Source organism: Streptomyces sp. NPDC016469 (genome assembly GCF_040632905.1).
In the GTDB taxonomy this organism is placed as follows: domain Bacteria; phylum Actinomycetota; class Actinomycetes; order Streptomycetales; family Streptomycetaceae; genus Streptomyces.
Window position 1 is genome coordinate 168,614 of the sequence record NZ_JBEYCQ010000012.1, and the last position, 57,486, is coordinate 226,099.

Annotated in this window: 46 protein-coding genes and 9 pseudogenes (1 of these 55 running past the window's edge); 25 read left to right on the forward strand and 30 right to left on the reverse strand. The window is 69.9% G+C overall.

The window, feature by feature from the left end; genetic code table 11:
- The 4 genes in view from ABZ565_RS16375 to ABZ565_RS16390 are tightly spaced (at most 44 nt apart) and all read right to left on the reverse strand, a layout consistent with a single transcriptional unit that may run on beyond the window.
- A protein-coding gene (locus ABZ565_RS16375) for an MFS transporter (protein ID WP_361026318.1) crosses the window boundary here: on the reverse strand, positions 1-584 show its start. It extends 979 nt beyond the left edge of the window; the window shows 584 of its 1,563 coding nt (coding positions 1-584); its start codon is at positions 582-584; its stop codon lies beyond the left edge, outside the window.
- Between the two features lie 44 nt (positions 585-628).
- On the reverse strand, positions 629-1,999 hold the full coding sequence (locus tag ABZ565_RS16380; RefSeq protein WP_361026321.1) for a cytochrome P450: 1,371 nt from the start codon (positions 1,997-1,999) through the stop codon (positions 629-631).
- Positions 1,993-3,063 carry an alpha-hydroxy acid oxidase gene (locus ABZ565_RS16385; RefSeq protein ID WP_361026324.1) on the reverse strand — a complete coding sequence of 357 codons (1,071 nt, stop codon included), beginning with the start codon at positions 3,061-3,063 and terminating at the stop codon, positions 1,993-1,995. Before ABZ565_RS16385 ends, ABZ565_RS16380 begins: the two co-directional genes overlap by 7 nt.
- Positions 3,060-4,634, reverse strand: a complete 1,575-nt coding sequence (locus ABZ565_RS16390; RefSeq protein ID WP_361026327.1) for an FAD-dependent oxidoreductase — start codon at positions 4,632-4,634, stop codon at positions 3,060-3,062. The genes ABZ565_RS16385 and ABZ565_RS16390 overlap by 4 nt, the downstream gene beginning before the upstream one ends.
- A 62-nt stretch (positions 4,635-4,696) precedes the next feature.
- Between ABZ565_RS16390 and ABZ565_RS16395 the strand changes: the two genes are divergently transcribed.
- The gene (locus tag ABZ565_RS16395; protein WP_361026330.1) at positions 4,697-6,211 is read left to right on the forward strand and encodes an aromatic amino acid ammonia-lyase; all 1,515 of its coding nucleotides are present in this window, start codon (positions 4,697-4,699) and stop codon (positions 6,209-6,211) included.
- Here the strand turns inward: ABZ565_RS16395 and ABZ565_RS16400 are convergent.
- From ABZ565_RS16400 to ABZ565_RS16410, 3 genes and pseudogenes are all read right to left on the reverse strand, one after another.
- Positions 6,117-7,484 (reverse strand): HAMP domain-containing sensor histidine kinase, encoded by a 1,368-nt coding sequence (locus ABZ565_RS16400; protein ID WP_361026333.1) that lies wholly within the window; start codon positions 7,482-7,484, stop codon positions 6,117-6,119. The two genes, ABZ565_RS16395 and ABZ565_RS16400, sit on opposite strands and share 95 nt — an antisense overlap.
- Positions 7,481-8,161, reverse strand: a complete 681-nt coding sequence (locus tag ABZ565_RS16405) for a response regulator transcription factor (RefSeq protein ID WP_361026336.1) — start codon at positions 8,159-8,161, stop codon at positions 7,481-7,483. Before ABZ565_RS16405 ends, ABZ565_RS16400 begins: the two co-directional genes overlap by 4 nt.
- 134 nt (positions 8,162-8,295) lie before the next feature.
- Positions 8,296-8,797 (reverse strand): annotated as a pseudogene (locus ABZ565_RS16410) (SAM-dependent methyltransferase); the annotation flags it as partial.
- Here ABZ565_RS16410 and ABZ565_RS16415 point away from each other — a divergent pair.
- Together ABZ565_RS16415 and ABZ565_RS16420 are read left to right on the forward strand one after the other, a co-directional pair.
- Positions 8,789-8,941, forward strand: a pseudogene (locus ABZ565_RS16415) (SAM-dependent methyltransferase); the annotation flags it as partial. The pseudogenes ABZ565_RS16410 and ABZ565_RS16415 overlap by 9 nt on opposite strands.
- A 77-nt stretch (positions 8,942-9,018) precedes the next feature.
- Positions 9,019-9,522 carry a hypothetical protein gene (locus tag ABZ565_RS16420; RefSeq protein WP_361026339.1) on the forward strand — a complete coding sequence of 168 codons (504 nt, stop codon included), beginning with the start codon at positions 9,019-9,021 and terminating at the stop codon, positions 9,520-9,522.
- 443 nt (positions 9,523-9,965) lie between these two features.
- Here ABZ565_RS16420 and ABZ565_RS16425 read toward each other — a convergent pair whose 3' ends face one another.
- On the reverse strand, positions 9,966-10,562 hold the full coding sequence (locus tag ABZ565_RS16425; RefSeq protein ID WP_361026342.1) for a TetR family transcriptional regulator: 597 nt from the start codon (positions 10,560-10,562) through the stop codon (positions 9,966-9,968).
- A 63-nt stretch (positions 10,563-10,625) separates the two neighbouring features.
- Here ABZ565_RS16425 and ABZ565_RS16430 point away from each other — a divergent pair, with 63 nt between their 5' ends.
- Positions 10,626-11,504, forward strand: coding sequence for an NAD(P)H-binding protein (locus tag ABZ565_RS16430; protein ID WP_361026345.1), 879 nt, complete (start codon positions 10,626-10,628; stop codon positions 11,502-11,504).
- A gap of 305 nt (positions 11,505-11,809) precedes the next feature.
- Here ABZ565_RS16430 and ABZ565_RS16435 read toward each other — a convergent pair whose 3' ends face one another.
- From ABZ565_RS16435 to ABZ565_RS16445, 3 genes and pseudogenes are all read right to left on the reverse strand, one after another.
- Positions 11,810-12,685, reverse strand: coding sequence for an acyl-CoA thioester hydrolase/BAAT C-terminal domain-containing protein (locus ABZ565_RS16435; RefSeq protein WP_361026348.1), 876 nt, complete (start codon positions 12,683-12,685; stop codon positions 11,810-11,812).
- A gap of 224 nt (positions 12,686-12,909) precedes the next feature.
- Positions 12,910-13,166: pseudogene (locus ABZ565_RS16440) on the reverse strand (transposase); the annotation flags it as partial.
- A 25-nt stretch (positions 13,167-13,191) separates the two neighbouring features.
- A complete protein-coding gene (locus ABZ565_RS16445) occupies positions 13,192-14,481 on the reverse strand; it encodes an ROK family protein (protein WP_361026351.1) in 1,290 nt (429 codons plus the stop codon).
- A gap of 66 nt (positions 14,482-14,547) precedes the next feature.
- On the opposite strand from ABZ565_RS16445, the gene ABZ565_RS16450 reads away from it, so the two are divergent.
- The gene (locus tag ABZ565_RS16450) at positions 14,548-16,608 is read left to right on the forward strand and encodes an alpha-galactosidase (protein WP_361026354.1); all 2,061 of its coding nucleotides are present in this window, start codon (positions 14,548-14,550) and stop codon (positions 16,606-16,608) included.
- A 22-nt stretch (positions 16,609-16,630) separates the two neighbouring features.
- Here ABZ565_RS16450 and ABZ565_RS16455 read toward each other — a convergent pair.
- The 4 genes and pseudogenes from ABZ565_RS16455 to ABZ565_RS16470 all read right to left on the reverse strand — a co-directional run.
- A pseudogene (locus tag ABZ565_RS16455) lies at positions 16,631-16,834 on the reverse strand (DNA-binding response regulator); the annotation flags it as partial.
- A gap of 157 nt (positions 16,835-16,991) precedes the next feature.
- The gene (locus ABZ565_RS16460; protein ID WP_361026357.1) at positions 16,992-17,405 is read right to left on the reverse strand and encodes a hypothetical protein; all 414 of its coding nucleotides are present in this window, start codon (positions 17,403-17,405) and stop codon (positions 16,992-16,994) included.
- A complete protein-coding gene (locus ABZ565_RS16465; RefSeq protein ID WP_361026360.1) occupies positions 17,386-18,327 on the reverse strand; it encodes a M56 family metallopeptidase in 942 nt (313 codons plus the stop codon). Before ABZ565_RS16465 ends, ABZ565_RS16460 begins: the two co-directional genes overlap by 20 nt.
- The gene (locus tag ABZ565_RS16470; RefSeq protein WP_361026363.1) at positions 18,324-18,695 is read right to left on the reverse strand and encodes a BlaI/MecI/CopY family transcriptional regulator; all 372 of its coding nucleotides are present in this window, start codon (positions 18,693-18,695) and stop codon (positions 18,324-18,326) included. The genes ABZ565_RS16465 and ABZ565_RS16470 overlap by 4 nt, the downstream gene beginning before the upstream one ends.
- Before the next feature lie 352 nt (positions 18,696-19,047).
- Here ABZ565_RS16470 and ABZ565_RS16475 point away from each other — a divergent pair, with 352 nt between their 5' ends.
- Positions 19,048-19,671, forward strand: coding sequence for a phosphatase PAP2 family protein (locus ABZ565_RS16475; protein WP_361026366.1), 624 nt, complete (start codon positions 19,048-19,050; stop codon positions 19,669-19,671).
- 350 nt (positions 19,672-20,021) lie between these two features.
- Here the strand turns inward: ABZ565_RS16475 and ABZ565_RS16480 are convergent, their stop codons facing one another.
- On the reverse strand, positions 20,022-21,425 hold the full coding sequence (locus tag ABZ565_RS16480) for an NAD(P)-binding domain-containing protein (protein WP_361026369.1): 1,404 nt from the start codon (positions 21,423-21,425) through the stop codon (positions 20,022-20,024).
- 296 nt (positions 21,426-21,721) lie between these two features.
- Between ABZ565_RS16480 and ABZ565_RS16485 the strand changes: the two genes are divergently transcribed.
- Entirely contained in the window at positions 21,722-22,696 is a 975-nt protein-coding gene (locus ABZ565_RS16485; protein WP_361026372.1) for an NAD(P)-binding domain-containing protein, read from the forward strand.
- Positions 22,697-22,709: 13 nt separating this feature from the next.
- A pseudogene (locus ABZ565_RS16490) lies at positions 22,710-23,209 on the forward strand (N-acetyltransferase family protein); the annotation flags it as partial.
- Positions 23,210-23,218: 9 nt separating this feature from the next.
- On the opposite strand, the gene ABZ565_RS16495 reads toward ABZ565_RS16490, so the two are convergent.
- The 3 genes from ABZ565_RS16495 to ABZ565_RS16505 form a co-directional block, all read right to left on the reverse strand.
- Positions 23,219-24,274, reverse strand: a complete 1,056-nt coding sequence (locus ABZ565_RS16495) for an ArsO family NAD(P)H-dependent flavin-containing monooxygenase (RefSeq protein WP_361026375.1) — start codon at positions 24,272-24,274, stop codon at positions 23,219-23,221.
- Positions 24,275-24,479: 205 nt separating this feature from the next.
- Positions 24,480-25,607, reverse strand: coding sequence for an ACR3 family arsenite efflux transporter (arsB, locus tag ABZ565_RS16500; protein ID WP_361026378.1), 1,128 nt, complete (start codon positions 25,605-25,607; stop codon positions 24,480-24,482).
- Positions 25,604-25,912 carry a metalloregulator ArsR/SmtB family transcription factor gene (locus ABZ565_RS16505; protein WP_361026381.1) on the reverse strand — a complete coding sequence of 103 codons (309 nt, stop codon included), beginning with the start codon at positions 25,910-25,912 and terminating at the stop codon, positions 25,604-25,606. Before ABZ565_RS16505 ends, arsB begins: the two co-directional genes overlap by 4 nt.
- A gap of 97 nt (positions 25,913-26,009) precedes the next feature.
- Here ABZ565_RS16505 and ABZ565_RS16510 point away from each other — a divergent pair, with 97 nt between their 5' ends.
- On the forward strand, positions 26,010-26,432 hold the full coding sequence (locus tag ABZ565_RS16510; RefSeq protein WP_361026384.1) for an arsenate reductase ArsC: 423 nt from the start codon (positions 26,010-26,012) through the stop codon (positions 26,430-26,432).
- On the opposite strand, the gene ABZ565_RS16515 is transcribed toward ABZ565_RS16510, so the two are convergent.
- On the reverse strand, positions 26,368-27,228 hold the full coding sequence (locus ABZ565_RS16515; protein ID WP_361026387.1) for an ABC transporter permease: 861 nt from the start codon (positions 27,226-27,228) through the stop codon (positions 26,368-26,370). The two genes, ABZ565_RS16510 and ABZ565_RS16515, sit on opposite strands and share 65 nt — an antisense overlap.
- Before the next feature lie 302 nt (positions 27,229-27,530).
- Here ABZ565_RS16515 and ABZ565_RS16520 point away from each other — a divergent pair, with 302 nt between their 5' ends.
- Entirely contained in the window at positions 27,531-28,187 is a 657-nt protein-coding gene (locus tag ABZ565_RS16520; RefSeq protein ID WP_361026390.1) for a maleylpyruvate isomerase family mycothiol-dependent enzyme, read from the forward strand.
- Between the two features lie 849 nt (positions 28,188-29,036).
- Here the strand turns inward: ABZ565_RS16520 and ABZ565_RS16525 are convergent.
- Positions 29,037-30,437: a cytochrome P450 gene (locus ABZ565_RS16525; RefSeq protein WP_361026393.1), complete on the reverse strand. Its 1,401-nt coding sequence runs from the start codon at positions 30,435-30,437 to the stop codon at positions 29,037-29,039.
- Between the two features lie 705 nt (positions 30,438-31,142).
- On the reverse strand, positions 31,143-31,451 hold the full coding sequence (locus ABZ565_RS16530; protein WP_361026396.1) for a hypothetical protein: 309 nt from the start codon (positions 31,449-31,451) through the stop codon (positions 31,143-31,145).
- A 188-nt stretch (positions 31,452-31,639) separates the two neighbouring features.
- Here ABZ565_RS16530 and ABZ565_RS16535 point away from each other — a divergent pair, with 188 nt between their 5' ends.
- Entirely contained in the window at positions 31,640-31,879 is a 240-nt protein-coding gene (locus ABZ565_RS16535; RefSeq protein ID WP_361026399.1) for a hypothetical protein, read from the forward strand.
- Between the two features lie 357 nt (positions 31,880-32,236).
- Here the strand turns inward: ABZ565_RS16535 and ABZ565_RS16540 are convergent, their stop codons facing one another.
- The 3 genes and pseudogenes from ABZ565_RS16540 to ABZ565_RS16550 form a co-directional block, all read right to left on the reverse strand.
- A complete protein-coding gene (locus tag ABZ565_RS16540) occupies positions 32,237-34,615 on the reverse strand; it encodes a glycosyl hydrolase family 65 protein (protein WP_361026402.1) in 2,379 nt (792 codons plus the stop codon).
- Complete coding sequence (locus tag ABZ565_RS16545; RefSeq protein WP_361026405.1) at positions 34,612-35,352, reverse strand: beta-phosphoglucomutase family hydrolase; 741 nt, start codon at positions 35,350-35,352, stop codon at positions 34,612-34,614. Before ABZ565_RS16545 ends, ABZ565_RS16540 begins: the two co-directional genes overlap by 4 nt.
- A 120-nt stretch (positions 35,353-35,472) precedes the next feature.
- A pseudogene (locus ABZ565_RS16550) lies at positions 35,473-36,192 on the reverse strand (transposase family protein).
- A gap of 214 nt (positions 36,193-36,406) precedes the next feature.
- Here ABZ565_RS16550 and ABZ565_RS16555 point away from each other — a divergent pair.
- The 3 genes and pseudogenes from ABZ565_RS16555 (at position 36,407) to ABZ565_RS16565 (ending at position 37,881) form a co-directional block, all read left to right on the forward strand.
- Entirely contained in the window at positions 36,407-36,940 is a 534-nt protein-coding gene (locus tag ABZ565_RS16555; RefSeq protein ID WP_361026408.1) for a hypothetical protein, read from the forward strand.
- Positions 36,941-37,021: 81 nt separating this feature from the next.
- Positions 37,022-37,202: pseudogene (locus ABZ565_RS16560) on the forward strand (WhiB family transcriptional regulator); the annotation flags it as partial.
- A 97-nt stretch (positions 37,203-37,299) separates the two neighbouring features.
- Complete coding sequence (locus ABZ565_RS16565; protein ID WP_361026411.1) at positions 37,300-37,881, forward strand: hypothetical protein; 582 nt, start codon at positions 37,300-37,302, stop codon at positions 37,879-37,881.
- A gap of 110 nt (positions 37,882-37,991) precedes the next feature.
- Here ABZ565_RS16565 and ABZ565_RS16570 read toward each other — a convergent pair whose 3' ends face one another.
- A complete protein-coding gene (locus ABZ565_RS16570; protein ID WP_361026414.1) occupies positions 37,992-38,870 on the reverse strand; it encodes a LysR family transcriptional regulator in 879 nt (292 codons plus the stop codon).
- A gap of 87 nt (positions 38,871-38,957) precedes the next feature.
- On the opposite strand from ABZ565_RS16570, the gene ABZ565_RS16575 reads away from it, so the two are divergent.
- Positions 38,958-39,683, forward strand: a complete 726-nt coding sequence (locus ABZ565_RS16575; RefSeq protein WP_361026417.1) for an SDR family oxidoreductase — start codon at positions 38,958-38,960, stop codon at positions 39,681-39,683.
- A 277-nt stretch (positions 39,684-39,960) separates the two neighbouring features.
- Positions 39,961-40,740: pseudogene (locus ABZ565_RS16580) on the forward strand (IS481 family transposase); the annotation flags it as partial.
- A gap of 63 nt (positions 40,741-40,803) precedes the next feature.
- Here the strand turns inward: ABZ565_RS16580 and ABZ565_RS16585 are convergent.
- A complete protein-coding gene (locus ABZ565_RS16585) occupies positions 40,804-40,977 on the reverse strand; it encodes a hypothetical protein (RefSeq protein WP_361026420.1) in 174 nt (57 codons plus the stop codon).
- 33 nt (positions 40,978-41,010) lie between these two features.
- Positions 41,011-41,244 carry a DUF5133 domain-containing protein gene (locus ABZ565_RS16590; protein ID WP_361026423.1) on the reverse strand — a complete coding sequence of 78 codons (234 nt, stop codon included), beginning with the start codon at positions 41,242-41,244 and terminating at the stop codon, positions 41,011-41,013.
- 1,179 nt (positions 41,245-42,423) lie between these two features.
- Between ABZ565_RS16590 and ABZ565_RS16595 the strand changes: the two genes are divergently transcribed.
- A complete protein-coding gene (locus ABZ565_RS16595) occupies positions 42,424-43,179 on the forward strand; it encodes a hypothetical protein (RefSeq protein ID WP_361026426.1) in 756 nt (251 codons plus the stop codon).
- A 403-nt stretch (positions 43,180-43,582) separates the two neighbouring features.
- Positions 43,583-43,965 (forward strand): annotated as a pseudogene (locus ABZ565_RS16600) (IS1380 family transposase); the annotation flags it as partial.
- 205 nt (positions 43,966-44,170) lie between these two features.
- Here the strand turns inward: ABZ565_RS16600 and ABZ565_RS16605 are convergent.
- Positions 44,171-44,821 (reverse strand): hypothetical protein, encoded by a 651-nt coding sequence (locus tag ABZ565_RS16605; RefSeq protein ID WP_361026429.1) that lies wholly within the window; start codon positions 44,819-44,821, stop codon positions 44,171-44,173.
- A gap of 660 nt (positions 44,822-45,481) precedes the next feature.
- Positions 45,482-46,084, reverse strand: coding sequence for a hypothetical protein (locus tag ABZ565_RS16610; RefSeq protein ID WP_361026432.1), 603 nt, complete (start codon positions 46,082-46,084; stop codon positions 45,482-45,484).
- Between the two features lie 552 nt (positions 46,085-46,636).
- Between ABZ565_RS16610 and ABZ565_RS16615 the strand changes: the two genes are divergently transcribed.
- From ABZ565_RS16615 to ABZ565_RS16645, 7 genes are all read left to right on the forward strand, one after another.
- Positions 46,637-46,840 (forward strand): cold-shock protein, encoded by a 204-nt coding sequence (locus ABZ565_RS16615; protein ID WP_073502486.1) that lies wholly within the window; start codon positions 46,637-46,639, stop codon positions 46,838-46,840.
- A gap of 64 nt (positions 46,841-46,904) precedes the next feature.
- Positions 46,905-47,045 carry a YrhK family protein gene (locus ABZ565_RS16620; protein ID WP_361026436.1) on the forward strand — a complete coding sequence of 47 codons (141 nt, stop codon included), beginning with the start codon at positions 46,905-46,907 and terminating at the stop codon, positions 47,043-47,045.
- A gap of 420 nt (positions 47,046-47,465) precedes the next feature.
- Positions 47,466-47,894 carry an ATP-binding protein gene (locus ABZ565_RS16625; protein WP_361026484.1) on the forward strand — a complete coding sequence of 143 codons (429 nt, stop codon included), beginning with the start codon at positions 47,466-47,468 and terminating at the stop codon, positions 47,892-47,894.
- A gap of 1,185 nt (positions 47,895-49,079) precedes the next feature.
- Complete coding sequence (locus ABZ565_RS16630) at positions 49,080-53,402, forward strand: HAMP domain-containing protein (RefSeq protein WP_361026438.1); 4,323 nt, start codon at positions 49,080-49,082, stop codon at positions 53,400-53,402.
- 35 nt (positions 53,403-53,437) lie between these two features.
- Positions 53,438-55,828 (forward strand): SpoIIE family protein phosphatase, encoded by a 2,391-nt coding sequence (locus ABZ565_RS16635; RefSeq protein ID WP_361026487.1) that lies wholly within the window; start codon positions 53,438-53,440, stop codon positions 55,826-55,828.
- Positions 55,829-56,325: 497 nt separating this feature from the next.
- Positions 56,326-56,499 (forward strand): hypothetical protein, encoded by a 174-nt coding sequence (locus ABZ565_RS16640; protein WP_361026441.1) that lies wholly within the window; start codon positions 56,326-56,328, stop codon positions 56,497-56,499.
- 441 nt (positions 56,500-56,940) lie between these two features.
- Positions 56,941-57,273 carry a hypothetical protein gene (locus tag ABZ565_RS16645; RefSeq protein ID WP_361026443.1) on the forward strand — a complete coding sequence of 111 codons (333 nt, stop codon included), beginning with the start codon at positions 56,941-56,943 and terminating at the stop codon, positions 57,271-57,273.
- Positions 57,274-57,486 lie beyond the last annotated feature (213 nt).

Consider the following 57,486-nt stretch of genomic DNA (forward strand, 5'->3'; position numbering starts at 1 on the left):
ATGCCTCCGGCCGCCATCCCCATCAGCGCGCACATCACCAGGATGCCGCCGAAGGTCGGCATGGCCCCGCACACCGTCGTCCCGAGGAAGAGCAGGGACGCGATGAGGATCGTCGCCCTGCGTCCGATCCGGTCGGCCGAGCGGCCCCCGACCAGCGACCCCAGTACGGTGCCGCTCAGCGCGACGGTCGGCAGCCAGGAGATCTCGGCGGCGCTGAGCTGGAACTCGTCGCGCATGCCCGGCTGGATGAACGCCAGAGTCGCGGGTTTCATCTGATCCACCATCAGCGCGAAGCTCAGCACACCGATGAGACGGCGCCGGTGCGCCTGCGGTGTCCCGGCCGGGACGGAGGCCCCGGCCGGAGGCGCACCGGGACTCTGCACGACCGCGCATCCGGAGATCACCACGCCCACGATGATGGCGGCCATCGCGGCCCACATCACGCCGGACATCCCCATCATCGCCATGTGGAAGCCCATCGACCTGGAATCGACGAACATCCACACGTGCTGCCCGACGCCCGTACAGGTGAGGGCCACCCCGGCCCAGAACATCAGCGGCCGAGTGATCAGCGGCGAGGTCATGCGCTCACCCCGCGGCAGGACAGGCACGGCTCGTGGGGCGGGCGTCATCCGTTCCCTCTCTCCACGTGGGGGACAGGACACCCTCCGGCCCGCCGCTCCTCGAAATACCGCGTGGCCGGGCGCTGCTTGCGGGCATGCAGGACCATGACCGTGCCGAGGACCAGTTGGCGGAGGCCCCGGGTGACGTCCTCCACCCCGTCCCGCAGCCGGACGAAGCCGCGGAGCGCGCCCAGGCGGCGGGGCCGGGGTGGCAGCCCGTGCGGGATCAGCAGACAAGGCGCCCGGTGCGGAATGGAGCGGGTGTGGGAGGCCGTCGAGTCCAGCCGGAAGCGGCGCAGCACCTCCCGTACCGCGGCGCGCAGCGCGAGCGGCGACAGCCGCCAGGCCGGACAGGGGCGGTTGGCCGCCACACCGTACGGGATGTGATGGGTGTCCTTGACGGCCAGGTCCGCCCAGCGGTCCGGATCGAACGCGTCCGGCCGTTCGTATCCGGTGGCGTGGTAGCCGGGATAGCTGAAGCACACCACCGAACCGGCCGGCAGAACCGTCTCCGCGTCCAGGGCTATGTCGCCGGTGGTGATGCGGTGGGCGATGCCGAACAGCGGATACAGGCGCATCGTCTCGTCGAGCACCCGCGTCAGATACCTGTCGTCCTCCGGGTCCGAGCGCAGGCGCCGCTGCACCTCCGGGTGGCGGGCGACAGCGAGCAGGACGTGCGCGGTCGCCTCGGACAACTGCACGACCGCCGTGTTGAAGAAGGTTCCCTGCAGGTAGTGCACCTGCTCCGGCACCGACAGGGAGGCCGGCAGCCGGTGCGGTACGTGGCCGGCCGCCACCCGGTCCCGCAGGTAGCCGGTGAGCCGGGCCCGGCGGCGCGGATGGCGCAGACCAGTGCATTTCAGAGCGGATATCACGTCGTCGGCGTGCGCGGTGATCAAGGTCCGGGCCAGCGGCGGACACGGCTCCCGGAAGACCAACTCGTAGCAGAACGCGGCCCACGCGGGCATCACCAGGTCCCGCAGCCGTACGAGACTGATCCGCGTGTCCGGCACCGCGTCCAGCGCATCCGCGACGGCACGGGCGGCGGCCGCTGCGAGATCCGCCGAATTCCCGGCGACGATGCGCCGCGTCGTCGCCGCCACGTCCTGGTAGCGCCCACCGGGCTCCAGGTGTTCCTGGTGCACCTCGGGCCCCGGCGCCAGCCAGTACCAGAACAGATCGGAGAGACCCGCCCCCTCGCTCCGGCCGTCCGCGTGGGGGTGGGCGTAGACCCGCTCGAACACCTCAGGACCATGCCTGGCGTTCGGGAGGGTCACCGCCCGGTCCCCGTTGACCTTCTCGAAGAGGTGGACACGCAGCGCCACCACGGCGCGCGGCAGCCACCACGTGTCCGTACCCGCCCGGGCCTTCACCACGTCCCACCCTTCCGTACCACCATGCCGGGCCTCAGATCGGCGTTCCGGCGCCCACCGCACAGGGCGAGCGTGTGGTCGAACTCGTCGCGCAGCGTCGCGAGGACCCGCCGCACGCCCGCCTCCCCGTCGGCGGCCAGCCCCCACACCACGGGACGCCCGACGCCGACGGCCCTCGCACCGAGCGCCAGGGCCACCGCGACGTCGCTGCCCCGGCGCACCCCGCCGTCGAGCAGGACCGGGACCCGGCCCGCGACCGCCTCGACGACCGCCGGCAGGCAGTCCAAGGCCGCCGGGGCCGCGTCGCACTGGCGGCCGCCGTGATTCGAGACGATCACCCCGGCCGCGCCGTGCTCGACGGCGAGGCGTGCGTCGTCCGGATGGAGGACGCCCTTGACCAGCACGGGGAGCAAGGTGCCGCGCACGGTCTCGGCGAAGTCCGGCCAGCGGAGCGCGGCGGACATCGGGATCGCGGTGAGCGCACCGGGTCCGGCGCCGGGCAGGTCGCGCATGTTCTCCGCGGCGTATCCGGGCGGCAGGTCGGTGAACCCGTTGCGCAGGTCCCGCGTGTGCCGGCCGAACACCGGCGAGTCGACGGTCACCACCAGGGCCGTGCAGCCGGCGTCCTCGGCGCGCCGGACGAGCGCCCCGGTGACGTTCCGGCGGGGATGCAGGTACAGCTGGAACCACACCGCCGGGTCGGAGGCCGCTTCGCGCGCCGCCGCGACGACATCGGACACCGCGATGGTGGCCGCCGTCCCCGTCACCAGTACGGCGCCCTCGGCCGCGGTGGCACGGGCCGTCGCCCGCTCGCCGGCCCGGTGCACCAGCCGGTGAAAGGCGGTCGGTGCCACGATCACCGGGGACGTACGCGGGGCGCCCGGCAGATCGACGCCGGTCTCCCGCGCCTCGCCACCGCTCAGCACCCGCGGCAACAGCGCGTACCGGTCGAACGCCCGCACGTTCTCGACCAGGGCGCGCTCCTCGCCCGCGCCGCCGGCGACGTAGTCGTAGACGACCGGGTCCAGTACCTTCCTGGCCTCTTCGTACAGTTCGCGGAGCGTCACGGCGCCACCGGGGCGGCCGGGCTGCGCCGGGCGGTGAGGAAGGCACCCAGCGGGGCGCGGTGGACCTCCTCGCTGTCCCACTCGTTCTCCAGATTCTCGGTGAGGTGGTGGTCGGCCACGAACTCGCCGTCCCGGTACCAGCGGACGACCGGATGCAGATAGCGGCCGTCCAGACCCGACACGTCCTGCTGGGACTTGCGGCCCGCCGACACGTCGAACGGGTCCACCCGGTCGTGGTCCTCCCCGTACTCCAGGGTGATCACCGCGTACGCCTCCACCTCGCCGAAGTCCCCGGCCCGTACCGCCCCAGGCACATGATCCACGGGCACCTCCTCGGCGTAGCGGAACGTGCCGTCGGGGGTGAGCAGCAGCAGGTCACCGAGGACGGCGAACTGCTGCCACAGTGCCGAGGAACGGTTCACCCGGCTGATCACCGCGTCGACGGCCCGCTCGGTGGAATCCCCGAGCACCGTCGTGGGCCAGGGCACGCCGGCGTGGCGCTGCCGCAGGCCGCGGTGCAGCGCGCGCACCGCGTAACGGAAGCCGTGGATGAAGCCGGTCGTCGCCTTCCCGAAGGAGCGCCCCTGCATCAGCGTCCCCGCGAAATAGAGACCCGGTACGTTGACCGACTCGCCGAGCGGCGTCAGCTCGGGGAAACGGCCGTCGACGACCAGGTCCGGTGCGCAGCTGTCGTCAAAGACCGAGGCGTCGAACCGGAAGCCGGTCGCGACGATCACCCGGTCGTAACGGATCTCCTTGACGACCTCGTCGACCCGCTCGAAGGCGACCGGAACGTGGAAACCGTCCTGATCACGCCGGATGGCGAGGACCCGGCCGTCGAGAAGGGCGTTCTGCGACTTCAGCTGGTAGCTGTCCAGGAAGTTGTTGTAGACAGCGCGCAGGTGTCCCACGTAGTGAGTCCGCCAGGCCATCTTCAGGGAGCCCGAGCCGACGAGGTGGATGACCGCCGCCGTCTCCATCAGGTTCTCGGCCGTCTCGAAGGCGGAGTTGCCCCGGCCGATGATGAGTACCCGCTGGTCGGTGAAGGACTGGGGATCGGTGTCGATCGTGTCGTAGCGTTCGGCGAGTTCGACGCCCGGGATCGCGGGCAGGTTCGGGACGGGCATCCCGGTGGCGACCACCAGATGCCGGGCCCGCCACACCGTGCCGGTGTGATCGGTGACGGCGAACCCCTCCCCGTGCCTGGAGACGTTCGTCACCTCCGTGTCGTACCGCACGCGCACCCCGGTCCGGGAGGCGAAGTCCCTCAGATAGCGCACCAGGTCGTCGGCGGGCGGGAAGTAGCGGGGGCTGTACCGGGTGAACAACAGCTCCGGATCGTCGCTCAGCAGGGAGTTCCAGTCCATCCGCAGCCTCAGCTCCGGATCGTCGTAACCCGTGTGCACCTTGTTGTTCGAGATGAGGAAGCGGTGCCTCGGGAACCGGGTGAAGAACGTACCCGGACCGCTGCCGCGCTCCAGGACGACGTAGTCCCCGCCGTCCCGCTCCAGCAGGGAGGCGAGCTGAAGTCCGGCGGGCCCCGCACCGATGATCAGGTAGTCATGCGTCATGCCCCGGAAGCTAGCCACCCGATTTCAGAGCACTCTGAGATTCCCCGCCTACCTTTCCGGACGTGCTCACCACCACGGACTCCCTCTCCCTCACCGGCCCGCTGGACTCCGCCACCCTGCGCCGAGCCGCGACACCGCTCACCGTCACCGTGGACGCCCCGGCCCGAGCCCGTGTGGACCGCGGACGCCGCCTCTTCCACGGACTGCGGCACGGCGACGGCAGCGGGTCCCGCCCCATCTACGGCGCCACCACCGGCTTCGGCGCGCTCGTCGGCTACGCCGGCCGCCCCGACGAGGCGGACCAGTGCGACAACACCCTCGCCCACCTCGGGGCGGGCCAGGGACCGGACCTGCCCCACGAGATCTGCCGTGCCGCCCTCCTGCTGCGCACCTGGTCCCTCGCCCGGGGTCTCTCCGGAGTCTCCGGCGAGGTCATCGACCGCCTTGCCGCCATGTTCGCGACGACGTTCTCGCCCGCCGTACCCCGCTACGGCTCCGTCGGCGCGAGCGGCGACCTCATCCCGCTCGCCTACGCGACCCAGGCACTCCGCGGTCGCGGGCACGCCTACCTGGACGGCCGCCGCATGGCGGCCGGCGAGGCGCTGACCGCCGCCGGGCTGCGCCCACTCGCCCTGGACGGCCGCGACGCCCTCGCCCTCGTCAACGGAACGTCCGTCACCACCGCGGCCCTGGCGCTCGCCCGCGACAGCGTCCGCGACGCACACCGCTCACTGGCGGTCCTCACCTGCCTCCTGGCCGACCTTCTGGGCTGCGACCCCGGCTTCCTGGACGACGACCTGCTCCGGGCGTACGGGCACGCCGGGGCGGCCCACGTCGGCGCGCGGATGCGGCGGACCCTCACCGGTCTCAGCCCCTCGGGAAGCCGACCGCTCCAGGAGCCGTACAGCATCCGCTGCACCCCGCAGTTGCTCGGTGCCGCGGAGGACGCGCTCTGCTACGTCGACGGCGTGGTCTCCGCTGACCTCGGCGGCGTCAGCGACAACCCGCTGTTTTTTCCCGGCCATGACGACGGGGAGGGAAAGGTGGTGCACGGCGGCAACTTCTTCGGCCAGCCCGCCGCGTTCGCGGCCGACCTGCTGGCATCCGTGACGGCCCAGCTGGGCAATCTCGCCGAACGCCAGCTCGACCTGCTGACCGACCCGGCGTGCAACGGGGGACTGCCGCCGATGCTCGCCACGGCGCCGGGCCTTCAGCACGGCCTCCAGGGCGTGCAACTGGCCGCCACCGCGTTCGTCGCGGAGATCCGCCGCAATGCCACACCGGCCGGCATGCAGAGCCTGCCGACGAACCTGCACAACCAGGACGTCGTCCCCTTCGGCACCCAGGCGGCCCTGCGTTCCTACGACATGGCGGAACTGCTCGGCCTGCTGACCGGATCGCTCGCGCTCGGTCTGCGCCAGGCGGTCCACGTCGGCGCCCGCCGCCCCACCGCGGCCCGGTGCGCGACACTCCTCGACGCTCTCAGCGAGGTGCTGCCCCCGGTCGACCCGGACCGCCCGCTGGACCGGGACGTCCGCACCGCGGCCCGCCTGGTCGCCGCGCACGAGTCGCCGTGACCGGTTCCGCGTCGACCGGCTGTGCTTCGGCCGGCTGTGCTTCGGCCGGGACGCCGGGCGGGGCCGCGCACTCCGGCAGGCGGATGGTGAACCGGGCGCCCTGGCCGGGGCGCCCGTCGGCCACGACCGTACCCCCGTGGCGCGTGACGACCTCCCGCAGCAGCGCGAGCCCCAGCCCGTACCGCCCGCCGTCGCCGCTGCCGCGGTGGAACCTCCGGAACAACTGCTCCACCGCGGCGGCCTCGAACCCGGGGCCGGTGTCCGCGACTGCCAGGAGTACCGTCCCCCCGGAGCGCGAAAGGATCATCTCGATCCGCCCTTCGGCCGGGGTGTGGCGGATCGCGTTGGACAGCAGCTCGCCGACGGCACGGCGCAGCGCGGACTCGACGCCGTCGACGAAGAGCGGGTGCGGGGGACCGTCCACCACGACGGTGAGACGACGCGCGCGCACCCGGTCCGCTTCCTCGGCCACCACCGACCGGGCCAGCGCGACCATTTCGACCGGCCGGTGTTCCGACCGCCGTGCCGGGCCGGCCGCGAGACTCGCGGACAGCAGCAGGTCGTCGAGCACCTCGCCGAGCCGCCCGGTCGAAGCGACCAGCCGGGCCAGCGTGTCGCGGTGCGGGCCCGGCAGACCCTGGTCGGCCGCCTGCCGTGCCAGCATCTGCGCCCGCGTGTGCACCTGGGCGACCGGGGTGCGCAGCTCGTGACTGGCATCCGTGACGAAGCGGTGCTGGCGGGTCAGGGCCTCCGCCAGCGGGGCCACGGCACGACGCCCGAGGACGACCCCCGTGACGGCCGCGGCCAGCAGCCCCACCACTTCGGCCACCGCCAGCGCGAACCACAGATGGCTCCGGTCGGCCAGCTGGAAGCGCATGTCGAACACCGCCTGCACGACGTCTCCGTCGGCGCGGGGCTGTGTACGCACCAGATAGACCGTGTGGTCACGTTCCACGGTGCGCTCCACGGCCTCACGGGTGCCGCGGACCTCCTCGATGTCGGCCCGCAAGGGGAAACCGAGCGGAGCGTTGGACAGGGGCTCCACGCCGGACGCGTACAGCCAGGTGCACACGGGAGGCTTGACCGGGTCGCCGTACATCGCGCCGTAGCGCAACTCGCGCCACACCTGGTCGTTCTGCGCGTCCGTCATCACCGTGTGCGCGACGCCACCGACGACCGTGACCAGCAGCGTGATGATCGCCCCGGTGATCACGGCGATCCGCAGGCGCGCCCGCCGCACCGCCGCCCACTCGGCCGACGCCGACGGGTTCACAGGGCCCCCAGCCGGTAGCCGAGACCACGGACCGTGCGCACGACCTGCCTGCCCAGCTTGCGGCGCAGGTAGTAGACGTACGTGTCGACGATGGACGACGAGGGCGCCTCCTGGAACACCATCCGGCGCAACTCCGCCCGTCCGTGCACGCTCTCGGGGCGTGAAGCGAGTGCCCACAGCAGGGCGAACTCCCGGGGCGCGAGGGCGATGTGTTCGCCGTTCGCCAGCTCGACCTCGCGGCGGCCGACGTACAGGTGTCCCGAACCTATTCTGAGGACATCGGTGGCATCGAGGGCCCGTCGGCACAATGCCCTCAAGCGTGCGCTGAGTTCGTCCAGGTCGAACGGCTTCACGAGGTAGTCGTCGGCACCGGCGTCCAGCCCGTCGACCCGGTCGTGCACGGTGCCCATCGCGGTCAGCAGCAGCACGGGTGTGCGCACGCCGCGGGACCGTAACCGGCCCATGAGGTCGAGGCCGTCGAGCCCCGGCAGGCGCCGGTCGACGGCGAGCACGTCGTACTGCCGGGAGAGGCCGAGATGCAGTCCCTTCTGCCCGTCGGTCGCCACATCGACCGCGTACCCCTCGTCCCGCAGTACATCGAAGAGCATGCCGGCCAGCTCCCGGTCGTCCTCGACCAGCAGCAGCCGCCAAGGCCCCCGCGCGTGCCTCTGCGCCACGGTCCAACTCCCCTCGTCCTCCCCGCAACCCGTGACAACGCCCCTGCGGGGGAGGGGGTTCCCACTTCGAAGGCCGCCGGCTGCCGGCCCGGTGGCGCACGGCCGAGCCGCTCGGTGCGTTCACCGCTCGTGAACTACCCCGCGGGTGGGATCCGGTACACGGAGACGTGAGAACGCGACGCGGCCATGAACTCGGTGCCGGCCCAGTCCGCGTGTCCGGTCTCCAGCTCGAACCCGGCCAGCCGTGCCATGAGGTCGAGCTCGGCCGGCCAGACATAGCGATGAGGGCTGCGGAACAACCGAGCCTGCTGGGTCTCGTCGAAACGGAAGTGGTGCGATACGACGTGCTGGTGCAGAACGTCGTAGGTGTCCAACCCGATATAGCCGGGTTCGGACTGCCAGACGGTGGCCGTCTGGCCCGGCGGGAGCTTGCGCAGTTCAGGCACCCAGAGTTCGATGACGAACCGGCCCCCGGGTGCGAGATGGCGGGCCGCGTTGCGGAAGCACTGCACCTGCTCATCCTGGGAGCAGGTTGGAGATCGTGTTGTACACGAGGTGGACGAGGGAGTACTGCCCGGGAACGACTGTGGTCGCCATGTCACCGACGATGACGGGGATCGCCGATTCATCGGCCTTGGCGTACTGGAACCGGCCGTCAACCTTCTGGCCCGGCTCGCAGGTGGCGGAGAAGTGCTTGAGTTTGCCATCGGGAAGGGCCGGGCAGCGGTCCCCCTCGCAGAGCGAGGGGGCTCTGTCACCGGCATCGAACTCTCGCTTCCTCATGGTGGAGCAACTGCGCGGCCCTGACGTACGGTCGGGTCCATGACGCGCGCCCCGAAGACCTGGCAGGCGACCCGGTGAGCGGCTGGTGGGCCTACCTGGAGGAACGGACCTGCCGGGAGGTCGACGCCGACGTGCTGCGAGATCGTCGGATGTCGGCGGTCAGGACGGTCCGGGAGGCGTTGCGTCCGCTGGGGGCAGGCGTGCACGAGGCCGAGCGGGTGGTCAACGCGCGCTACGAGGCCCTCGGCGACCGAGTACAGCGCACACCGCCGGATCCGCTCGACCTTCCGTCACTCGCGGCTCGCGTGACGGCGCTCCCGGGGCGTGTGGCGGCGGTGGAGGCGTTGTGGGACGGCGACACCGTGCACGACTGGTTCGTGCTTCTGGTCACGGTCCTGGATTCCCCGGACGGGGAGAGCCTCCTGGCAACCGTCTACCACCGCCGCGACGGCCCTCCGCCCGGTGTGGCGGCCGCCGAGGCAGGCCGGGCCCTGGCTGACCATCTTGGCGTGCCGTTTCACTTCGCCTCGCCGGACGTCCCGGATGACGAGGCACCACGCTGGCGAATGGTTCGGTGACAGGTGGGGGCCGTCACTCCGGAGCGAGGGGGGCGAAGTCGCGCGAACACGGCCCGTGGGCCAAGGGGGTCGTGTGCTCGTTCTGTGAGGTCCGGTCGAACCGTCAGCTCGTGCTGAGCTGAAGCTGGATCAGGCGTCGGCTGTGCCCCGGCCATCAGTGTCGACCCGCTTGAGCGTACTGCGGCTGACGGACACCCCGAGAGCACGGGCGATGCGGGTGCCGGCCCGGCCCGCGAGAATCGGCCCGACTGCGGCTGGGGGCGGTCAGCGAGTTCTGATCGCCTGATGCCGTCCACCAGATGCCTCCCCGGATCAGATCGCGGGGGGTTGGAGCACGTCGGTGGGCTCCCAGGTGCGAGGTGCTTCGCAACACGGCCGGCCAGGGGTCCAGCCTGCACGATCGTTCACCGGCGCCCGCCGCCGGCACCGGGTCGACGCCGGCGTCACGACAATTGGTCGAAGGCGTGGTCGGCCTCGGCCACGGCTTCGGGGTGGACGTCGTGGGCGGTGCGACCGTCGGCGATCCTCTGCCAGTTGGCCCGGGCGAGTACCCGTTGGACCGCGAGTACCTGGGCTGCCAGCAGTCGTGCCTGGATACCTTCGCCGAGGGCATCCGCCAGCGCCTCCTCGTCCTCGAGCTGATACCGCGTGAGCCGTCCTGCCAGGCTCGGTGTGGCGAACACCAGCCGATGGAACGCCACGACCTCGGGGTGATCGCTGAGGCCGGTGACGGGGTCGTACCGATCGAGGCCGGCGCGGAAGTGCCGGTGCAGCGCCGTCACCGGTTCGATGCCGGACCCACGGTCGCGTACGACGCGTGCCGCCTCGCCTTGGTGGTCGGCGAACCGGTGCAGCACCAGGTCTTCCTTGGTGGGGAAGTACCGGAAGAGGGTCGGCTTGGAAATATCGGCTGCCGCGGCGATGTCGTTGACCGAGACGCGGTCGAAGCCGCGCTCAAGGAACAGCGAGATGGCCGCATCTCCGATGGCGTCGCGCGTCCGCTCCTTCTTGCGGGCCCGCAGCCCCGTCGACTCGCTCATCTGACCACCGTAACATTCATGACCGAGTTGCTTTTTTAACCCGGTAACGTTTTCATGGGCGGCATGCATCAGACAGACATTTCTCCCGTCCTCGTCACCGGGGCGACGGGCCGGGTCGGCCGTTTCGTCATCGACCAGCTCCTCGACGCCGGCGTTCCGGTCCGGGCCCTCGCGCGCCGTCCCGAGGCGGCGGCGATGCTGCCGCCCAAGGTCGAGGTCTTCGCTGGTGACCTCACCGCGCCCGAGTCGCTCGGCCCGGCGTTGCATGGCGCCGGTGCAGTCTTCCTCGTGTGGACCGCCCCGCCTCAGACCGCCGCCGCAGTCGTCGAGCGGCTGGCGGCCCACGTGCGGCGGGTCGTCTTCCTCTCCTCCCCCCACCAGACGCCGCACCCTTTCTTCCAGCAGCCCAACCCCATGGCTGAGCTGCACGCCGACATCGAGCGGCTCATCGCAGCCACCGGACTTGAGTGGACCATCATCCGGCCGGGGATGCTCGCGTCGAACGCGCTGGCCTGGTGGGCACCCGCGATCCGAGCCGGCGAAGTCGTCCGGTGGCCCCACGGCGCTGCCGAGACGGCACCGGTCGACGACCGCGACGTCGCAGCCGTCGCGGCGCGGACGCTCCATCAGGACGGATACGCCGCATCCGACTATGTCCTCACGGGCCCCGAGTCGATGACCCAAGCCGAGCAGGTGGGCGTCATCGGTGACGTCCTGGGGCACCGGATCGCATTCGAGGAGATGACGCCGGACGAGTTCCGAAGGCTGTCGGAGGGCACGGCCCCCAGCTCGGTCGTCGACATGCTGCTCGCCGCGTGGAGCGCGGCGGTCGGACAGCCCGCGTACGTCACCACTGCGGTGGCCGACATCCTCGGGACGGCGCCGCGAACGTTTCGTCAGTGGGCCGCCGACCACGCCACCGCGTTCACGGAGCGTGCTTAATCGTCGGCCGCAACCCGCGCCCCAGGCTGCTGTCGTCAGTCCGCCCGACGAAGCCGCAAAGGGCTGCTGCCGCCGACCGAGCTGTGCGAGCGCGGGCGGGCCGCCCGCGTCAGTCGGACCCGGACGCACAGATCGCCACTGAGTCCGGGGGCGAAGTGTCCTTTTGGGCGCTCCATCGCAGCCGCCTGCTGACCGGAATGAAGCGCGGCCGACGGGTGGGCAGGATCTCGGAGTTCCGCGGATCAGGAACCAAGGGGGACCCCTTGGTGATCGATACGAGGACTGTCCTTCCGCCTGCTTCGCGATCAACCGGCAGGAGCCACCGATCCCGGGCCGCCGAGCACGTCGAGGATGTGGGGCCAGGCAGCCTTGCCCAGCAGCACGTCAGCCTCAGGTGTGCCCCCGTACTTGAAGTGCGGGGACGCCGATGGCGGGCTCTCGCCGGGGAGGCGTGGGCGGTGGCCGGCATCGGCGCGGGAGATGAGACGCACGGTCGCCCCGGCCGAGCGTCGACGCCGCGCAAGCTGTTCGGCGAAGGGAAGCGACGGCCACATCGCGTCGTCGCCGCCCGCGACCAGGACCAGATCGGCTCTGGCCGCGTCCACGGGAATCTCCGCGGACGGGAGCGAGTGAGCGAAGGTCCGCTCGCTCAGTTCGTACCATCCGCGGATGGCGACGGGGCCGCTGTCCGGCTCCGCGGGAGTCCAGGAATCGTCCATGGGGACGAAGGGCAAGGGCCGCTCCCGCCAGGTCCAGGACGAGCGGTACGGATGGTGCGCTCCGTCGTGGCCGGGACCGACGTTGCACCAGACCCGTGAAGTGGGCGACAGCGCGATGACCACGTCCACTCGCTGGTCGTGCACCGCCGTGAGCAAGGCGGCTTCAGCGCCCTTGGAGGTGCCGAGGATTCCGATGCGTTGCGCTCCGCCCAGCTGAAGAACGTCGACGGCCGCGGTGAAAGTCTCCAGGGGGACTTCACAAATGCCAGCAGACTGCCCAGGCCCACCGAACCAGCGGATCGCCAAGGCGGTGAAGCCCTGCTGAGCAAGGATGCGCGCTCGTTCACGATCGATGCGCCCGCTGGAGCCTGCCAGGACCAGAACGCCGACGTCACTGCCGCGAGCTGGAGCGGCCAGAACGCCCTCCCAAGGATCGGCCAGCTCGCGCTCGGTGATGTCCACGCGCTCCCCTGTCGTCGCGACTCTCAGAAATCCTCGCCCCGGAGGCGAGGTGTGACCCACCTGCCGCAGAACGTCGCACCCCGCCTCCGCCTACATGAGGCTCTCCATCATGAGGCACCACATGCCACCTGACTCAGGGGCCCAGCAAAGGCGTTGCACGTGCCGGTGCGCAAGGGGCCAGGACGCCCTGCGCCCAGACGAGCGAAAGGTATCCGCGAGCGGGGAACCGAGGGAATGGTCGCCAGGAGCGGTAGGTGCTGAGTGACGTCGTTGCGGTTGCCGCCGGTCAGCGACCCCGCGAGCGGGAGGCCCTGTCCGTCGATGAGGACGTGGTGCCTGCTGCCCGGCCGGGCACGGTCGACCGGCCAGGGCCCGTTTTCGGGCCTCGTATGACCACCGCCCGGGACCAGGCGAGTTGACTCACCGCCCGGGGCTTCTGCAGCAGGACGACATGGAGCCGGTCCCACACGCCTGCCTCTTCACTGCGGCGGCACGCGGGGGGCCGGTCACTGCTCCTGGGCGGTGACCCGCGGCCGGCCGGACGTGTGCCCCGGGGCTGGGGCCAGTGGGGCCTGGAACCTGGTCTGCGCCGTGTCCAGGGCCAGTCGCACCGCGCCGAGTACGACGACCCGGTCGGCGAGCGGCGAGAATTCCAGGCGGGGCGGAGCCTTGCTCAGCCGGCCGACCATGGCCTGAAGGGGACCCAGGAGTACGTCTCCGGCATCGGCCACCGCTCCGCCGAACACGACGAGCTCGGGGTCGAGGAGCAGGGACACGGTTGCGAGGGCGCGGGCGGCCGGGCCGAGGATGTGCTCCGCGAGACTCGGCTGGGCGGTGTCGCCCCGGCGCATCGCCTCGAAGACCAGCGGTGCGTCCACCCGCGCGGAATCGCCGTGGGCGAGTGTGTGCAGTACCGCTCCGGGGGAGTCGTGGGACGCTGCGCCCGCATCGCGCGCGGCGACGGCATCGACCAGGCGCCTGCCTTCGGCGCGGGCGCGTGAAGCCAGGCCCTCGGATGCTGTGGAGCCGCCCATGAGGCTGAGGAAGCCCAGTTCTCCCGCGCCCCCCTGATGGCCGCGCACCAGCCCGCCGTGCAGCACGATGCCGACCCCGAGCCGCTCGCCCGCGAGCATGCAGACCACGTTCTCGGAGCCCGAGGCGACCCCGCGCCAGCGCTCGGCGATGACGGCCAGGTTGCAGTCGTTCTCGGCGACAACGGCGCAGTCGAAGGCGCTGCCGAGGGCGTCGGGCAGATTGACGCCCACGAAACCGGGGATGCCGGACCGGACGCGCACCGTCCCGTCCGCCGCGACCGTCCCGCTGGAACCGGCGCACACGGCGAGAAGGCTCTTGCGGGGAATGCCCGAGTCCTCCAGTGCGCCGTCCGCGGTGGCGATCACTGCGGCCAGCCTCTCGGCGGCTCCCATCTGCGGGTCGTGGAACGCCTGCGCCTCCTCGGCCACGACGTGTCCGGTCAGGTCGGCCACCGCGACCCTGACCGTCCGTGCGCCGATGTCCACGCCCAGCACGTACCCGGCGTCACGGCGGAAGGCGAACGCCCGGGAAGGGCGGCCGCGTCCTGCGGCGGCCCGGCTCACGGAGCCGGTGACCCAGCCGAGGTCCACCAGATGGTCGGCTGCGGCCAGGACGGTGGGCCGGGACATGCCCGTCTCGGCGACCAAGTCGTTGGAGGACCACGCCTTTTCGGGCGCCGCCCGTAGCGCCGCGAGCACCCGTGAGGCGTTGAGCTGCCTCACCATCGCGGAGTCGACTCCGCCTCTTGACACGTCCTTCATGGCCTGCGAGCCTACCGCAGACCATTTTATTAAAAGGGTCTAATTAAAAGGATGGGGTGGTCGCACATGCCCGTTCACCTGACCGCTGCCGGGGTCAGCCTGGTCATGGACGAGAGGGACGGTGGCGTCCTGCACTGGGGGAGAGCACTCTCCGAGGCCACCGTCCGGACCCTGGGTGACGCGGTGCCCGGTGCCTCGCTCCTCCCGCTGAACGCCCAGGTCCATCAGGGCCGGCCGGGTCTCATCGGTCACCGTGCGGGCACGGCCTGGTCGCCGTCGTTCACCCACGCCCGGACCGTCCACGCCGACGGCGCACGGCTCACCGTCCATGCCGAGGACCCGCACAGCCGGCTGGAGTGGCGGGCGGAGCTGGAACTGACCGCTTCCGGGCTGCTGCGCCTGCGGCACGGTCTGCGCAACACCGGCACCGACACGTACCAGGTGGACGAGCTGACACCGGTGCTGCCGGTTCCCTCGCGGGCGGTGGAGGTCATGGACTTCACGGGCCGGTGGGCCAAGGAGCGTCAGCCGCAGCGCCACCGGCTGAGCCGGGGCACCTATCTGCGGGAGAGCCGACGGGGGCGCCCCGGCCATGACAGCCCCTACCTGATGTCCGCCGGTACACCCGGTTTCGGCTGGGACGACGGCGAGGTCTGGTCGGTCCACCTCGCGTGGAGCGGAAACCAGCGCTCCTACGCGGAACGCATGCCGTCCACCGGCTGCGTGATCGGCACCGGCGAACTGCTCCTGCCCGGCGAGTGCGCCCTCGCACCCGGGGAGGAATACGTGACGCCCTGGCTCTGCGCCGCATACTCCGCGAGCGGACTCAACGGCCTCACACCCCGTTTCCACGACTGGCTGCGCTCCCGCGCCCACCACCCCGACCCCGAGGCCCGCCCCCGCCCCGTCGTCCTCAACAACTGGGAGGCCACCTACTTCGACCACGACCCGCAGCGCCTCATGCCGCTGGTCGAGCGTGCGGCGGAGGTGGGCGTCGAGCGCTTCGTCCTGGACGACGGCTGGTTCCTCGGCCGCCGCGACGACACCGCAGGGCTGGGCGACTGGTACGTCGACCCGGACGTGTGGCCGGACGGCCTCGACCCGCTGATCGAGCATGTCCGGGCGCACCGCATGGAGTTCGGGCTGTGGTGCGAACCGGAAATGGTCAACCCCGACTCCCGGCTCCTTCGGGAGCACCCCGACTGGGTCCTGCACGCAGCCGACCGGCTTCCGCCGGACTGGCGGAACCAGCAGGTTCTCGACCTGTGCCGGCCGGAGGCGTACGCCTATCTGCTGGAGCGGTTCGACACACTTCTCTCCACCTACGACATCGCCTACCTCAAGTGGGACCACAACCGCGACCTGGTCGAACCCGGCCACGAGGGCCGCGCCGCCGTCCGGGCCCAGACCACTGCCGCGTACCAACTCCTGGAAGAACTGCGCAGGCGCCACCCCGGGGTGGAGATCGAGAGCTGCGCGTCGGGCGGCGGCCGGGTGGACCTGGGCATTCTGGAACACACCGACCGGGTGTGGACCTCAGACTGCAACGACGCCCTGGAACGGCAGGAGATCCAGCGGGGGACCAACCTGCTGCTCCCGCTGGAACTGACCGGTGCCCACATCGGACCGACCACCTGCCACAGCACCGGCCGTACGCACACCCTCGCTTTCCGCGCCGCGACCGCGCTGTTCGGGCACTTCGGCATCGAGTGGGACATCACCACGGCCACCGACGCCGAGCGGGCCGAACTCGCCGCCTGGGTCGCGGAGTACAAGCGGCACCGCACCCTGCTGCACACCGGGCGCCTGTTCCGCCACGCGAGTCCCGACGACGACGCCGCCTCACTCACCGCCGTCGTCGCCCCCGACCGCAGCGAGGCGCTGCTCTCATACGTGCAACTCACCGCGACCCGCGCGGAAATCCCGGCCCGCGCCCGCTTCACCGGCCTCGACCCGGACGGTTCCTACCGGCTCACACCGGTCGGCCCCCAGGCCGGCGCGAACGGCGCGCGCCCGTACCCGGAACCGGCCGAGGCGACCGGCGAATTCCTCGCCCACATCGGCCTCGAAATGCCGCGCCTGCACCCGGAGTCCGCACTCGTCCTGCACGCCGCCCGCACCCGCTGACCGCGCCCCGTTGCTGCGACGCAATCATGGTCTCGCGCATGTGGAGGTGGCCGGCGGTGTCCGCGTTGGTCTGCCCCTGGGCGAGCAGGGCCAGCAGGCCGCGTTCGCGCGGGGTGAGGCGGTCCGGCCGGGACCGGGCGGCCGTGGCCCGGGGACTGGGGTCGGTGTCCTTGAGGAGACAGCCGTCGGCCCCGGCCGCGAGCGCGCTGTACTCGTACTCGTCCAGGCCGGCCGGTGCGTCGGTGGAGGCGGTACGCAGCAGAGCCAGGCCGTCGAGGACCGGTGCGGGCAGGCCTCCGGCCCTGGTCGCGAGCACGCCCGTGTGGAGGGCGATCAGGCTCAGGCGGTGGACGAGCCAGTGAAGCTGTCACTCGGACTGAGCGTCACTGGTGAACCCCGTGGACCGGCCGCCGCGGCGATGTGCTCCATGGTGCGGGTGCCGAGCTGCGGCGCGTTCGCCTCAGGTCCCGGCGCTGCGGGGTGAGGAGGTAGGCGATCGCCATGTCGCCGAGCTCGCCGGCGTACCGGCGCCTGGCCGCCTCGCCGGTGGCGGCGTCGGGGCGTACGGAGTTGTGGAAGCAGGCGCCGAGAACGGCGCGGGCGGCGGTGTCGAGTGCCTGCTGGGGCTGGGAGCGGCGGATCTGGTCGGTGTAGGGGGCGGCTGCTTCGAGCAGGAGACGGTGAAGTTCGGTGATGGTGCGGGCCCCATGGCCCAGTGACCTGCTCCCGCGTGTGCGCAGAAGCTCCGGGAAGAGGCTGCTGATATCGGTCGCTCGATTATCCCGAGGGGTGTTCACCCTGAGCGACCTCGACACTGCGGTGCAGGCGCAGGGCCCCGTCCAGCGATGACGCACCGGCTGCCGCGCATACCAGCACCATGGCCAGCAGTGCCGGCGCCACGCGGCGCACGAGCGGCGGGGCGAGCAGCGCCCGGACGCGCGCGGGAACCGGTCCAGTGGTCGCGCCGGGCGCCAGCGTGGAACCGTCGGTCGCGCCGGATCCGTGCGTTGCGGCGAGGGCGGCCCTTCCCACGGCCTGCGCGGCCAGAGCGCGGTCCCGGCAGTGGTGCGCGGCGGCTTCGTCGGCCGATCGCTCGGCGGCGAAGGACACGTGGGCGGCAACCGTGCGCAGCGCTGGGTGGCACAGTGAGGCGAGCTGCGCCACGGAGAGGAAGACGTGGTGCTTTGCGGCGAGGTGAGCCCGCTCATGGGCGAGCAGCGCCTCGCGTTCGGCCGGCCCCAGGGAGCCCAGCATGCCGGAGGTCACCACGATCCGGCCCGGACGGCGCGGTCCACCCGGCAGGGCGTACGCGTCAGGACGAGGGTCATGCAGTACGCACAGGCCTCCCGCGTCCGGCAGGTGAGCGACTCTTGCCTGTACGGCCCGCAGTCGAGTCGCCTCAGCCATGACTGTGCGCACCACACGCCATACGGCCAGACAGAGCGCGCCGGCCGCGAGCGCGGAGATCCCCAGCACCAGCGGCGGCGGACCAGCGGTGAGCGGCTGAACGAGTTCCGCGAGCGCGCGAACCGGGGCAAGGGCGAGAGCCAGGGGCAGCAGCAGTGCTCCCAGACACGCCACGACGCCGACGGCCAGTGCTGCCGTGGCGCAGGTGATGGCCCACAAGGCGATCCCGGGCCGGACTCTCTCGGCGGTCCGCCGGGCCGGCCAGGGCAGGGCCCATGGAAGGAACAGAGGGATCACGAGCAGCGTGATCAACGAGAACCTCCCTCCAGCAAGCGCTTCAGCTCTGCCTCGTCGGCAGGGTCGAGCCCTTCGACGAACCGGGCGAGCACCCTGCTGCGGTCACCGTCCTGCTCCAGCGCCCGGTGCATCCGCCGCGCGGTCAACCCGTGGGAGTCGGCTACCGCAAAGTACACGAACCCGCGCCGCCCCGGCGCGCGCCCCACCGCCCCCTTCTCGTACAGGCGCGCGAGGAGGGTTGCCACCGTGGTGCGGGCGAGCTTCTCGGGTATCGCCGCTCTCACCTCGGCAGCCGACTGCGGAGAGCCTGCCGCACCCAGTGCAGCCAGCACGCTGGCCTCCAACTCGCCCGCCGGCCTGCGCTCGCCCACCGTGTCGCTCATGGATCCGCCACTTTCCGTCACGTCGTCTACAGTGAGGTAGACCGACTACTGTTCTGTAGACGCAAAGGCCATTATGCGCCTGCGTGTCGCTGTACCAGTTTCTCGTCCCGGGATCGGTCCAGCCAGCAACCCCCTGTCGAAAGGGTCGAGGGCCGATGTCGTACTCGCACCAAGCCGCACCCCCCTTCCACCCTGCCGGAGCGCTCGGCGTCCCAGCGCGCTTCTTCACCTGCCGGCAGGCGCTCGCGGGATTCATCCGGACCGGGGGAGTGGTGCTGGCCGGATACGGTCCCGGCGCCCCGGTCCTGACACGCTCCCGGCGCACTCACGGCACCGACGGAGGCAACGCCTGATGCCCACCTTCCCGGGGTCGGTGGCGCAGGGGCAGGACGGCTCGGGCGTCGACGGCAACGTCTATGTGCACGTGATCGATGCCGCGCACAGCGCTCCGCCGTGGCTGGACAGCTTCATCTCGGCGTTCTCCACCTACGGGCTGGTCCTCTCCGCCCTTCTGATGCTGGCCGGATGGTGGCGGGCTCGCGACCGCGACGCGCAGCGCGCGGTCATGGCGCTGGCCGCACCGGCACTGACCGTGCTCGCGTTCGCCGTCAGTACCCTGCTGAAGCAGTCGGTGCACGAGAACCGGCCCTGCCAGTCCCTGCACGTGATCACGCTGGAGGCGTGCCCGGCCGCCGGTGACTGGTCCTTCCCGAGTAACCACGCCACCCTGGCCGCCGCCGCGGCCGTAGCCCTGTGGTTCGTCTCGGTCCGCCTCGCAGCGGTCGCGAGCGTCACCGCACTCGCGATGGCGGCCTCCCGCGTCTGGGTCGGGGCCCACTACCCACACGACATCCTCGCCGGTCTCACCCTCGGAGCCCTGGTCACCTGGCCCCTGGCACTCCTCCTGTCCCGCCACACACAAACAGTGGCGAGACTCTTCAGCCGGACACCGCTGCGCCTGCTCATCGAGGCATGAATCCGCTGTTACGTTTCACCATCGCCACGCGCGGCGGCGCCACCCCCGGTGCGCCGCCGTCTTCGCCCTCCGGCCCGGACCGGCCGGCTGGCAGGGACCGGGGGCGGCAGCATTCATGCGGGGCCGGCCCGGCTCGCTGCGGGGCGTCCTTGAGCGGTCAGGTCGCCGCGACTCCCGCCCCCCCAGGACAGCACCCCGGCCTCCACATGCCCGGCGTCTGCACGGCGAGGGCCGGAGGACAGCCCGTCCCAGCTCACGTTCTGCGTGGAAAGAGGGCGGGCAGGGCGGCGGGGGCCGCGACCGGTCTACTGTTCCGGCCGCAGCCCCGCGCGCGGGGCTGCCCAGGTCGGTCACGTGCCGCAGCAGCCGCCCGCCGGGGCCTCTTCGGGGGCCGCGCCGGCTGCGGCGGGGGCGCCGAGCTGGATGAGCTGCGGCGCCGGGGCGCAGCAACCGCCGTCGTCGCCCTGAGCGGTTTCGGGGGCGTCGAACAGGCCCGCGCCGCCGCACACACCCGTCTCGGGAAGGGTGAGTTCGACGCGGTCGGCGGACTCGAGGTCACCGGCGATCGCGGCGGCGACGGAGCGGACTTGTTCGTAGCCGGTCATGGCGAGGAACGTCGGGGCGCGGCCGTAGGACTTCATCCCGACGAGGTACACGCCCTGCTCGGGGTGGGAGAGCTCGCGGTGGCCGTGCGGGTAGACCGTGCCGCAGGAGTGCTGGTTGGGGTCGATCAACGGGGCGAGGGCGACCGGCGCCTGGAGGCGCTCGTCGAGGCCCAGGCGCAGCTCGCCGAGGAAGGACAGGTCGGGGCGGAAGCCGGTCAGCACAATCGCCTCGTCGACCGGGTCCAGGCGGCGTCCGTCCTCGCCGACCAGCACCAGGTGGCCGTCGGTGTCGCGCTCGATCGTCTCGGTGCGGAAACCGGTGACGGCGTACGCGTGTCCCTCGTCGACGGCCGCCTTCGCCGCGAGGCCCAGGGCGCCGCGCGCGGGGAGCTGGTCGGCCGTGCCGCCGCCGAAGGTGGAGCCGGAGATGCCGCGCCGCAGGATCCACACGCCCTTCGTGCCCGTGCCGTCGTTCGACTTGGCGAGGTCGGCGAGGTAGGCGAGGGCGGTGAACGCCGAGGCGCCGGAGCCGATCACGGCGGTGCGCTTGCCCGCGTACCGGGCGCGGACGGCGGGGTCCTTGAGGTCGGGGACGCGGTAGGTGATCCGGTCGGCCGCCGCGCGTTCGCCGAGGGCGGGCAGGCCGCTGCCACCGGCCGGGCTGGGTGTGGCCCAGGTTCCGGAGGCGTCGATGACGGCTCGGGCGAAGAGACGTTCCTCGCGGCCGTCGGTGTGGGCGACGTGCACGACGAATGGCTGCTGCTCGCGGTCGGCGTCCACCATCCGGTCGCGGCCGGCGCGGGAGAGGCCGGTGACGGTGACGCCGGTGCGGACGCGGTCGCCGAGGACGTCGGCGAGCGGCTGCACATAGGACTCGGCCCAGTCACCGCCGGAGGGGTAGGTGTCCGGGGCGGGGCGAATCCAGCCGGTGGGGACGAGGAGCTTTTCGGCTGCGGGGTCGACGACTTCTCCCCAGGTGGAGAACAGGCGCACATGCGCCCACTCGCGCACCGCCGCCCCAGCCTTCGGCCCGGCCTCCAGGACCAAGGGCTCGATGCCCCGGTCGACCAGGTGGGCGGCGGCGGCGAGACCGGTGGGACCGGCCCCGATCACGATGACGGGCAGCTCGGCGGGGACGGGCGCGTTCACGGCGACTCCTTGCGTGTTTCGACATCTGTCGATGGCTTGCGCGATCCAGCATGGCACCTGCATTGATGAGCGTCAACATAGACATGCATCGAAATCGTGGGGAGGTCTGCTCAGGGAGCACGTGGACGTCGCCATGGTGGGAGGGGCCAGTCCGGACTCGCCGCCTCCACCGCCCTGCCGCGCCGCGGATTGCGGCCGGTGGTGCTGATGGCATCCGGACGTGCGGCGGGTCATGGCCGCACTGCTACGACAGCCTCACTCTGTTCTCCCCCGCCCGGTACAGCTCCCTGCCTGGCATGCCGTTCCCCGGCGCCGACCGCGACCGCTACCCGCACCGCGACGAGGTCGTCGCCTACCTCACCGCCTACGCCGGGCGTCTGGGCGCCGAGATCCGCACCGGCTGCGGCGTCGGCGCGGTCCGCCGCACCGGCGACGGCTTCGAGGTGGTCCTGGAGGGCGGCGGTCGCCTGTCCGTGCAGGGTGTCGTGGCAGCCTTCGGAACGTTCGGGCGCCCGTTCCGTCCGGCTCTGCCGGGCCTGGAGAAGTTCACCGGCCAGGTGCTGCATGCCGCCGATTACCGCGACCCGGACCCGTTCGCCGGCCGCCGGGTGGTCGTGGTCGGGGCCAGGAACTCCGCGGTGCAGATCGCCGCCGAGCTCGCCGAGACCGCACGCGTCACGCTTGCCACGCGGACGCCGGTGAAGTTCGCGGCGCAGCGGATCCTAGGCCGCGACCTGCACTTCTGGACGAAGCGCACCGGCCTGGACATCGCACCGCTGGGCCGGCTTCTCGTGCGCCCGCCGGCGCAACCGGTCCTCGATGACGGCCTCTACCGGGCCGCCCTGACCGCCCGACGGCCGGAGCGGCGGCTGCTGTTCACCGACGCCGACGGGGCCGAGTTCGTCCGGCCGGACGGGAGGCGGGAGGGAGCCGAAGCGATCGTGCTCGCCACCGACTACCGCCCCGACCCGCCCCGACCCGCCCTACCTCGACGGCCTCGACGGCGCCCTGGGCGTCGAGGAGAACCCGCGGCACGGAGAGGGCCTGGCCGCAGGTGTGCCGGGGCTGGCGTTCGTCGGGCTGGAGTGGCAGCGCGGCCCGTCATCGAACTCGCTGCGCGGGGTCGGCCGCGACGCGCAGCGGATCGCCCGGCTGCTGGCAGCCCACCTCGCGCGTCCGTGACGGACCTCTCTGCTCTGCTTCGATATGCGTCAAGCCGACCGTGCTCGCCGCCATGGGGCCAGCTGCTGGCCGTGCCGGCAACGGCCTGACGAACGAACGGACATGTGGGCAGGGGGCTGCGTGACGGTCGTGCCCCTGACGGGGGCCACGCGGGGCAGGTGCTGGCGATCGATCAGGCGGGGCTCGACAGGGGCAACACCACCTTCGAGACCAGCCCGCCGCCCGGGGAGGAGTTCGACACTGCGAAGCTGCCCGAGCACCGCTTCGCCGCTCTCGACGCGGACGGGGCGGTGCTCGGCCGGGTCGCCGCGAGCCGCGTCTCCGACCGGTGCGCTTACGCGGGCGTGGTCGGGGCTCCGTCTACGTCCACCCCGCCACCCGCGTCCGGGGGCATTGCCTCCGCCCTGCTCAAGGCCCTGGTCGACTGCGCCGAGCGGGCAGGGATCCGGACGATTCAGTCCGGCATTCTTCCCGAGAACGCCGCCGGCCTCGCCGTACATGAGCGGGCGCGTTTCCGGGGCGTCGGCACTCATGAGAGGACCGGGCGCCACCACGGTGTGTGGCGCGACGTCGTCCTTGGCGAGCGCGGCAGCCCCGCGGTCAGTGAGCCGTCAGCCCAGTTGCGCGATCTCGTGGGCGGCGTCGCGGGCGGGCCGGCCGACGCCGATGAGGGTCGCGGAGGCGGGTCCGGTCCAGTCGCCGTAGCCGAGCAGGTGCAGCCGCGGCTCGCCGAGGGCGCGTGTGCCGTCGGTGGGGATGTGCCCGCGCCTGCCACGCAGGCCCAGGGGGGCGAGGTGAGAGAGGGCGGGCCGGAAGCCGGTGCACCACACAATCGCATCCGCCCCGGCACGACTTCCGTCCGGCCATTGGGCGCCGTCGGCGGTGAGCCGGGAGAACATCGCTTTCGCGGTCAGGAGTCCGGCGTCCCGTGCGGCGCGGACCGGGGGTACGGCGACGATGTCGCCGAGCGAGGCGACGCCGCCGGTGTCGCGGCGGCCGGAGTCCAGGGCGCGGCGCCGGGCGGTGGCGACATCGAAGAGGGCACGGCCGTCGATGTCGTCCGGCAGGATGCGGGGCGGGCGCTGGGTCACCCACGTCACCTCGATGTGGCCGTCGAGGGCGAGGTCGGCGGCGATCTGGGCGCCGGAGTTCCCGCCGCCGACCACGATGACGCGCTGTCCGGCGAAGCCGGCCGGAGAGCGGTAGCCGACCGTGTGCAGCTGCCGGCCCGTGAAGACGTCCCGACCGGGCACGGCGGGCAGGAAGGGCCGCGACCAGGTGCCGGTGGCGCTGATGACCGCGCGGGCCCGCCAGGTTCCGGTGTCCGTCTCGACCAGAAGCCTTCCTGCGTCGCGGCGTACGGCGATCACGCGAGTGCCGTGCCGGACGGGGAGGCCGTAGCGCTTCTCGTAGTCCGTCAGGTAGTCCACCACGTGCCCGGCGCCGGGGTAGGTTTCGCCCGGCTGGGCGGGCATGAGGCGGCCGGGCAGCGAGGAGTGTTCGGCCGGGGAGAACAGGTGCAGCGAGTTCCACATGTGCTGCCAGGAGCCGCCCGGCGCTGGATCGGCGTCCAGGATCACGAAGTCGAGACCGCGTCGGCGCAGGTGGTACCCGGCGGCGAGTCCGGCCTGCCCGCCACCGATCACGACGACATCGGTGCTGGTCACTGAGTACGTGCCGCTTCGGCCGGGGCGTAGACCTCGGCGCAGTCCGCGCACAGGACGATGCGCTCCTGGTGCGCGCCGAGGAGGCTGCCGTGCCGCACCCTGCGGGTCACCCTGCGGCCGTGCTGCGTACGAACCGCGAACCCGCGCTTCCGTCTTACGCCGACGCGGTGGTCCCGCGGTCCGGCGTGGCATTGCAGACAGCGCATCAGCTGTCCTTTCCAGGCGTGGTCACGGCGTCGGGGGCGAACTTCTTGCGCCAGGCGAGCGCGACGTAGACGAGGCCGATCAGAACCGGGACCTCGATGAGCGGGCCGACGACGCCGGACAGGGCCTGGCCGGAGGTGACGCCGAAGGTGGCGATGGCGACCGCGATGGCCAGCTCGAAGTTGTTGCCCGCCGCGGTGAACGCGAGGGTCGCGGTGCGGTCGTACGCGAGCCCGAGGCCCTTGCCGAGCAGGAAGGTGCCGAAGAACATGACCGCGAAGTACACCAGCAGCGGCAGTGCGATCCGCACGACGTCGACCGGCTGGGAGGTGATCGTGTTCCCCTGGAGGGCGAAGAGGATGAGGATCGTGAACAGCAGCCCGTACAGCGCCCACGGACCGATGGTCGGCAGGAACTTCTGCTCGTAGTTGTCGCGGCCCATCCTCTGCTCGCCGATGCGGCGGGTGAGGAACCCGGCGAGCAGAGGGATGCCGAGGAAGACGGTCACGTTGAGCGCGATGTGCCAGACGGACACGTCCAGACCCTGACCGTCGCCGAGATCCAGCCACCTCGGCAGCAGGTCGAGGTAGAACCAGCCGAGCAGCCCGAACGCGAGGACCTGGAACACCGAGTTGAGGGCGACGAGGACGGCGGCGGCTTCGCGGTCGCCGCAGGCGAGGTCGTTCCAGATGATGACCATGGCGATGCAGCGGGCCAGTCCGACGATGATCAGACCGGTGCGGTACTCGGGCAGGTCCGGCAGGAAGATCCACGCCAGGGCGAACATCACCGCCGGGCCGACGATCCAGTTGATGACCAGCGAGGAGACCATCAGCCTCTTGTCGCCGGTGACGCGGTCGAGCCGGTCATAGCGGACCTTGGCCAGGACCGGGTACATCATGACGAGCAGGCCGAGCGCGATCGGCAGGGAGATCCCGCCGATCTCGATCTTCGCGAGCGCGTCGTTCATCCCCGGGACAAGCCGGCCCAGGCCCAGGCCGGCGGCCATGGCGAGGAGGATCCACACGGCGAGGTAGCGGTCGAGGGTGGAGAGCTTTCTGACGATCGAGTCGTCCTCCGCCTGGCCGGCGCCCCGGGCTGGGGCGGTGGTGGGCTCGGTGGAGGTCACGGGCAGGCCCTCTTGTTCTCGGCGGCGGTGCGTGCGGAGGCGGCGAGTTCGGCGAACTGCTCGGACAGGCCGGCCAGCACCTCGGGCTTGAGCTTGTAGTAGGTGAACCGGCCGCACGGCTCGGTCTCCACGATCCCGGCCTCGCGCAGCACCTTCATGTGGTTCGACAGGTTGGTCTGCTTCGCTCCGGTCTCCTCGACCAGGTGCGTCGTGCACAGCGTTTCGCGCGCCAGCAGGGCCACGATCTTCAGGCGGAGCGGATCGCCCAGCACCCGGATCACATCAGGATCGACTGAAGTCAGCATGCACTGATACTCTCACATCATCTTCCGCTGATACCAGCGGGGGCTGAACTCATGGGCGGCTGGGTTTCGCCATGCGACGAGGGAGAGCACGATCACCATGGCCGACAAGCCGTCTGTCCTGTTCGTCTGCGTCCACAATGCCGGCCGCTCCCAGATGGCCGCCGCCTGGCTCACCCACCTGGCCGGCGACCGCGTCGAAGTCCGCTCCGCCGGCTCCGCGCCGGGCGTCACCGTGAACCCGGCCGCAGTCGCGGCCATGGCCGAGGTGGGCATCGACATCTCGGCCGAGACGCCGAAGATCCTCACCATCGACGCCGTCCGCGAGTCGGACGTGTGCATCACCATGGGCTGCGGCGACACCTGCCCCGTCTTCCCCGGCAAGCGCTATCTGGACTGGAAGCTGGACGACCCGGCCGGACAGGGCGTCGAAGCGGTACGCCCCATCCGCGACGAGATCAAGACCTTGGTCGAGGGCCTGATCGTCGAGATCGCCCCGGAGACGCCGGAGGCGACGGCGTGAGCGGGATACACGAGGTCGTCATCATCGGCGCCGGCCCCGCCGGACACACCGCCCGCGCCCAAGCTTTTGCTGTTCCCGGCGGCTCCGTCGTCGGCGGTTCGCTGACCACCACGACCGAGGCGGATAACATCCCCGGCTTTCCCGAAGGCGTCGACGACGGTGCCGGTGGAGTCGTGGGGAGCTTGGTGTCGCCGGCCATCGCGCGAAGACGGTGAGCATCGCCACCGGCTCCGGCCACCGCAAGCTCGGCCTGCGAGGCGAGGAAGCCACCCTTCCGGGCTGCCGACGACTTGGAGCCCGGCGGGCACCGGGTCGGTGGGAGCGAAACGAATCCGCCGCCCATCATCGGCAGGATCATCAGTGGCGTCGGCATGTTGCTCGCGGCTGCGACGCTCTGGGCCATCATGGCCGGCGCGACCGACAGCCAGGTGAGCGCGAAGATGATCAGCACGAGCACGCCGATCACGCCGAGCCATTCACCGAAGTCCGCGGTGGGCTCGAAGCCCACCCGTAGGGCGACGCCGGTGACGATGGCCATGCTCAGCAGGGTCTGGGCCAGGCTGCCCAGGACGCGGCCGGTGAGCACCGAGGCCCGGGTGATGGCCATGGCGCGGAACCGGGCGACGATGCCCTCGGTCATGTCGATGGCCACTGAGATCGCGGTGCCCTGGGCCGCGGTGGCCGCGGTCATCAGGATGACGCCGGGGACGACGTAGTTCACGTAGGTGTCCCGGCCGCCCCACGGCCCGTCGAGGCCGCTGCCGAGGACGTGGACGAACAGCAGCAGGAAGACCACCGGGGACCCCGGCGGCGGTGAGGGCGAGCGTCGGGTAGCGCAGCATGTGCCGCAACTGGCGGAGCGGAGTCGATAGCGACCGGCGCCCGGGCGCGAACCGACTTCGTCACCGGCCTGACCGATGTGGCGGTGTACGTGGTCGACTTCACCGGTGACGCGGGTGTGCTGCGTCTCGGCCAGGGCGGCGTACCACGCCTTGCCCACCGGCCGCCCCGGCTGCTCGGCGTTCCACGGGTGCAGTCGATGAGTTTGGGATGTGACCGGGGTCTGTTGGAGTACACCCGATATGTGGAGGCTGGCCTGTGACTGAAGCACTCGGTCTGGAAACCCGGAAGGCTATGGAAGGGGCGATCCACGTCGAGCGGTCCGCGCTCGCTCAAGACCTGGCCGAGCTCAGCGATGCTCAGTGGGCGAAAGCATCACTGTGCGAACGCTGGACCGTGGAGGAGGTCGTAGCCCATCTGACGGCAGGTGCCGGCACGAACATGGTGCGCTGGCTGCTGAGCATGCTGGCCGCGCGGTTCGACCCCGATCTGCACAACGACCGACGACTCGAACAGCACCGTGGTGCTACTCCGGAAGAGACCTTGCGGCGATTTCGCGCAATCGTTGCCGGGCCTGCCGGGCCGACAGGACATACCGCGGCCTGGTTGGGCGAGATCGTCGTCCACAGCGAGGACATCCGTCGGGCATTGGGTCTTGTGCGAACACCGCCCGTGGCCACGACGACGGCCGTGGCCCGGTTCTTCGCCAGCCGCGATTTCGCCGTCCCGAGCAAGACCGCGATCGCGGGTCTGCGGGTCGAGGCTACGGACGGACCGTTCACCACCGGCTCGGGGGATCTGCTCCGTGGGCCCACTCTCTCGCTGGTGATGGGGATGGCAGGCCGTGCAGCGGCCTGCGAGGACCTTGAGGGTGACGGAGCCGCGATCCTGCGCGCCCGACTGCGCTCAGGCTGAAGAACGAGGCCAGGAAGTCGTGTCACATGGTGAAGGCAGGATCGACTGCGGGCGCCTATGGGGCCCTGCCGGCCTTGTGGGAGTACGTCTCGTAGCTGTAGCGGGTGCTGCGGTGCGCTCCTCACCGGTGAGGTGCGTGTATGCGTTATCGGGTACGAAGAGCAGGGCGCCGGCCCAGACGAGGTCGCTGGGGTACGGGATGAACCGCTCTGGGTCTCGAAGTGCGCGCTCGAACCCCTCAGACACGCAACACGCACGCGCCTACGAACGGCTCGTCCGGCACTCCGAATCACTCATCACCTGGGCCGCGATCACGCTCATGACCAGGTGAGTCACCCGCAGGCGTGGCCGACGTGGCGGGCGTACTCCTCAATGAGATCCAGGAGAACGCGGCGGAGGTCGGGGTGCTCGCCGTCTGCGGGTGGCATAGGCACTGACCTGAGTCCGGGAAGCTGTTCCAGTCGTCGGCATCCCAGGGGGGCGCCGACGGAAGAGCCGAGCCACAGCCGGGCAAAGTAGCTGTCATCTACGTGCGTCAGGTGCTTGAGCAGACCGACCAGCGTAATGGCGGATGCGCCGACTGTGGCTTGCATGCCAGTTGCGCTCTGGCCGGAACACTTTCACGCCGGCGTTGCTCGCTGGCGTTCGAGGGCACTGATGACGGCTGCTGCCTCGGTACCGGCGAGTGGAGGGGCGGGCCACGCTTCCGCAAATGATCTCAGTGATGGCAGCAGACCTCAGCGAACGGCCCGACAGTCCGGCCCTGCGGACTCCATCCTGGGCAAGTCCGCGAACTGCAACGAACCGGTCGAGGACAGGGACTGAAGGCGGGGCGCGTGAGGGCGTGGGTCACGGGTGCCCGGTTTCGGTGGAAGTCGTCCCTGAACGGGAATGGGTGTCCGCTCCGGGAGCCGGCCCATTGGCGGTGAGCCGGGGCTCGCATGGTGTGGCGTACATGGTCAGGCCCTTAGGCGTGGGTGTGAGTTCCAGGCTCACGCCGATCCTGCGGCCCGGCCGCGCCGGGCGCAGTGTGCGCGAGCTGGCCAAGGTCGCCAGGGCGACGGGCAGCATGGCATCGGCTGCGGCTGCGCCGGGGCAGTACCGGGGGCCCAGGCCGTAGGCGAGCAGCGCGGCGGGTGCCGGTGGCGGCTCGGCGTGGGGGAGCCAACGCTGCGGGTTGAACACGTCCGGGTCGGGGTAGCGGTTCCTGTCGCGGCGCAGAGCCCCCAGAGGCAGGGTGACCACGGCTCCGGCCGGGATCTGTACACCGCCCTGGTGGGTTTGGTGGCGGGTGCGGCGGACCAGGAACGGGATGCCGTGGAGGCGGGTGACTTCTTGAAGGAAGGCGGTCGCGAGCGGGAGCTGGTGCGCTTGAAGGCGGCTCGCGTCGGGCGCGGCACGTGCTTCGTCCTGCAGGGCTTGCTGGTAGTGGGGGTGACGGCCCAGTTCGTAGCAGGTCCAGGCCAGGGTGGAGGCGCTGGTCTCCATGCCGGCGATGAGCAGAGCGCGAATGTCGCGCTGCACCACGTGGGGGTTTTCGGGAGCGGCAGCTTCGAGCACGGACACGAGGTCCCGTCCGTCCGGGTCGGGCCGGTGGCGGGCCAGCACCTGGGAGACGGCCTCGTCCAGTTGGGCGAGCGCGCGGTTGCTGGAGCGGCGCCGGGGCACGGGTACCCAGGGCCACGGGGAGAGCGCATATCGCCAGAAGGTGCCGGCGGACAGGGCGGCCCGGGCGGCAGCGATCTTGGACAGGGTGTCGGGACTGAGCTCACTATTGAGGACACAGCTGACGAGGAGGCCACAGGCGAGTCGGCTCATCTCCACCCGCATGTCGAGCGGCCGGTCCGCGGGCAGGTCGGCGAGAAGCTGCCGCGTATGGGTCTGGACGGCGGGCCCGAGAGCGGTGAGCCGGGACGCGGCGAAGGCGGGTCTCATCACGGCGCGCCGCTCCTGGTGAGCGGCGCCCTCGAGACCGACTACCCCGTCCTCGTTGAAGTCGCGCAGGCTCGGGTCCGGGCCCCAGAACCGAAAAGTCTCCTCATCGCTGCCGACCTTGCGCAGCAGGGCGGGCTCGTTGATCTGGAAGGCGGTCGCCGGGCCGGTTCTGGTCCGGACCACCGGGGCCCGGTCGGGGCGGGCCGCGAGGTTGGCCGGGTTCAGCCAAAACCGCAGGGAGCGGGAGGGGGAGAATACTTCCGGGCCGGGCGGCACGGGGGGCTGTCCGGGGCAGGCTTTCCTGTCCATAGGCATCGGATTCGCAGTCCTTCCACGTTCGTCGGCCACCGGAGCTCCGGCCACCAGCACGGAAGGCAACGAGCAACTGCGTGGGCGGTCACGGGTGGGGCGGCCCCATCCGACGCGGAGTTCTCGCCGACGACGTCCGCTTGCTGATGAATCGCCGATCGTGAGTCGGCAACAAGACCACCGCGAAGTACGGACAGGGCCGATAAGACCATTCCACCCTGATGGGAGGACGGTGGCTCGTCACCAGCCGAACTCGTCAGGTGACGGTCCGGTCTCCAGCTGCGCGGACTCCGGCCGCACCGGCCCGTACCGCTGCCTTGGCGTACGGCATCGGGCGCACACGCGCGGACCCACCCGTACGCCGAGTTCTCGGGCAAGCCCGTGTCGAGGCTTGACCCAGGTGTGGGAGCCGTCCACCTGGCCCTGGAGGTTACGACATCGGCAACGGCTTCCTGGTCCGGTTCTTCGGCGTCCCGCAGGCCGCGAGGGTGACCGAGCTCCGGCTGAAACGGCAGCTGAACCGGCCCCACCTCCTGAGACCGCACAGGCACGGCCGGGGCCACCCGAGGCTGCTCAGGGCCGACCGTCCGGTGAGGACGCGGGCGACTGCGTGCGCCAAGGTTTGAGTGCGGGACGCCCGTGTTGTTGCAGCGGATTGCCTCGCGGCGGCCTGCACCGGGGCGATGCCGTCCTCATGGGAAAGCCGGCGGATCAGCCGCTGGCCAGGACCGAATCGTCCAAGGGCCGGGCGCCGGGCAACCGGTGCCGGGCGGCGATCAGGGCGGTTGCCGGCCGGAACGCCCCCGGACGCGTCCCAAGGTTCCTCGCCTCATACGCCTCCGCTTGCTCCGCCAAGTAGTCCCAGGTGGTGGCGTAACAGCGGATACGGACGACGCCGACACCGGCGGCCTTCGCGACCTCATGGAGCCGGTGACGCCGCCCGGGCCGGACGGCCGGCCCGGCCTGAGCGGGGACACGCCCGGCGCCGCCCGCGCCCCGCCGCTTGCACAGAGTTCCCACGAGGTCTCTCCTTCGAGACGCGATCGGTCTGTGACCGTGCGTTGCCGAACGGTCACTGTGTCAGATGTGACCGTACGACGCGGAAGATCACCGGCGGAGGTATTCGGCGGATTCTGTCCGCCCATGCCCCGCGCATGGCACAGCGGTTCGGTTGTGGTGGAGGTGAATGAGCCGGTGGAGGAGCCGAAATGGGTGTTGCCCAGCTGGGCGTTATCGGTGGCCGGATCCTCGGTGCAGGTGACTCCGCCGGGGCCAGTGGTGTGGCCGTGACGGCCTGGGCGTGCGCGTCCATGAGCAGCGCCACGAACGTCACCGAGGTGCAGCCGGGCGGCTCGATGCCGTGCCGGGCGGTGGTCGCCGTGGCGCACAGGGTGTACTTGCCGCTGCGGGCCGAGGTCACCCGGATCGTGATTGTGCAGGACTCGTGACCGGCGGCGAGGTCCCCGCCGGAGGTGAGACCGTGTCCGTCGGCGGCGATGGCGACCGTGCTGGAGGGGCAGTGGGTGCTGGCGGAGCCGGGGTCGGCGACGAGCCCGGGCGGTAGGTGCTCGGTAGAGGACCAGCCGCGCTTCGCTGTCTTCTCGGTGGTGTTGGTGACGGTGCAGGTCAGCGTGGCCGGGGCGCCGGCGCCCACCGGGTCGGGATCGAAGGCCGTACTGAGCTGCGGAGTGGCGTCCATGATCCGGAGGCTGTCGGTCGCACCGGCGTTGCCGGTCCGATCCGGGGCGGTCGGGCCCCCGGGCCGCTCGGGCGGCTGTCCGGTGAGCCCGACCAGTGGCCCCGTCTCACCTCTGCTCGGGGTCCGGCCGATCGGTGGCGCCCGGACGGCGGTGCAGTGGCTGTTCGGGCGTGGGCCGCCGCTTCGGCGGGGAGATCGCGAGGGTGACGGGCTCTTCACCGTTCACGTGTGCCTCCGTGCCGTGGTGGTGGATCGTCAGGGGATCGCCGAGCAGCAGCGAGTACGTCGCCTCGTCCGGCTTGATCTCCACCTGGAGGCACCGGCCGCGGAACTGGAGCCGGAAGGCCAGGCGGCTGAACTTCTCAGGCAGCCGGGGTGTGAAGCGCAGGCTGTCGCCGTCCCGCCGGGTGCCGCCGAATCCGGCGACCAGTGCCATCCATGTACCGGCCAGCGAGGCGATGTGCAGTCCGTCGCGGGTGTTGTGCTCCAGGTCGGCCAGGTCCATCAGCGCGGCCTCGGCGGTGTAGTCGTAGGCCAGCCGCAGATGCCCGGTCCGGGCGGCGACGACGGCCTGGCAGCACGCCGACAGGGAGGAGTCCCGTACGGTCAGCGGCTCGTAGTACGCGAAGTTCGCGGCAAGTTGGTCGTCGTCGCAGTGGGTTTCGAACCAGCTGCCGCAGGTGTACATGGCCAGCACGAGGTCGGACTGCTTGATCACCTGCTTGCGGTAGATGTCGAAGTAGGGGAAGTGCAGCATCAGCGGGTACTGGTCGGCGCGTGTGTTCGCGAAATCCCAGCGCTGGTGGCGGGTGAAACCGGCGTGCTGCTCGTGAACGCCGATTTCCTTGTTGTAGGGGATGTGCACGGCCTCGGCGGCGTCTCTCCAGGCGGCGCTCTCCTCCTCGTCCACACCCAGCCGGGCCGCCTCCTCCGAGTGGCGTTCGCACACGTCGGCCGCGGCGAGGAGATTGGAGCGGGCCATGAGGTTGGTGTACGTGTTGTCGTCCACGACGGCGCTGTACTCGTCCGGCCCCGTGATGCCGTCGATGTGGAACACACCGTGAGCGTCGTGATGGCCCAGGGAGCGCCACAAGCGCGCTGTCTCCACCAGGAGTTCCAGGGCGGTCTCGCGTTCGAAGGCGGTGTCGCCGGTCACCGCCGTGTGGCGCACCGCGGCGTGCGCGATGTCGGCGGCCACGTGAAAGGCGGCGGTGCCGGCCGGCCAGTACGCGGAGCCCTCCGAGCCGTCGATGGTCCGCCACGGGAACGCGGCGCCGCGAAGTCCGAGCTGGGTGGCCCGGTCCCGGGCGGCGGGCAGGGTGGCCTGCCGCCAGCGCAGCGCCTCGGCGACCGCCTTGGGCTCGGTGTAGGAGAGGAGGGGCAGCACGAACATCTCGGTGTCCCAGAAGGCGTGGCCGTCGTACCCGGAGCCGGTCAGCCCCTTGGCCGGGATCGCGCGCTGTTCGGCGCGGGCACCGGCCTGGAGCACATGGAAGAGGGCGAAGCGGACGGCCTGCTGGATCTCTTCGTCGCCGTGCACCTCGACGTCGGCTCGAGCCCAGAAGTCATCGAGGTAGGCCCGTTGCTGGGCCACCAGTTCGTCCCATCCGCCATGCGCGGCGGCAGCCAGTGCGGCCTCGACCTGATCGCTCATCGCGGGCCGGGAACGGGCCCCCGACCAGCCGTGGGCGACGGTCTTCTGCACCCGCAGCCGCTGTCCCGGGTCCAGGACGGAGGTGATGGTCAGGCGGGCGACATCCGTGTTGCTCTCGCTGCTGGTGGTGATCTCCCCGGGGGCGTCCACGACGTGGTCGGCGGCCACGGCGACCCTGAGGCCGCTGCGCCGGGTGCGGTGGACCAGGCGCAGCCGCGACCCAACGGCCTGGTCCTCTTCCGGCTCCAGCGGGGACTGCAGCGCCTTGGCCGTCCGCGGGTCGCCGTCGGACGAGGGCAGACTCTCGTTGGTGACCAGCTCCGACTGGATGACCACCCTGGTCCGGCTGTCGACGGGCTCCACCTCGTACTGCACGGCGGCGATGGCGCGCTGGGCGAGGGAGACGAGGCGGGTGGAACGCACCCGGACGGTCGTACCCGCCGGGGAGGTCCACTCGCAGCTCCGCTCCAGCACACCGCGCCTGAAGTCCAGGGTGCGTTCGTGCTTTCCGAGCCGCCCGTAGCGAAGGTCGAAGGGCTCGTCGTCCACCAGCAGCCGCAGCAGCTTTCCGTTGGTGACGTTGATGACGGTCTGGCCCGATTCGGGGTAGCCGTAACCCGCCTCGGCGTAGGGCAACGGATGCAGTTCGTACACCCCGTTGAGGTAGCTGCCGGGCAGGCCGTGCGGTTCGCCCTCGTCGAGGTTGCCGCGCCAGCCGACATGCCCGTTGGACAGGGCGAAGACGGATTCGCTCTGGGCCAGGAGGTCGAGGTCGAGAGCCGTCTCGCGGACGCGCCAGGGCTCCACGGTGTACGTCCGGTTGGTGATCACGCGTTGCCTCCGAGTTCGGCGAGGTCCTTGACGACACGGTCGGCGCCGTGGACGTACAGGGCGTCGGTCTGCCCGACGCGGTCGACGCCGACGACGAAGCCGAAGTGCCCGGACCTGCCCGCGTCCATGCCGGCCAGCGCGTCCTCGAAGACGGCGGCCTGGGACGGCTCCACACCGAGGTCCCGGGCGGCGGCCAGGAAGGTGTCGGGGTGCGGCTTGCCCGGCAGTTTCCGTTCTCTGGCCACCACGCCGTCGATCCGTACGTCGAACAGCTGCTCGGCGGCGATGGAATGGAGCACGTCACGGGTGTTGGCGCTGGAGGAGACGATCGCGGTGGCGAGCCCGGCGGCGCGGACCGCGGCGATGTAGCGCAGCGTGCCCTCGTACGGCTCCACACCGTCGGTACGGATCTTCTCCAGCAGGAGTTCGTTCTTGCGGTTGCCGACGCCGTTGACACTCCGGGCGTCCGGTGGATCGTCGGGGGAGCCCTCGGGCAGTTCGATGTCCCGGGAGGCGAGGAAGGAGCGGACGCCGTCGGCCCGGGGACGGCCGTCGACGTACTGGTCGTAGTCGGAGTCGGTGAAGGGGCGGAAATCCGCTCCGTCGCGCTCGCGCAGGAAGGCGTCGAAGGTCGCCTTCCAGGCGGCGGCGTGCACCACCGCCGTCCTGGTGACCACCCCATCGAGATCGAAGAGACAGGCCTGGATGCCTTCGGGAAGTCCGAGCTGTGTCGTCATGACCCCACAGTTCCCCGCCGAGGCGGGTCCGATCGGATGACACGCTGTGAGGTGCGCCGCCTACCTGCACGGACGTACATGATCCAGTGTGTGCAGGCTCGCGGACTCGCGGACTCGCGGTCATCCGGCGAGGGTGGGGTCGTGGAGGCGTGCGACGCCGAGCATGGCGTGGCGGACGCCGTCGCCTTTGAGCCGGCAGTCGCGGAGGCAGTTCCAGCTTTTCACGCGGGCGAAGGTGTGTTTGACGCGGGCCCGGGCCTTGCGGTGGGAGGCGTTGTGGTCCTCCTTCCAGGCCGGTAGTTCCTCGTTCTTGTGCCGGCGGTAGTGCGGGATGGTCAGGCCGGTGCCGCGGTAGCCGCCGTCGGCGATGACCGTGGCAGTGGTGCCGACGATGGCCTGGGCCCCGGAGTCCTGCCAGGGTGTCGCGTCCGCGGTGTTGCCGGGTGCCGGCGGGGCCGTGGCGATGACCAGCTTCGTGTCGGCATCGATGATGACTTGCACGTTCGCTGAGAACCGGTAGTTGCGTGAGGAGGCGACGACCTTCCGGTCGCGGACCGGTATGAGGGTGCCGTTCAGGATCCACAGCCGCTCGGGCGAGTCGGTGGGACGGGTGGCCGGCTCGATCGCGAGCAGTGGCCGCAACCGCTGGATCCCCCGGCAGACCGTGGCCGGCGGACAGCCGAAGAGCGGGCGAGCTGCCGCATGGTGCGATTCGTGCGGTAGTGGACGGCGACCAGCAGAACCCGGTCGGCCAGCGGCAGGCACCACGGCCGACCGCCACCGGGACCGTTCCCGCCCCCGCTCCCGTACCACCTTCAAGAGCCATTCGAACTGCCGCATCCGCAGTTCAGTGAACGTCTCCTCCTACAACGGCTCAGCCTGCAACACCCCACGCATACAGGAGAAATGCCCGACCTGAAGCCTTCTGCAACACGCTTTGGGGAGCGTCAGTCCGTACGAAAGCCGTGCCCGAAACCCCGAAGTAACAAAGCCGACGAAGTCGGTGCTGCATTACACCCTACGCACACCATTCTCCTCGCATTAGACTGTGCTGATGGCCAGTGCCGGTGCTTCGGAACCCGTCCTGCTCGATCCGAGGGGCCCGGCGATCACAGCCATGCAATGCACTGTGGGCGTGGGTCTGTTGTTGGGCGGTAGCGGTTTCTGCGTCTACACCACGATTCGCACCCTGGCCGAGATCGGTGATACCACCAGCAGTTGGGCGTGGGCCGGTATCGGCGTCGCGCTGACCGCAGCGTTCGTTGCCTGGGTCGGCTTCGGCACCATACTCGACGCCTGCATCGAACGGCGGGCGACTCTTCAACTGGCCGCCCTCGGCGTTGACACGACCGCCCTCGTCCTGGCGGTTGCGCCCGCCACGCCGAGCAACGACCACCACGAACGGCTCCTGCTGAGCATTCGTGTCAGCGGCCCCGGGTTCGAACCGTTCGAATGTGAACAAAAGGTCCTGAAGCACCGGTTCGGCGGCGCCACCCAGGGCACGGTGCTGCCGGCCCGGGTCAATCCGGCAACCCGGGTGTTCATCATCGAGCGACCGCCCGAACGCTTACACCCTGGGGATGCCTGAGCCGCGTACAGACGAGCAGGTTCAGGCGGCTCCTGCTGCGGGAAACGGACCTCGAGCTTCCGAGAGGCCGAGACGTAACGCCGCACGGTCGAGCCTGATCCACTTTTCGTGGACGGGCCGCCCGGAACCGGACCAGAATCCTGTGTACCGGCTGCGCGGTGCCCACCGAGTGCCTGGCCTACGCCCTGGACAGTCGGATCGAGCACGGGGTCTGGGATGGTATGACGGAGCGTGTGGAGGGGGCCTGTTGCGGCGGCGTCCTCTGGCCGCCTCCTGTCGGGCCCGGGAGCCGAGGGGCCAAGGGCGCTCTGACGCACTCCGAGGACGGCATCTCGCAGGCAGCCGACTCGCTGATTGAGTTGATCGACCGGATCATGCGGGAAGCGTTCACCAAGGAAGACGTCATGGCCTGGATCGAGACCAACCTGCCGGACGAGCCCGGCCTGACCTTCGGGAAGGATGACACTGTCCTGCCGAACAAGCGGGCGGAGACCTTGTGCTTCGTCTACCGCGGTGGCCCTACGGCGCGTGAGGCGAACGAGCACCACAGCGGCCAGGGACCGTCCCTCATCCACGACGTCCTGGCCCGCGTGATCGTGGCCACCCGCACCAGCCTCCAGAAGTTCAAGCACGACGACGCTGGAACACAGGAGGGGAAGGACCGGCTGTTCTCTCTGCTCGCCGGTCTGGAGGGAGCGCTCTTGCTGGGCCTCTCCATCAGCAAGATCGGCATCAAACGAGACCAGCTCCTCGACAGCCTCGAAGCGTGGAGGCTCGCGTACAGCGACAGGCCGCACAGAGTCTTCCGTGCGGCCCGTGGATGTCTGTCCCGAAAGCTCACCGGCTGCGACGGATGCGCGGCCTCCACGCGAACTCGAGGTCGTCCAGCAGGACGGTCTCCAGCTCCTTCTCCCGCTCGCTGCGCAGACCGAACAGGTTAGCTGTTCTATCCACAAAGGTTGGTGGCGACGTAGCCCTGGTTGGTCTTCCGTTGACACCGCAGAGTCCGGCGGCATGGTGAGCCAGTCGCGTCAGGAGGGAGGGGTGGCGTTCAACGCGCGGGTGCAGCCGGTGGGGTGCTGCGTAGCCCGGCTGCGGCTCGGGCCAGCGCGGCGAGGGCCGGGGACTGGTGGCCGGCTGGCCATGCGAGCACGGTCGTGATGTCCGGGGCGTCGACGACGGGCACCGCAACATGATCGGGCCACTGCCATGCGCGGCTGGAGGCAGGGATGACGAGCAGGGTCTTGCCGAGCGCCACGAGTTGAGCGAGTTGTGACTGGGTGTGCACCTCTGGCCCGGGGCCGTCGGGGTAGGAGCCGTCGAGCCGGGGCCATCGGGCGATGGGCAGGTCAGGCACGTTGCCGACGTCCGCGAGGGTGAGCTGGGGGCGTGCGGCGAGCGGGTGTCCCGACGGGAGCAGGGCAACTTGGCCTTCGGTACAGATGTCCTCGGTATCAAACCCGGCGAGGTCATCGACAGGCCGGTGCATGAGGGCCACATCCGCGCGCCCGTCGCGCAGGAATCGTGCCTGCTCACCGACCTCGCACAGGACGACTTCGACCGGTGCCGTATCGGCGTCGGCTGCCGACGAGGCGAGGAACTGTTGCAGTAGCTCGTGTGAGGCGCCGGCTTTCGTCACCAGGATCAGCGGCCGTTGGAGATCTGCTGCTCGCCGGGTCCGGCGCACGGCAGCCGCGACCGCATCGAGGGCCAGGCGGGCTTCGCGCAGCAGCACATCGCCGGCGCCGGTCAGGGCTACCCCCCGTCGGTCCCGGTCCAGGAGCTGGACACCGAGCCGACGTTCCATCAGCCGGATGGCGCGGGACAGCGGTGGCTGCGCGATCCCGAGCCGCTGGGCCGCGCGTCCGAAGTGCAGTTCCTCGGCGACCGCGACGAAGTACCGCAACTCACGGGTCTCCAGGTCGTCCATGTGCACTCCCTATTCACCTTGTGATACCCGACAGGTATCACAAGGTACCTGATCCATATTGGACGAAACGGACGCCGCGCGCTGAGCATGAACGGCGTGAACAACAACAAGACCGCGCTGGTCACCGGCGCGAACAAGGGAATCGGATTCGCCATCGCTCAGGGCCTGGGAACCCTCGGCTTCACCGTCGCCGTGGGGGCACGTGACGACACCCGACGCGCGAAGGCCGTGGAGCGGTTGCGTGCCGCAGGCATCGACGCGTTCGGAGTCGCCCTCGATGTCACCTCCGGCGCCAGCGTCGCCGCAGCAGCCGCGAGCATTGAGAAGGAAGCCGGGCGACTCGACGTGCTCATCAACAACGCAGGAATCTCCGGCCGGTCCGAGGACGGGGCGCAGGACCCCACAACACTCGACCTCGGCGTCCTGCACACGGTCCTGGAGACGAACGTGTACGGCGTGGTCCGAGTGACGAACGCGATGCTCCCGCTGCTCAGCCGTGCCGCCGCGCCCCGGATCGTCAACATGTCCAGCAACATGGGCTCGCTGACACTGCAAACCGGCCCGGTCATGGCCGCCTACGCACCCTCCAAGTCGATGCTCAACAGCATCACGGCACAGTACGCCCGCCGATTCGCCGACACGAACATCGTCGTGAACGTGGCCTGCCCCGGGTACGTCGCCACCGACTTCACCGGATTCACCGGGGACCGCACACCCGAGCAGGGTGCCGCGATCGCCCTCCGTCTCGCCACCCTCCCCGACGACGGTCCCCGAGGAGGCTTCTTCGACGACGAGGGAGCCGTCGCCTGGTAGCTCTGCACGTGCGAGGGCCGAGGAGGCAATTGTGGCGACACGCACCCGCCGCGAACTGGGGTGGACTCACTTCACACCGACCTGCTCAGCATGCTCGGCGAGCCCCGCCTGAGAGACCTGGCGACCCACAGCTGGCGCACACGCTCCAGGCGAGCCCATCCACGTTTTCACAGCTCACGACGGACCTCATCACTTGACGGCGTCCACAAAACGGCCGGGTGTACGAGTCATGTCTCGTACACCCGGCCATCGGCATCCTCCGAGCAGAAGGACCGGCATGGTCCACCGCAACGCGCCCCTGACCGAGACTGGCCGCCTGCGCCTGGCGCAGTGCGTCGTCGACGATCACTGGCCACTCCGCCGAGCAGCTGAACGGCTCCAAGTCTCACCCACCACAGCGAAACGGTGGGCCGGCCGCTACCGCGAGCAGGGACCTGCTGGGATGGCAGATCGCTCCAACCGCCCGCACCTCAGCCCGCGACGGACGCCGACCCGCACCGAGCGGCGCATCCTCAAAGTCCGTGTCCTGCGTCGCTGGGGCCCAGCCCGCATCGCCTACTTGCTTGGTCTCAATCCCGCCACCGTGCACCGGGTACTTACCCGATACCGAATTGCTCGACTGTCGCACTTGGGCCGAGCCACGGGCCGGGTCATCCGAGGCTACGAACACGCGGCACCAGGCGACTTGCTACATGTCGGCATCAAGAAGGTCGGCAACATCCCCCAACGGTGGCGGTCATCAGGTGCTGGGTCGTCAGGCCGGTCGCAAGAACCGAATCGGCGGTGGTGGCTACAGCTACCTCCACAACGCCGTCGACGACCATTCCCGCCTGGCATACAGCGCGATCCTCGCCGACGAGAGGAAGGAGACCGCCGCCGCGTTCTGGACCCGGGCGCAGAACGACGAATGGGCCTACGCCAAGCCCTACCGCAGCGAGCAGGAACGACGCGACGCGTGCCCCAGGTGGCTCCATACCTACAACCATCACCGAAAGCACACAGCCCTGAAAGGGCTGCCACCCCCGCAAGCCGTGTCCCTGACCTCTCGGGTCACTACATCCAGGACAGGTTCTGCGCGGTTGCCGCCACGCATGACAATGATGCGCAGCCCTGGCCCGGTCTATGCGGTGTCGCTGCCCGGAAGGTCGAAGTCGAGGGTGCCGGTCGTCTCGCGCATGGCCTGCTCCGCGACCCGTGCTGCGTCGGCGAGGACATCGCCCCGCTCGGCTATCAGCAGGTCATAGATCGGTGCTGCACTTGTGGGGGTGGCGTCCACGTAGGGATGTCCGTTCATCGAGGTCAAGGGACAGCGGGAAAGGCCGGCGGCTCAGCCCGGGTTCAGCACGGAGTCGTCCAACGGGCGGGCTCCGGGCAACTGGTGCCGGGCAGCGATCAGCGCCGCGTCGATGTCACGGGTGCCGGTGGACACGCACAATGTGTAGGCGACATCGTTCATGCGCTGGCGGACCTGTGCGCTGCCCGCGTGGGAGGCGCCCACGGCGGCGAGCGCCTCGTACTGGTCGATCAGATTACGTAGCACCACGGGGTGGGCCATCAGCATCACTAAACCGTCCTTCTCACCAGCACCAACCAGTCAGGGCACGCGCTCTCGTACCCGATTCTCCGTCCCGCAATCCCCGCCCGTCACACACGCCCCAAGCGCCGTCCGGACGCCGACTCTGCGGCCGGGCCAGCCCACTTGGTTGCGGGCAGAAACGCTCACCCATCACGCGAAGGTCACCGGCCAGGACATGGCGTGGCGTGCAAGTTCGAGTTCGGCGCGAGAGCGGTGCTGGCCGACGCGGGGCGGGTCGGAGGAGGAAGCTGGGTGGCGCGGCCCCGGAGTCCCACATGGTGGTGCTCAGCACGGCGCCCTCTGATTCCAGGTCCAGCAGGAGCGGCCCCGGAGCGTACTTGCCCCGTTGGTCGCCAGCTCACTGACCACCCCTGCGCGACCTCTGCCGCACGGTCGAAGACCGATCATCCTTCTGATGCCTCCTCCTCGTAGAGGAAGCCACGGGTGAGGGCCATCGCTCCTGAAGCTGGGTGTGGTGGGGGACGCAGCCCACGAGTGATGAATCCGACCGACACGGGCGCCCACGGCCGGGAGCGCACACTCGGAGCCGACGTGACCGACGATGCCGCCGCCTCCGATTGTGGAAGCCCGCGAACCCGGCGTGATCCGAAGGAACGGCGCTGGAGACAAGCACGTCCGCGACCGCGCCGACCCGAGTACGGTCGGGGTGCGCCGCGGCGCCAAGTCGGCGACGCGCGCGGGTGACCATGCAAGAGCGGGAGAGAATGGCCGACGTCGCCGGACCGGACGAGAATGGACGCTTGACCCCTGCGCACCGTAGTGGCGGCCCACCCTTTGAGCCCGTGTGAGCCCGTGATGCCCCTTCCCGCTCCGCGGCAACTCCGCAATCCCGGGCCCTGTCACTCGTTAGCCCGCGCACTCGTCCGGATGAACAACCGAACCTCGCCGCTTCGGCTTTCGCCCGGACTCGTCCATGGCCGAGGATTGGGCCGTCTCCAGCAGGCTCTCGGTGAGGCTTGCACGTTCGGGGTTCTGCAACTTCCTCCGCGGCCCGTTTCAGCGCCTGCCCCGGCGACGCCACCTTTCCTTCTGCTGCGGAGCCGGTCGCACCTCGCAGAGGTGGTTTTCGTGGTGGAGAGTAACGGATGTCGCTTTGTTGTGGGTAGCATCCGGCAGCAACAACCAGGTAGAAGGAGAGCTGTCGTGGCCGACGTGCCCGTAACGACCCCCATCCAGACCAAGTACGCGCAGCAGTACGCCGATGACCTTGCGGCCAACCGCAGGGAGCAGGAGGACGTGACCGCGCAGATCACCGTATTCCAGGCGCGCTTGGAGCAGCTCAGGGTGGAGGAGGGGTGGTTGGCGAAGGCTCAGGGCACTCTGCCCGTGGCCCCGCTGCCAACTCCTGCCGAAGCCGAGCCGGCAGCCGATACGCCCCGCGGTGTTCCGCAGCAGCGGCAGGACCGGGCGGTGGAGAAGCAGCCCGAGAAGCCCATCAAGAAGAAGACCGCGGCCAAGAAGACCGCGGCCAAGAAGACCGCGGCACAGCCGGCGAGGAGGGCAGTCGCGAGGAAGCCGGAGACCAGGGTTTCGGCGCAGCGGGTTCCCGCCGCGCAAGCGCCGGCGGACAAGGACGCCGCTGAGGAGGAGTTGGGACGGCCGCTGTGGCAGCTCATCCTGGACATCCTTCTCAAGGCCCCCGGCCAGCCCTGCGTGGCCCGTGAGGTCCATGACCAGCTCGCCCAGGACCACCCCAGCCGTAAGACGTCTGTCCAGACAGTGCGCAACAACCTCGAGACGCTCGTCAAGAAGAGTCTCGCCGAAAAGTCACGGCAGCAGGGAAACGTGATGTACATCGCGCCCGCGCAGGCCCTGCCGAACATGGCAGACGTCACCGCGGACAACGGGACAGAGCCGTCCTCCACACCGACCGTCGCAAAGGATGCCGTCCACGTCTGACCTTCGCTGCGCCCCGCCGGACGCGACGGCCCGGCGGGCGAAGCACCGATACCCAGCAGCAACGCGACACATTGGTGGCGTGACCAGGACCGGGGGCGACGGACACACCATCTACCTCTGCAAACCCCGCCCCCACACGCACTCCTACGCGAAGCGCAACCACCACGGCTACGTCACCTACCACGGACCAGCATCAAGCAGGCACCCCAACTTGCCGCGCAGAAGGAAGCCGCACTGTCGACCGGTCTGCGCCGGACAGAGATGCGCTCACCCTCATGGCGTGAGGCCCGGTCCTTCAACGCGAGGTCCCGGATCGTGGGATGCGAGTCATCGGACGGCGACATCCTGATCACGGTCATGCCAGACGAACTGAACCACCAACTCCAGGCTGGGCGTCGGGGGACGGATTACCTGCTTCGCGACCGACACCGCCGGCCGGCCGATCACCGAGCATGCCCCGTCAGGCAGCTGCGGGACAGGGCCGAAAACCGGATCCGGGCCGCGCGGGCCACTGGCCTGCACAACCTGCCGCTCCTCACCACACCACAGCCCAGGACACAAGATGCGGCTCGGGATAAAGGCCCTCGACCTGCTGGCCAATGCTCGCGCTCACTGGCAGGGCCGGCTCTGGGCGCCCCGCCGCCTGTGGTTTCGCCTGTTCACCACGGCCGGACAATTCGTCACCACCGGTCGGCGCTGCACCCTCCGCTAGCCCGGCGCTGGCACTGGACCGGCCACATCACCGCCGCATTCGAACGGGTCGTAATCCTGCCAAATCCAGGCTGACCAGCGCTCTTACCCGCCCCTATGGCAACCCTTCACTACCCAGAGCAGTGGAATCCGGCGCGACAACCGCCAGCATGCCCACCGGCGAAACGGTCCACCGATTCCGTTGGCGGGACCGTCGGAAGATCGACTTCAACGGACACCGCCGACAGGTTGGAATCAGCTCATTGTGCGCAGGCTCACGAGCAGGAGGGGATTTCACATGTCATGTGCCCATGCTGCTGAGATGCCGAACCGCGAGCGTGGTGACCTGGGTGGCCAGGTCCGTCAAGGAAGGATCGCGCAGTGCGGCGGCGTTCGCGAGCCGGGCCACGTCATCCGCCCAAGCGCCGCTGGCCCGGTCATCTACGTCGATCCGGGCGAACCCGCGGTCCAGCAGGCCACACGCCTCGTCAACCTGCTTCCGAGCCAGCGCTTTTACTGCGCCGATGGCATTGGCCAGGGCACTGGCCGCCCGTGACCACTCGCCTTCGCGAGCATGCGCCGCCGGGTTTCCCACATCGTAGTGCAGGTCATCCGCGACCGACGCGGTACGCACATCCAGATCAAGCCTCCAGAACAGCGGCAGCCCTGTGAAGCGGACGAACAGCAGGCGTCGGCGATCAGAGCGGTAGAATTCCGGGTCGACACGGACGCTGCCGACCGGCAGGACCTCGCCCAGCACGTCCACCGCCCGGCTCAGGCAGTCAGGGAATTGCGCGTCCGGGACCACCCACGAGATGTCGATGTCGCTGAAGGCATCCGCCGTGCCTGATCCCATCGACCCGATCAGGTCCGCACGTGAGCCGGGGCAACACCTTTTCAGCGCGATGCACATCTCGGCGGCCAGGACGGCACGCTCGGCTTCTCTCGCCATGACGCACACCGTAGTCCGCCCGCGAGTCAACCGATCGTCCTCAGCGATCCCTACCGAAACCGGCTGTCCCGCCCTGTTCGTTGCCCGGTCAAGGCTGCAGAAAACGCCGGTCAGGTCAGGCAGGCGGGCATCTCAGCCATCGCACGCACCGTAGCTCTCGCCGACCGGCGCCTGAGCCCCGCCGGCGCTCAGGCGGATCGCGTCACAGGACGGGGTCTCGTGGACCGCCCCTGCCACACCGTCGCGTTCCAGCGGTCCATAGGCATCAGGCATCAGGCATCAGGCATCCGGCCCGGCCACCAGCCTTGGCGAAGATCCGCCGACCGGAGAATCCCGTCGCCGACGCAATTCCGGGCTGTCGGGGGCAGTCGGTCAGCGGTCGGCGCGCAGGGAGACGAGAAGGCCCTTGCCCGTGTTGCGGGTGACGAAGAGTCTGGAACCGTCCGGGTGTGGTCAGGTAGGAGGACCTCGGGCCCGACGGGGAGGACCTTCGGGCTCCTGGTCACCGTCCGGAGGCTGAGCTGAGCCGGGAGGGGTCTGGTGTTGCCGGCGATCGAGTCGTCGCGGACGGCGCTGTACGCGGTGGCAGGCGCCATGCGCGCCGGGAGCGCGTAACGACGGACTCTGGCGCAGCTCGTACTCCTGTTGCCGGGTGGCGGGTCAACGAGTCAGGTGCCAGTCGGGTGTGGAGGGCATGTTCATGTGGGGTGTGAGGGTGCGAGCGCGCTGCCACATGCCGTGGGCCTGTTCGCTGGGGCGCTGTTGTTCGCCGTGCAGGGCGTTGAGGATGATCAGGCCGCCGGTCAGGGCGGGGACGGTCCACTGCATGCAGGTCAGGTGTTGCTGGGCTTTGTCGGTGTCGATGGGGTGCTTGGCGGCCTTCTCGGCGTCCTGAGGGTCGGCGGAGGCCGCCAGTTCGATCTTCCTGCCCAGGACGCGGCTGTAGGCGGTGGCCGCGAGGGCGGCGCCGGTCAGGACGGTTTTGGCGAGGGTGGAGGCGGCAACGCCTTGCTGGGTGGCGACCCGTGGGGCGTTGGCGGCGAGCAGGCCGCCGGATCCGAACAGGTGCGTGGCGATCGCCGCGGCGTTGACGGGGGTCCACTTCGCCCACCCGGCGCTGGCGATCCTCGCGGTAGTGGTCCAGGTGCCGCCCTCGTCGCGTGCGGCACCGTTGAGGCCGACCGCGCCCATGAGGGAGCCGCCGAACCAGGTGGCCAGCCCGATATCGTGCAGGCTGCGCAGCATCGTGTTGCGTGACGACATGACCGGCTCCCTTGGCCCAGGTGAATGAAGCCCGGGCAAGGCGACCGGGCACCTCTTCACCGTCGCCGTGATAGCGGCCGGCCGCCATCACGGTTGGTGCGAACGGAGCAGGCCGGCCGGGAGAGCAGCCGGGGCGGGTGACGGAAACGTCTTCGCGGGCGGCCGTCGAGGTGAGGGCCGAGCGGCCGCCCGGGTTGGCCGATCACAACCTCGTGCGGCATCCCGCAGTGATTGATCACCACTGATCGCTCGCAGAGTGGCCCCGGAACGACATCGGTGTCTTTGCCGATGAGCGTGCGCCCACTACGTTGCGCTACCCGACCTCAGATACGGAGCCGAACGGCCGATTCGGCCGCTGTGACCTGAGCGTTCTCTCGGCGCGGACAGATCTCTCCGTGTAGCGTCAAGGTCAGCTGTCGTGGTTCCGAAGTACCGGTCGCCCGTGAGCAACGCGCGGGCGATTGTGCTGTTCACAGTCTCTGAGGACCAGGGCGATCACCTCCGGTTTCCGCACGGTGCGGTAACCGATCTCGAGTCCCCTTGGAGGGCACAATGGCCAGCGGAACCGTCAAGTGGTTCAACTCGGAAAAGGGCTTCGGCTTCATTGAGCAGGACGGCGGCGGTCCCGACGTCTTCGCCCACTACTCAAACATCGCCAGCTCCGGATACCGTGAGCTCCAGGAAGGTCAGAAGGTGAACTTCGACGTCACCCAGGGCCAGAAGGGCCCCCAGGCGGAGAACATCACCCCTGCCTGAGCCTACGCACTCCACGGCGCCCACCCTGCGACCCTCGCGGGGCGGGCGCCCTGTGTTCGGCAGCGTGCTTTTTCTCTTCCCCAGTCTGGGACAGGCGGCCCTGTGGATGTTCGTGGTGGGCTCGCTGGACATGTTCGTAGGCAGCATCGGGGAAGCATTCGCGCGCCACCAGCGCAAGGTGCGCCAGCGCGGAAGCACCTCGTAGGAGTAACCGGTGTATTGGCCAGTCACCGCCGCCAGCTGAGACACGCACCGATGGACTGTCCGGCCCCCGCCGGATGAATGCCGTGCGGAACGCCATCATGAGCAGCACCCACTTGACCCGCGAACCGGCACGGCACGCCGGTGGGCCGCCCGCTGGGAAGCCGGGCCGCCGGCCGCCTGGATGAACTGCCACCCAAGCGTGGGGGGCATCTGCCGGGACCGGGCGGGCGCCTATGCCGAGGGCGCCCGACGCGAAGCCCCCGACGCACCGGCTGGGAGTCTGAAAGTATGTGCGCCGGGTACGCGCAGGCAACGCTGGTTCGATATGAGCCGATCGCGTCGCAGGCGACGGGGGAGCTATGGATTACCGGGCGGCGTCTCAGCCGGCCGAGGAGAGGAACGCGTGAGCGACACCGCCGTCATGCGGGGAAGCGCCTCGTACGAGATGGTTTCGGGTGACATAGCCCGGGTCCGTGACTTCGTGCGGGAGTTCCTCATAAGCGCGAAGAACGTCCACGGCTGGGCTGTGTCCGCACGGGCGATGGATGTGGCGCAGCTGGTGGCCAGCGAGCTGGCCACGAACGTGTGCAAGTACGCACCGGGGCCGTGCCTGGTGGACCTGGAAGCGGACTGCGCAACGCTGGGTATCGTCATGTGGGACTCCGGATCGGTTCTTCCGGTGGCCTCGGCCGCCGACCCCGCCCGTGTCGGCCAGCACGGCCTGGAACTGGTCCTCATGGTTTGCCAGAGCTTCGAAGTCCGCCGAGAAAGCGTGGGCAAAAGCCTTCGCGCACTGATCGCCCTTACCGACAGCCCGGGCAGCATTGCCTCCGGCCGGGCCAGCGGGTAGTACCCCCCCGGACGGCCCGCGCGCCAGTGCCGTGCGGGCCTTGCCCTGACCAGCCGCAGAAAGGCGGCGCGTCTCGGCACTGTCCCTCACCGCCTGCCGGTGGGCGCACCGGGGGCGGCGTCTGCTGTTCCTGCAGACTCGCTCGGGGCAGCCCGCACCGTCACCCACACCAGTGCCCTGGCGCAATGCGTGCCTACTGGCGTCTTCTCGTCGATCACCACGTGCGCCTGACCCTGGTGCAGGCAGGGGCGGCGACGAGCTCTCCACCGACGGCCTGGGCTTCGCAACCCCGATTTGAACCCCCAGCTCCCGGTGCCAAGACCTGTGGGGCAAGCGATACCCGGACCGGAAGACTCAGCTCCATTTCACCCACGAGCTTGGGAAAGGGCCCATACGCGCTGGCCAGTCGGTGGTCGGGGCGGACAAGAAGAACAGCTGCACCCACCGCGGTGTGCGCCCGGCCGACGGACTCGATGTCGGTAACGTCCATCAGCGCGGTCTGGGTAGTGGCTCCGAGAAAGGTGACACATCGGCAAGCGTGCGAAGCCGGAGACCCTCCCCACAGCAGCCCCGGCTGGCGAGCAGGAGCCCGGTTCCCGCCGACCTCACTGGGGGCGACTAAAATCCACCCGGAACCAGCAGGCCATCACGACGTGGGGTCACGCCGTGTTTGTTGATCAACCAGTGTGGCCAGGAGCCGGTCGAACAGGACCAGCTTGTGAGTCGTACCCGTCGACCGCCGGCTGACGCGGGAGGTTGAGTAACTCGGCCCCCCTGCGGGCCTGCCAGACCGGCCCCGGCTCTCCGCCACCAGATCAGTCATCACATCCACGGACAGACCCGCGACGCGACGCGCAAGCGTGGTCGACCCATGCGCCTGTATCCCCACCACGAGCTCAACGAGACGGCAGGGGCAACGCCACGCTGCGCACGAGCTCGTAGTGGCGAGAAAAGCCGTTCTCGAATCTCGCGAAATCGCCGCCTGCCGGCACGTGCCGTCTCCCGTACGGCCTTGATCGGTACGGCGGCCCACTCGGGGCCGCCCGGGGTACTCTGCTGCACAGTTGCCTTGCGGCAACTTATCGCCGATGCGCGAGGGCGTCGGAGGGGGAGGGGCCCGGATGCGGGGCCTCGGGATGGCATACCGCTACTCCTGCGGATGCCGGGCGAACTTTTGAGGATGCTATGGCGGAGAAGTCACCTGAGAACACACGTCCGGCGCAGCGCACCCGTGCCCGGGAGGCAGGGAAAGTGGGCGAGCCCGAACTGCGCCAGCTGCTCATAGGGCTCACGGCAGTGCGCGACGGAGACTTCGGGACGCGCCTGCCCGACGGTGCCGAGGGGCTGCTCGGTGAGATTGCCACTGTGTTCAACGGCATGGTCGATCAGCTCTCCCTGTTCACCTCCGAGGTGACCCGGGTGGCTCGGGAGGTCGGAACGGAGGGAACACTCGGCGGCCAGGCGGAGGTGCCCGGTGTATCGGGCACCTGGGCCGATCTGACCGACTCCGTCAACGCCATGGCGGGCAACCTCACCACACAGGTCCGTGACATCGCTCATGTGGCCACCGCGGTGGCCAGAGGTGATCTCTCGCAGAAGATCGACGTCGATGCCCGGGGCGAAATCCTCGAACTCAAGAAGACCATCAATACGATGGTCGACCAGCTGTCCTCCTTCGCCGACGAGGTGACCCGGATGGCCCGGGAGGTAGGCACGGAGGGCAATCTCGGCGGGCAGGCGGATGTGAAGGGGGTTTCCGGTACCTGGAGGGATCTGACCGACTCGGTCAACTTCATGGCCGGCAACCTCACCGCGCAGGTCCGCAACATCGCCCAGGTGACGACGGCCGTAGCCCAGGGCGATCTGTCGCAGAAGATCACGGTCACCGCACGCGGCGAAATCCTGGAACTGAAGAACACCATCAATACGATGGTCGACCAGCTGTCCTCCTTCGCCGACGAGGTGACCCGGATGGCCCGCGATGTCGGCACCGAGGGAATTCTGGGCGGGCAGGCGGATGTGAAGGGGGTTTCCGGTACCTGGAGGGATCTGACCGACTCGGTCAACTTCATGGCCGGCAACCTCACCGCGCAGGTGCGGTCCATCGCCCAGGTGGCGACGGCTGTGGCCCAGGGTGATCTGTCGCAGAAGATCACGGTCACCGCACGCGGCGAAATCCTGGAACTGAAGGAGACCATCAATACGATGGTCGACCAGCTGTCCTCCTTCGCAGATGAAGCGACGCGCGTAGCACGCGAGGTCGGCACCGAGGGCAAGCTGGGCGGGCAGGCGACCGTCCGAGGCGCCTCCGGCACCTGGAAGGACCTCACGGACAACGTCAATGTGATGGCGTCCAATCTGACGGGACAGGTGCGCTCGATCGCGCAGGTGGCCAACGCCGTCGCCCGGGGAGACCTCTCCCGGAAGATCACCGTGGATGCCGAGGGCGAGATCGCGGCGCTCGCCGAGGTCATCAACACCATGGTGGACACCTTGTCCGCGTTCGCGGACGAGGTGACGCGGGTGGCGCGCGAGGTCGGGACCGAAGGGCGGCTGGGCGGCCAGGCACGCGTCCCGAACGTCGCGGGTACGTGGAAGGACCTCACGGACAACGTCAACTCGATGGCGAACAACCTGACCGGCCAGGTGCGCAACATCGCTCTCGTCACCACCGCCGTCGCCAATGGCGACCTCTCCAAGAAGATCGACGTCGACGCCCGGGGCGAGATCCTGGAACTGAAGACAACCATCAACACGATGGTCGACCAGCTGTCCTCCTTCGCGGCCGAGGTGACCCGAGTAGCCCGCGAGGTGGGCAGCGAGGGCCGCCTTGGCGGTCAGGCCGAGGTCGAGGGCGTGTCCGGCACCTGGAAGCGGCTCACCGAGAACGTCAACGAACTCGCGGGCAACCTCACCCGTCAGGTGCGGGCCATCGCCGAGGTGGCCAGCGCCGTGGCCGAAGGCGACCTGACCCGATCCATCACGGTCGACGCGTCGGGCGAGGTCGCGGAGCTGAAGGACAACATCAACTCCATGGTCGGCTCCCTGCGTGAGACGACCCGGGCCAACCAGGAACAGGACTGGCTGAAGTCCAATCTGGCCCGCATCTCCGGACTGATGCAAGGGCACCGCGACCTGCACGTCGTCGGCGAGCTGGTCATGGACGAGCTGACCCCGCTCGTCGCCGCCCAGTACGGTGCCTTCTACCTTGCCGAGGAGACCCCCGAGGGCGCCGAGCTGCGCCTCGTGGGCTCATACGGCCGACCCGTCGGCAGGGCAGGGAACGACCGCTTCCGTATAGGGGAGTCCCTCGTCGGCCAGGCCGCCCACAGCCGCCGTACGATCGCCGTGGACGGCGTACCCGGCGAGTACATCACCATCTCCTCGGGGCTCGGGCCGATGCAACCCGGCAGCCTGATCGTGCTGCCCGTCGTCGTGGACGACCAGGTGCTCGGTGTGATCGAACTGGCTTCCTTCACCCCCTTCACGCCCGTCCACCGCGACTTCCTCGAACAGCTGATGGAGATGGTGGGCGTCAACGTCAACACCATCGTCGCCAACGCGCGTACGGATGAGCTCCTCGGCGAGTCGCAGCGGCTCACCGGCGAGCTCCAGTCACGTTCCGAGGAACTGCAGGTCCAGCAGGAGGAGCTCCAGCGGTCCAACGCGGAACTCGAGGAGAAGGCGGCGCTGCTGGCGGCCCAGAACAGCGACATCGAGGCGAAGAACCTGGAGATCGAGCAGGCGCGCCAAGAGCTGGAGGAAAGGGCCCAGCAACTGTCACTCGCCTCCACCTACAAGTCCGAATTCCTGGCCAATATGAGCCACGAGCTGCGTACCCCGCTCAACAGCCTTCTCATTCTGGCCCAGTTGCTGGCACAGAACCCGACCCGCAATCTCACCGCCAAGCAGGTGGAGTACGCCGGGATCATCCACTCGGCGGGCAGTGACCTGCTACAGCTGATCAACGACATCCTCGACCTCTCGAAGGTCGAGGCCGGGAAAATGGACCTCAACCCGGAGCGTTTCACGCTGCGGCAGCTCCTTGACCACGTCGAGGCCACGTTCCGGCCCATGACCACGCAGAAGAGCCTGGCGTTCACCATCACGACTGCGCCCGGGGTGCCGGTAGACCTGCTCACCGACGACGCACGACTCCGGCAGGTCCTGCGCAACCTGATCTCCAACGCGGTGAAGTTCACCGAACGCGGCGGCGTGGAACTGCACATCGAGCCCGCTGCCGACAGCGAACTCCCCGGCTCGGTGCAACGCGGAGGCGCGGTCGTCGCCTTCCATGTGAAGGACACCGGCATCGGCATCGCCGAGCAGCAGCTTGAAACGATCTTCGGGGCGTTCCAGCAGGCCGACGGTACGACCAGCCGCAAATACGGAGGCACAGGGCTGGGACTGTCCATCAGCCGGGAGATCGCCCACCTGCTCGGCGGCGCCCTCACCGCGCGCAGCGCACCCGGCCAGGGCAGTACGTTCACCCTGTATCTGCCGGTCGCCCGCGCGGACTTCCAGGAGCAGGCCGGTGTGCCGGCCGAACTCACCTCCAGCGCGGTACGGGCCCCCGCCGGCCCGGAGCACGCCACCCCTCGGCAGGCCGGTCCCGCAGAGCCGAGGCCGCGTAAGCCGCGCCGGCTCCTGGTGATCGAGGAGCGTTCGCGCGGCCTGTTGTCCCTCGTCGCCGAAAGCGCGGTGGCCGAACTGACGGGCAGCCATGGGAGTGAGGACATCGAGGTGATCGCCGCAGTCGGCGCCCGGGACGCGGCGAGCGCCCTGGCCGCGGCACCGTTCCACTGCGTGGTTCTCGAACTCGACATGGCCGACGACGGCGCGACAAGGTTCCTGGACGCGGTCGACGGCGATCCCGCGCTCAAGACCGTGCCCGTACTCGCGCACAACAACCGCCGCTTGGATGCCGCTCACGAGCGGGAACTCCAGGCCAGAGGCCGGGTCCGTCCATTGGAGCTCCTCTCCAGCCTGGACGAGCTCCGCGAACGCATCGCCCTCCATCTGTCGGCCGAGCAACCCGGTGCCGTCGTCCCCCTGGTACGCGGCGAGGAGGTGGGCCCGCCGGCCTCCGAGACCATCGACGACAGCCTCCAGGGGCGCACCGTGCTCGTCGTCGATGACGACGCGCGCAACCTCTTCGCGCTCAGCGGCATCCTGGAGATGCACGGCATCAACGTCCTGCACGCGGAAAACGGACTCGAGGGAATCAAAGCACTTCGCAGGCGCCCCGACGTCGACCTCATCCTCATGGACGTGATGATGCCGGAGATGGACGGCTACACCGCGACCATGAAGATCCGTGAGATGCCCGAGCACGCCGCTCTGCCGATCATCAGTGTCACCGCGAAGGCCATGCCGGGGGACCGGGAGAAGAGTCTCGTGGCCGGGGCCAGCGACTATGTCACCAAGCCGCTCGACGCCAACGACCTCATCGCCTGCGTACGCCGGTGGCTGATCCCCCACACCGACGAAGCGTCGGTGCTCTCGTGACGCGTGACGACGTGGCCGGTGAGAACACCGGCACAGTGGCCCCCGCTGAGCGGGACGGCATCCCCGCGCCCGCCCCCCGGGCCTTGTCGTCCACCGTGGGGCGCCTGGTGGCCACGGTGAAGCGCCTGCGGGCGGAGGTGAGCGCAGCGCACGCCGAGGCGGACGGACGCGCCCTGATAGAGCTCGCCAAGGGCGTCATGATTGAGCGACTGGGCTGCGGACCGGCTCAGGCCGCACGACAACTCACCGAGTTGGCCGGTCAGGCCGGGGTGACCCCGCTCGAGCTCGCCGCCGACATCGTCAATGAGGCAGCGCACGATCACCTGACCCAGGTAGCGGGCGACTTCATCCGGCAGGTCAGCACCAGCCCCGAGAGTGAGGAAGCGCAGCACCGCGGCAGTTCGGTCGCCGTGCGCCTGCGCACCGCCGAGTGCGCCGCGCTGGCCGCCGACGACACACAGGCCGTCGCTGAATCCCTACTCCAGCACGCACTCGCTCCCCTGGGTGCGACAGCGGTGGCCGTATGGTCGGCCGGACCCGACGCCTCGCTCACCCTGTGCGGTCATGCCGGCTTCGCCGCCGGCGAGGCCGAACGCTGGCGCTACGTGCCGCCCGGAGTAGCGACCGTGGCACGTCGGGCGCTCACCGACCTGCGGACGGTGCGGGTTTCTTCCCTCGCCGAAGCCGGCCTCCCGTCCGTCGGACTCCGGCAGAACCCGCAGAGCGGCCGTGTCGTCCTTCCTGCCGGAACCGGCGGCCGGGTGCAGGCGGTGCTGGAGATCTGCTGGCCCCAGCGCCTGCCCGAGCACACACCCGCCGTCGTCCGCCAGCTCGAGGCGCTGGCCGAGCTGTGCGCCCACACGCTGGGAGATCTCCCGGCCGACGCGCCGCACCAGGACAATCCGGTACCCGCCGGCAGTGCCGAGCTCGTGGACCTGTGTGAGGGCCTCTACGACCCGACCCTCGTTCTCACACCGCACCTGGATGACGACGACAACCTCGTCGATTTCCGGATCCACCATGTCAACAGCTACTTCCTGGATCCGGCAGGGCGCTCTCGTGGCGCGGTCGAGGGGGCCCTCCTGCTGGAGGCCTACCCCATGGCCGCGGGCGACAGCGAACTCTTCGAGAAGATCGCCCGCGTCTACGCCACCGGCGAGCCCTTCCGGGCCCGGCGCATGACGTTGACTGCCCTCATCGACGACGTACCGCTGTCATCCGTCGCCGACTTGAGCGTTACCCGCCACAACGGCAGCGTGCTGCTCATCTGGCGCATCGAGGACGAGACCGCTCGGCTCGCGAGCCTCCTCCAGCACGCGCAGCGACTGGGCCGGATCGGCGGTTTTGAGGAGAACCTCTACACCGGGAGAATCAGCTGGAACGAGCCGCTCTTTTCTCTGTACGGGCGTTCCACGAGCGACACCCCGGTCTCCCTCCAGGATCTGGCCGAGCATGCGCACTCCGACGACGCCGTGGCCATCGGCAGATTCCTGCGCGCCGTTCTCTACCACCGCAAGCCCGCCTCCACAGCCTTCCGCCTGGCACGCCCCGACGGGGTCACCCGGTATATCCGGGTGATCGCCGAACCGGTGCTCGACGCGGACGACCGCCTGCTCGCGGTTCGTGGGGCCTACCAGGACATTTCCTCACAGCACTGGACCGAGGTGGCGCTGGCGGCGACCCGCGACCAACTCGCCCACTCAGAGCAGGAATCGGCAGAACGCAATCGACTGACACTGCAGCTCCAGCACGCCATCATGCCGCCGACGCAGGCGCCGCTCGCCGCACCCGGCCTCGAAGTAGCCGTCCGCTATCGGCCCGCCGAGTCGGAGTCCGCGGTCGGAGGAGACTGGTACGACGCAGTCGTCCTGCCGTCCAAGAAGATTCTCCTGTGCGTGGGTGACATCGCCGGCCACGGCATCAGAGCCGCAACGGGGATGGTCGTCCTGCGCAACGCCATGCGCGGTCTGGCCATCACCGGAGCGGGCCCGGGGCAGCTCCTGTCCTGGCTGAACATCGTGGCTCACCACCTGACCGAACGGGTCACCGCCACAGCAGTCTGCGGTCTGTTCGACCCCGAGACGCGGGTCCTGCGCTGGGCCAGGGCAGGCCATCTGCCACCCGTCCTCGTGCGGGGCGAGGAGGCGATCAAGTTGCCGCTACTACGGGGGCTACTGCTCGGCGCCATCCCGGAGACCGAGTACCAGGAGGAGGAGGTCAGGCTCGAAGTCTCCGACACGCTTCTCATGTACACCGACGGCCTCATCGAACGCCGGGACATGAGCGTCGAAGACTCTCTGTCCCACCTCCTCACGACGGCGAAGGCACCAGCATCTTCGCTGCAACGGAGACTCGACCGGCTGCTCACCCACAGCGAGGCGGACACGGACGACGACACCTGCATCATCGGCGTCAGGGTCGGGTGAGAGCCGGGGAACACCGGCGAGGGCCCCGACCGCACCGACGACCGCTGACTCGTCTCGAAAACCATCTGTACGCCCCCTCTCGCATGGTCTCGGGACGGTAGTCGAAGAGCAAGCGCTCACGGCGCTCCGACAGCGGTCGCACAGCGAACACCGACTCAAGCACTACCCCCCGCCTCTTGGCCCAGTCCGTCCGGACAGTCGCCGCCAGACTCTGCGGTGCGGTGAGAGCTCGCGGCCCGAGGCCGTGAAGCGGCGGGAGGGTATGTGCAGCACGGTCTCGGTGTCGGCCTTGCCGGGAGTGGTCAGCACCCGCAGGACGACCGGTGCACCCTGTGGCCGGCTGGTGGTGCCCGAGGCCGTGGCCACCGCCATCGTCAGCGGCGTCCCTGACGGCTACCCGCGCCGTGTGTGCTTCCCCGGCGCGCCCCTGACCTCGGCGGCCACGCTATCTGTACCACGACCTGTGGCGGGTCCCGAGCGTCCCCTACGGCTCGTACATGGACAGTGGAATCCACGGCCAGCGACTGTTCGTCTCACCGGGACTCGACCTCGTCGTCGTCCACTTCGGTTCCCAGGTGTTCTCCTCCGCCGCGCCGGTCGTCCCGTTCGTCCCGGCATTTCTGCAGATCGGCGCGCACCTCAACTCGGAGCCACGGGCCGTGATCCGGTGAAGCCCGGCGCAGCGCCAGCAGCCGGGCACTGCCCCGGCTATTCCGGTTCCGCTTCGACCGACTGCGTGGGCCGATGACCCTGCGTCAGTTTACGGACCATCCCCAGGCTGAGGGGCGAGGGCGCGGGGCAGCGTCCGGTCTCCTTGATCATGACGATGAGTGCCCAGCGAACGCCGAGCCCTTGCGGCATCCGGCCAACTTCTATGCACAGTTCGGGGCTTCAGCTGGAGCGGCATTCTCTGCCGGTGCGCCAGAGCACTCCCTGCCGGCGGACGGCTGAGAGATGAAGGTGCTCGGCGACACCACCGGAAGTCTGACGGCGGCACGCATACGAATCGCGAAACGGTCGTTGCGTAAGTCACCGCCCGGCACCTGGGCACGGTCAACGGGCTCGATGACGCAGGCCAGCAGTACGTCGTACAAGGATGCTCCCCCGGCCCGGTGGACACGGGACGACATCTGCTCCGTCTGCTGGACGCGGCACAAGACACCAACCCTGTCCTCGAAGAGATCTTCCTCGCGCAACAGGCCCAGCGCGTGTGCGTGGGAGATCCCTTGCAGCAGACCTACGAGTGGTATCACGCCAAGGACATCATGAGCGGCTTCCTCGGGGAGCGAATGGTACTCACCCAGTCCCTCCGTTTCAGGCCGCCCATCGCGAAAGCCGCCATCGACCTGCAGGCCAGCGCCGGACCTCGCACCACGACCTTGCCCTGTTCTCCTTCTGGGGCGAAGTCCAGGAGAACGCCGAACAGGACTCCGCCGCCGACCTGACTACGACCTCGCGGCCAGGCCGTCGACCACCTGCCACATCAGTTCAGGGCCTTCGACCTGGAGGGGCTTGTCAAGGAGCCGGACTCGAAACCGTGATGGGCGATTGTGTCCATGATGGCGGTCGGCGGGCCGCCCGAGAACCGGGCTCGACGCAGCGTCACCGATCTGCGATCCGCTCCTGGGATCCGGCGGAGGAAGGGACGAACCTGAGCG

Coding starts and splice junctions, on each gene's coding strand:
- ABZ565_RS16475 (WP_361026366.1), top strand. CDS start 19,048: ATGCCCACCTTCCCGGGGTCGGTGGCGCAGGGGCAGGACGGCTCGGGC.
- ABZ565_RS16470 (WP_361026363.1), bottom strand. CDS start 18,695: ATGAGCGACACGGTGGGCGAGCGCAGGCCGGCGGGCGAGTTGGAGGCC.
- ABZ565_RS16445 (WP_361026351.1), bottom strand. CDS start 14,481: ATGAAGGACGTGTCAAGAGGCGGAGTCGACTCCGCGATGGTGAGGCAG.
- ABZ565_RS16610 (WP_361026432.1), bottom strand. CDS start 46,084: ATGTCGTCACGCAACACGATGCTGCGCAGCCTGCACGATATCGGGCTG.
- ABZ565_RS16425 (WP_361026342.1), bottom strand. CDS start 10,562: ATGAGCGAGTCGACGGGGCTGCGGGCCCGCAAGAAGGAGCGGACGCGC.
- ABZ565_RS16605 (WP_361026429.1), bottom strand. CDS start 44,821: ATGGCGAGAGAAGCCGAGCGTGCCGTCCTGGCCGCCGAGATGTGCATC.
- ABZ565_RS16485 (WP_361026372.1), top strand. CDS start 21,722: ATGCCGTTCCCCGGCGCCGACCGCGACCGCTACCCGCACCGCGACGAG.
- ABZ565_RS16570 (WP_361026414.1), bottom strand. CDS start 38,870: ATGGACGACCTGGAGACCCGTGAGTTGCGGTACTTCGTCGCGGTCGCC.
- ABZ565_RS16525 (WP_361026393.1), bottom strand. CDS start 30,437: ATGCCTATGGACAGGAAAGCCTGCCCCGGACAGCCCCCCGTGCCGCCC.
- ABZ565_RS16535 (WP_361026399.1), top strand. CDS start 31,640: ATGGGTGTTGCCCAGCTGGGCGTTATCGGTGGCCGGATCCTCGGTGCA.
- ABZ565_RS16505 (WP_361026381.1), bottom strand. CDS start 25,912: ATGCTGACTTCAGTCGATCCTGATGTGATCCGGGTGCTGGGCGATCCG.
- ABZ565_RS16510 (WP_361026384.1), top strand. CDS start 26,010: ATGGCCGACAAGCCGTCTGTCCTGTTCGTCTGCGTCCACAATGCCGGC.
- ABZ565_RS16390 (WP_361026327.1), bottom strand. CDS start 4,634: ATGACGCATGACTACCTGATCATCGGTGCGGGGCCCGCCGGACTTCAG.
- ABZ565_RS16555 (WP_361026408.1), top strand. CDS start 36,407: ATGGCCAGTGCCGGTGCTTCGGAACCCGTCCTGCTCGATCCGAGGGGC.
- ABZ565_RS16450 (WP_361026354.1), top strand. CDS start 14,548: ATGCCCGTTCACCTGACCGCTGCCGGGGTCAGCCTGGTCATGGACGAG.
- ABZ565_RS16545 (WP_361026405.1), bottom strand. CDS start 35,352: ATGACGACACAGCTCGGACTTCCCGAAGGCATCCAGGCCTGTCTCTTC.
- ABZ565_RS16575 (WP_361026417.1), top strand. CDS start 38,958: ATGAACGGCGTGAACAACAACAAGACCGCGCTGGTCACCGGCGCGAAC.
- ABZ565_RS16625 (WP_361026484.1), top strand. CDS start 47,466: ATGCGGGGAAGCGCCTCGTACGAGATGGTTTCGGGTGACATAGCCCGG.
- ABZ565_RS16640 (WP_361026441.1), top strand. CDS start 56,326: ATGGACAGTGGAATCCACGGCCAGCGACTGTTCGTCTCACCGGGACTC.
- ABZ565_RS16430 (WP_361026345.1), top strand. CDS start 10,626: ATGCATCAGACAGACATTTCTCCCGTCCTCGTCACCGGGGCGACGGGC.
- ABZ565_RS16590 (WP_361026423.1), bottom strand. CDS start 41,244: ATGCTGATGGCCCACCCCGTGGTGCTACGTAATCTGATCGACCAGTAC.
- ABZ565_RS16615 (WP_073502486.1), top strand. CDS start 46,637: ATGGCCAGCGGAACCGTCAAGTGGTTCAACTCGGAAAAGGGCTTCGGC.
- ABZ565_RS16585 (WP_361026420.1), bottom strand. CDS start 40,977: ATGAACGGACATCCCTACGTGGACGCCACCCCCACAAGTGCAGCACCG.
- ABZ565_RS16630 (WP_361026438.1), top strand. CDS start 49,080: ATGGCGGAGAAGTCACCTGAGAACACACGTCCGGCGCAGCGCACCCGT.